Here is a 57671-nt window from a genome sequence, read left to right on the forward strand (position 1 = left end):
TCCAGTTGGTGCCACAACGTTTCCGCCAGGAAATCGGGGTAATGACCGGGCTGATCGGCATGGCCGGTGGCATCGGCGGCTTCCTGCTGGCCGCGGGCCTTGGCACCATCAAGCAACACACCGGCGACTATCAATTGGGGCTGTGGCTGTTCGCCAGCCTGGGCTTGCTGGCCTGGTTCGGCCTGCATGGCGTCAAGCAGCGCTGGCGCACCACTTGGGGCTCGGCTGCCGTGACCGCGGCGCGGGTCTGAGGCGCCCCCATGAGCCTGCAACTGAGCTTTGCCCACGCCAGCGCCACCGGCCCCCGCGCGGAAAACCAGGATGCCCTGCGCCTGGTCACCCCGGCGCCGGAGCTGGCCGCCAGCAAGGGCTACCTGTTCGCCCTCGCCGACGGTGTCAGCCAATGCGCCGATGGCGGCCTGGCCGCACGGGCCAGCCTGCAGGCGCTGGCACTGGACTACTACGCCACCCCCGCCACCTGGAGCGTGGCACAGGCGCTGGACCGCCTGTTGCTGGCGCAGAACCGCTGGCTGCGCGCCCAGGGCAGCGGCCAGCCGCTGCTGACCACCCTCAGCGCACTGGTGCTGCGCGGTCGGCGCTTTACCCTGGCGCATGTCGGCGACTGCCGCGTCTACCGCTGGCACCACGGCCGCCTGCAGTGCCTGAGCGAAGACCACGTGTGGGATCAACCGGGCATGCAGCATGTGCTCAAACGCGCACTAGGGCTGGACCAGCACCTGTTGGTCGATTACCTGGAAGGCGAACTGCAGGCAGGCGAGTGCTTCGTGCTCTTGAGCGATGGGGTCTGGGCCAGCCTGGGTGACCAGCACATACAGTCGGTCTTGCGCGAGCAGCCCGACCTGCAACAGGCGGCCGACACTCTGGTTGCCAGCGCCCACCTCAATGGTAGCCAGGACAACGCCAGCGCCTTGTTGGTGCAGGTTGAACAACTGGGGCCGACCAACCTGGGCGATACCTTGGCACAGCTGCAGCAGTGGCCTGTGCCCGGCCCCCTTCGCGAAGGCCAGGTGATCGATGGCTGGCAGATCGAGACGCTGCTCTCGCACAGCCGCCAATCCCTGCTGTACCGGGCACGCGACAGCCACGGCCACGCATGGCTGCTCAAGACCCTGCCCGCTGCCCGCGAACAGGAGCCTGGGGCAGCCCAAGGGCTGCTGATGGAAGAGTGGTTCCTGCGCCGGGTGGCCGGGCGGCACTTCCCTGAACTGCACGTCGCCAGCCAGCGCCAGCACCTGTACTACGTGATGCGCGAATACCCCGGCCAAAGCCTTTCGGCGCTGCTCAACGAGCACGGGCCGCTGCCGCTGGCGCAGTGGCTGGAAATGGCCCGTCAACTGCTGCAAGCCGTCGGCGTGCTGCACCGGCGCAACTTGCTGCACCGCGACATCAAACCAGAAAACCTGCACCTGGGCGCCGATGGCCAACTGCGCCTGCTGGACTTCGGTTTGGCCTACTGCCCTGGCCTGTCCGAAGACCCGCAGCACGAGCTGCCCGGCACGCCCTCCTTCATCGCCCCGGAAGCCTTCGAAGGCCAGCCCCCCAGCCCGCGGCAAGATCTCTATGCCGCCGGCGTGACGCTCTACCACCTGCTGACCGGGCACTACCCCTATGGCGAAGTGGAGCCGTTCCAGCGGCCACGCTTCGGCCAGCCGGTCAATGCCTCGCGCTATCGCCCTGACCTGCCGGAATGGTTGCAGCACAACCTGCTGCAAGCGGTGGCGGCCGACCCGGCGCACCGCTTTGAAACCGCTGAACACTGGTTGCTGCTGCTCGAACGCGGCGACCGCCAGGATGCGCCCAATCGCCCCCGGCCGCTGCTGGAGCGCGAACCGCTGAAAGTCTGGCGCACCCTGGCCCTGCTGTCCCTGCTGTGTAACCTGATACTGCTGCTCACCCTGCTCAAAGGCTGAGCCGCCTTGCCGATGAGGAAACGTTGATGAATGCAAAAGTCTGGCTGGTCGGTGCTGGCCCTGGTGACCCCGAACTGCTGACCCTCAAGGCCGTGCGTGCACTGCAGCACGCCCAGGTGGTGATGATCGACGACCTGGTGAACCCCGCCGTGCTGGAGCATTGCCCACAGGCACGGGTGATTGCCGTGGGCAAGCGCGGTGGCTGCCGCTCCACGCCGCAGGCCTTCATCCAGCGCCTGATGTTGCGCCATGCGCGCCAGGGGCGATGCGTGGTACGCCTCAAGGGCGGCGACCCGTGCATCTTCGGCCGGGGTGGCGAAGAAGCCGCCTGGCTGCAAGGCCATGGCATCGAGGTCGAGCTGGTCAACGGCATCACAGCAGGCTTGGCGGGGGCGACGCAATGCGGCATATCACTGACGTCTCGCGGGGTGAGCCGCGGTGTGACGCTGGTAACCGCACATACCCAGGATGACAGCGACCTGAACTGGGCGGCGCTGGCGCAGGGTGGTACGACGCTGGTGGTGTACATGGGTGTAGCGCGGCTGGAGCAGATTCGCCAAGGGCTGCTGCACGGTGGCATGGCGCCCCATATGCCGGTGGCGATGATCGAGAATGCGTCATTGCCGCAGCAGCGTGAGTGCCGCAGTGATGTGCAGGGGATGGTTGACGATGCGCGGGCATTCGGGCTCTGCAGCCCAGCAATTCTGATGATTGGCGAGGTGGTTGGGGTTGCTCAGGCACAGCTGATGGAATGGTCAGCCGCTGGCTAGCGGCGTGTTGCTTGTGCTGGCCTCTTCGCTGGCAAGCCAGCACCCATGAAATCGCAGGCAAAGAAAAACCCGGCCGAGGCCGGGTTTTTCATGAAGCATCGAACCAATTACTTGGCTTGGGCTTCTACTTGCGCTTCAACGCGACGGTTAACAGCGCGACCTTCTTCGGTGGCGTTGTCAGCAACCGGACGGGTCTCACCGTAGCCAACCGAGTCAACACGGCTCGATTCTACGCCGTACTGCTGGGTCAGGACTTGCTTAACAGCGTTGGCACGACGCTCGGACAGCTTCTGGTTGTAAGCGTCTGGACCTACGGAGTCAGTGTGACCTTCAACCACGGTGGTGGTTTGTGGGTACTGCTTCATGAAGTCAGCCAGGTTCTTGATGTCGCCGTAGCTGTTTGGCTTGACGACCGACTTGTCGAAGTCGAACTTGACGTCCAGCTCAACACGAACGACTTCGGCAACAGCCGGGCAGCCGTCGGCGTCAACGGTAACGTTGGCCGGGGTGTCTGGGCACTTGTCGACGTTGTCGCACACGCCGTCGTTGTCGCTGTCGGAGCAGACTTCAGCTACTGGAGCCGGAGCTGGAGCAACTTTGCCACCGCTGCCACCGAAGTTCAGACCAACACCAACGGATGGGCCCCACTCGGTGTTGCCGTTGTCGATGTTGTACATGGCTTCAACGCCAGCACGGGCGAAGAACATGTCGGTGATGTACCACTTGGCGCCAGCGCCAACGTTGGCGAAGGTGGAGTGGTCGCGGCCGCTACGGGTAGCTTGGCCCAGGCTCTCGTGAGCGAAACCAGCAGAAACGTACGGACGCAGAGCATCGCCTACGGTACCGAAGTGGTAGGTAGCGTCGAGCTTGGCTTTGGAACCTTTGATGTCTTTGTTGAAGACTTCACCACGAGCGTTGTGAGTCTCGTTGTAGCCCAGGTCCAGGGAGACGTCGTCGGTCAGGAAGTAACCGAGGCGAACACCAGGATTGGTGCCGTCGTTTTTGAAGTTACGCTCGCTGTCGTAGTACTGCTTGGTAACGTTACCTTCGATTTCGACTGCGCCTTGGCCTTGAGCCAGAACGCCGAACGAAGTAGCGGCTACGAGCGAGCCAATGGCCAAGCCCAAGGTGTTTTTCAATTTCATCCGTTAAATCCCCATCTGGTGATAGTTAAGCAGTCCCACCAACAACAAGGGGGACAACTCGACGGCTAGTCTAGCAGAACTCGCCGATTCGTTAGAGATTATTGCACGCGCTTAAGTTTCATCCAGCCCGTGAAATTTCTCTCGAAGCTTGTCTAGCGCGCGCTTGTAACGCATTTTCGTCGCGCTCAGGCCCATGTGCATGATATCTGCGATTTCCTGAAATTCCAGCTCCGCGACAAATCGCAGCACCAGGATTTCCCGATCGATCGGGTTCACATGCACGAGCCATTTGTCCAGCCCGCCTTTTTCTTCGGGTTTGGGTGCCTTGTCTTCGGACGCCTCTTCAATAGGGTCCAGACTCAAGGCATCCATCAACCGACGTTTGCGTCGCTCCTTGCGGTACTGGGTAATGCACTCGTTGTAGGTGATGCTGTAGAGCCAGGTTTTGAACTTCGATTTACCTTCGAAGTTCTTCAGCCCGTACAGCACTTTCAGCATCACTTCCTGACAGACATCGTCGGCATCCCGGTCGTTCCCCAAATAACGTGCACAGACGTTGAACAGGGTCCGCTGGTAGCGCCGCATGAGCTCCTCATAGGCGCGGGTAACGTGGTACAGCTCCTCATGCGAACGCGCCACCAACTCTTCGTCGGTGAGCTCGCGGGGGTCATAACGCATGGGCGGCGAATGAACTTTATTCAAAACGGATCTGGCCGACAGTCAGGTCAATGTCGCCGCTCGACCCCGTGGGGTCGATTTCGCGGCGGCATACATTAACAGCTTTTGTGCGGTTAGCGGCTATTGACACGCTGCTCAAGCAACACGCGGTTAGACAGCGACACCAGTTCGCCATCATCGGTCAACAGCGTCGTCTTCACCGTGCCGATTTCCTCGATATGCCCTTCGACCTCTCCAATCCGCACCTGCTGGCCGACTTGGTACAGCTCGCGCACGTAGATGCCGGCCAGAATTTGCCCAGCGATTTCGCGGCTGCCGAGGCCCATGGCCAAGGCAACGGCCAGACCAACGGTAATCAGCCCGATGACGATCACGTGGTTCAGCAGGTCGGTCTTGACCTCGAGCTGGCTGATGGCCACCGAGATGCTGATGATGATCACCAGGCCTTGGGTGATACGCCCAATACCGGCGGAATACTCAAGGCCAATGCCTTCGGCTGCACCGCGCACCAGGCCATTAGCCACCTGCGCCAGCAACACGCCGGCCAGCAGCACCAGCGCCGCGCCGAACACTTTAGGCAGGTACAGGGCGAGCATGTCGAGGGTCGCCGACACCCGCTCAAGGCCCAGCGATTCAGCGGCCGAAACGAGGAAGATCAGCAACACGAACCAGTAGACGATCTTGCCGATCAGGGTCGATATCGGCACCTGGATGCCACCCCGGCTCAACATCTTGGTCAGCCCGGTACCGGCCATCAGGCGGTCCAAGCCAAGCTTGGCGAGCAATTTGGAGAGCAGCGCATCGAGCAGCTTGGCCACCACGAAACCGAGCAGCACCACCACCAGCGCGCCGAACAGGTTAGGGATGAAGTTCGCCACCTTGGTCCAAAGGGCCGTCATGGCAGTGACCAGGCTTTGGGTCCAGAGATCCAGTTCCATATTCAATCGGCCTTATCTGCTTTGCTGCCGCTGGCAGCGTTGCGGGTAGAGTTTCTACGCACGGGCGCAACATGCGCCGAGCCATTGTTGACGGCAATCAGCAGCGCCTGGCTCCAACGGCCAAGCAGGCTGAACAGATCACCCGCACCGACCTGGCGGTTGGCGGTTTTCAGCACACGACCCAAGCAGGCGGCGTCATCTCGGTCCTGGCCGGACGGTGACGCCTTGAGCAGGTCGCGCAGGGATTCTTCAAACGGATCGTGCATGGGCACCTCGCGCAGTATCAGCAAGAGACGAGATGGCACAGCGATGGGTCACACATCGCCTTGGGACGAATGTTTCAAAATGAACACGCGTTGGATTCTTCGCGGGCAAGCCCGCTCCCACAGGGATCGCGCTGCAAGATAAATCAATGCAATGCCCGCGAAGAGGCCAGTACAGGTCAATAGCCATTCACACCCACCGCAACCGCCGGAACAGCCACCACTGCCCCACTGCCAAGCCCAGCACCAGCAGGCTGGCGAACAGGAAGCCATACGGGCTGTTCGACCCCGGAATACCGCCGACGTTGATGCCGAGCAGCCCGGTGACGAAGCTCATGGGCAGGAAAATACAGGTGATGATGCCGAAGCGGTACATGGTCCGGTTCATCCGCTCGCTGCGGCGCCGGTCCTCGCTCTCAAGCACCAGCGCGGCCCGCTCGCGGGTCAGCTCGAGCTCTTCGAGGTAGCGGATCAGGCTGTTGTTCAACTCGTTCCAGTAGTCGGCATCGGCATCGGCGAACCAGCTCCACTTGCTGCGTGACAGCTGGGCGTAGATTTCACGCTGCGGCGCCAGAAAACGCCGCAGGCCAGCGGCCCGACGGCGGATCTGCTGCAGGCTGCCCTGCTCTGGAGTGTACCGTTCGTCGGATTCGACCTTTTCTTCTTCGAGATCAACCAATTCGGACAGGTCGCTGACCAGGCCCTGGACCTTTTCGGTCAGCAGTTCCCCCATCAACAGCAACAACTCGGAAGCCGACTTAGGCCCCCTGCCCTCGCTGAGCAACTGCAGAATTTCGTCGCTGGCCCGCAGCGGCCGCAGGCGCAGCGAGATGACCCGCTGCGCCTCGGCGAAAATGCGTACCGAAACCATGTCTTCAGGCTCGGCGCCCGGGTTGAGGTTGACCCCGCGCAAAAACAGCAACAACTGTTCATCCACCAGCGGCAGCAAGCGCGGCCGGGTGTTTTCTTCCAACAGCAAATCGCAGGCAAACTCGCTCAGGCCGCTGTCGCGCAGCAGCCAGGTACGGGTTTGCGGGTGGCTGCGGTCCCAGTGCAGCCAGAGGCTTTCCTGGGGGTGCAGTTGCAGGTCGTCCAGTTCGGTACGGGCAATCGAGCGCGCGCCGCCTTTGCCATCGAGCACCAGGGCATGCACCAGCCCCCACTGCGCGTTGTCTTCCTCGAACATCAAAGCTCCATCAGCGCGTGCGGCGCATCACTCCGGCATTTTCAGCGGGCTTGGCGAGACCAGCACGCCATTGTTGTCGGCATATACGTATTCACCCGAGCGGAAGGTCACGCCGGCGAAGGTCACTGGCACGTCGAGCTCGCCGATGCCGCGCTTGTTGCTCTTCTTCGGGTGGCTGGCCAGGGCCTGCACGCCGACGTCGGTCTGGATCAGGATGTCCACGTCGCGTACGCAGCCGTAGATCACCAAGCCTTCCCAGCCATTTTTGGCAGCCTTCTCGGCCAGCATGTCGCCCAGCAGCGCACAGCGCAGCGAACCGCCGCCGTCGACCACCAGCACCTTGCCCTTGCCGTCGAGTTCGACCTGCTCCTTGACCAGCGAGTTGTCTTCGAAGCATTTGAGGGTGACGATTTGGCCGCCGAACGAATCGCGGCCGCCGAAGTTGCTGAACATGGGTTCGAGCACCTGGACCAGGTCAGGGTAGGCGTCGCAGAGGTCGGGCGTTACGTAATGCTGCATGGGAAGCTCCTGTCAGTCACAACGAAAGCGGGTGTGGGCCAAGGCTACACCGGAGAGGCTGTCGCAGTCATCCAGGACTGAGTGGTCAGCTTGTGCCTGTACCGGCCCTTTCGCGGGCAAGCCCGCGCCTACAGGAATACCACTGGCCTAGGAGCTGCAGTGATCCTGTGGGAGCGGGCTTGCCCGCGAAAGGGCCAGTAAAGGCCGCACAGAATCAGCTGGCCAACACAGGCTCCGCCATCACAATCGAAGCATGCACGGGCACCAAGGGGTCCCTCAACCAGCGCTCCACTAACGGCCAGACCTGAGCCTGGGCTGCCTTGCTGACCAGCATGTCGACATGCCCGAACGCCTCGAAGCCTTCCTCGCGCCCCAGCCGCAGAAACTGCTTGCGCGCCCCGCCCAACTGCTCGAACAGCTTGCGGCAAGCCCATACAGGGTCCTGGAAGTCGCCCGCGCCGGCCACGGCCAGCACCGGCACATCGACCCGTGCAAGCCCGGCCCACCAGTCATTGTCCTTGTCGCCAAAGCGCCCGAACAGGCCATGCCAGCGCATGCTTTCGAGGGCCAGGCCGATCGGCTCGTCCTCGGGGCCACGCTTTAAGCGCTGCCCCGGAATCTGCCGCCAGCGCTTAAGCAAAAACTTCGCCCCCCACACCACCGGCGGCACTTTCAAGGGCCAGTACACGCGGCTGACCTGGGTGCCGAAGAACGCCGCGCTGGCAACTTGCTCAGGCGGCAAATACCCGCCACCCAGTGCGGCGGCCAGGGTGGTACCGCCCAGGGAATGGCCAACCCAGTGCGGCGCCTGGCCGGCCTGCTCCTGAACGAATGCAGCAACCAAGGGCAAGTCATCGCGGGCATAGTCGGCGACACGGTTGTGCTGCCACTGGCGATTGCGCGGCGACAGGCCATGGCCACGCATTTCTGGGATCCACACATCAAAACCTGCGCGGGCGAGAAACGCGCCCAGGCCGATGCCTTTGGGCGAATACCAGAAACGGCGGTTGGAGAAACTGCCGTGCAAGAGAATGACCGGTACGCCCTGGGCGCCTGGCTGGTCGGCCAACCCAAGGCGGGTCACGGCCAGCTCGACGCTCGGGTCGGGGCTGTTGCCAGCCTTGATCCGGTACACGTCCTCGCTCAAGTCGCCTCGGCGCTCTGCGCTGAGCAAGGCCACGGGAAATAAAGTGCTGCTGCTATGCATAAGGTTGCTTGGTGCACAAAAAAGGGCGGGAACCATTACTGGAACTCGCCCTGGATAAAACCAGGCGGGGGCGCGCCAGACGCGCCCCCGCAATTCACTGCATCAGGCTGCGCCCTGGCCCTCAGCCAGGAAGAACCAGGTCTCGAGCACCGAGTCCGGGTTCAGCGACACGCTTTCGATGCCCTGTTCCATCAGCCATTTGGCCAGGTCTGGGTGGTCCGATGGGCCCTGGCCGCAGATGCCGATGTACTTGCCGGCCTTGTTGCACGCCTGGATGGCGTTGGCCAGCAGCTTCTTGACGGCAGGGTTACGCTCGTCGAACAGGTGCGCAATGATACCCGAGTCACGGTCCAGGCCCAGGGTCAGCTGGGTCAGGTCGTTGGAGCCGATCGAGAAGCCGTCGAAGTATTCCAGGAACTCTTCGGCCAGAATCGCGTTGGACGGCAGCTCGCACATCATGATCACGCGCAGGCCATTGTCGCCGCGGGCCAGGCCGTTTTCGGCCAACAGGTCGATGACCTGGCTGGCTTCGCCCAAGGTGCGCACGAACGGCACCATGATTTCGACGTTGGTCAGGCCCATTTCGTTGCGCACGCGCTTCAGCGCGCGGCATTCGAGCTCGAAGCAGTCACGGAACGATTCGCTGATGTAACGCGAAGCGCCACGGAAGCCCAGCATCGGGTTTTCTTCTTCCGGCTCGTACAGCTTGCCGCCGATCAGGTTGGCGTATTCGTTGGACTTGAAGTCCGACAGGCGCACGATGACCTTTTTCGGGTAGAAGGCTGCCGCCAGGGTGCTGATGCCTTCGACCAGCTTCTCGACATAGAAGCCGACCGGGTCGTCGTAACCAGCGATGCGCTTGTCGACGCTGTCCTTGAGCTCTGCCGGCAGGCCGGCATAGTTCAGCAGCGCCTTGGGGTGCACGCCGATCATGCGGTTGATGATGAACTCCAGGCGCGCCAGACCGACACCGGCGTTGGGCAGCTGGGCGAAGTCGAAGGCACGGTCCGGGTTGCCGACGTTCATCATGATCTTGAACGGCAGGTCCGGCATGGCGTCGACCGAGTTCTGCTTGATGTCGAAGCCCAGCTCGCCTTCGAAGATGAAGCCGGTATCGCCTTCGGCGCAGGAGACAGTCACGCCCTGGCCGTCCTTGAGCAGTTGGGTGGCGTTGCCGCAACCGACAACGGCCGGAATACCCAGCTCACGGGCAATGATCGCCGCGTGGCAGGTACGCCCGCCACGGTTGGTGACGATGGCGCTGGCGCGCTTCATGACCGGTTCCCAGTCCGGGTCGGTCATGTCGGAGACCAGCACGTCGCCCGGCTGGACCTTGTCCATTTCCGACACGTCGTTGATCACGCGGACCTTGCCGGCGCCGATGCGCTGGCCGATGGCGCGGCCTTCGACCAGTACGGTGCCTTTCTCTTTGAGCAGGTAGCGTTCCATGACATTGGCGCTGGAACGGCTTTTTACGGTTTCAGGGCGGGCCTGAACGATGTACAGCTTGCCGTCGTCACCGTCTTTGGCCCACTCGATGTCCATCGGGCGCTGATAGTGCTGCTCGATGATCATGGCCTGCTTGGCCAGTTCGTTGACTTCGGCGTCGCTCAGGCAGAAGCGGGCGCGTTCGGCGCGGTCGACTTCGACGGTCTTGACCGAACGACCGGCCTTGGCCTCGTCGCCGTAGATCATCTTGATCGCCTTGCTGCCCAGGTTGCGGCGCAGAATGGCCGGGCGGCCTGCCTGCAAGGTGTTTTTGTGTACGTAGAACTCGTCAGGGTTGACCGCACCCTGCACGACGGTTTCACCCAGGCCATAGGCGCCGGTGATGAACACCACGTCGCGGAAGCCCGACTCGGTGTCGAGGGTGAACATCACGCCAGCGGTGCCGGTCTCGGAGCGGACCATGCGCTGCACGCCGGCCGACAGGGCCACCAGCTTGTGGTCGAAGCCCTGGTGCACGCGGTAGGCAATGGCGCGGTCATTGAACAGCGAGGCGAACACTTCCTTGGCCGCGCGGATCACGTTGTCGACGCCGCGGATGTTGAGGAAGGTTTCTTGCTGACCGGCAAACGAGGCGTCCGGCAGGTCTTCGGCGGTGGCCGAAGAGCGCACGGCAACGGCCATGTTGTCGTTGCCAGCGGCCATTTCGGCGAAGGCCGTACGGATTTCCGCATCCAGACGCGCCGGGAATTCGGCTTCCATGACCCACTGGCGAATCTGCGCGCCGGTTTTGGTCAGGGCGTTGATGTCATCCACGTCCAGCGCATCGAGTGCGGCATGGATCCGGTCGTTGAGACCACTCTGTTCGAGAAAATCGCGGTACGCCTGCGCCGTAGTGGCAAAGCCGCCCGGCACCGATACACCAGCACCCGCAAGGTTGCTGATCATCTCGCCCAGGGATGCGTTCTTGCCCCCCACATGCTCCACATCATGGACGCCGAGCTTATCGAGGGAAACTACGTACTCTACCAAGGTGATCTCTCCACTAACTGTGTTGGAAAAGCTCAAAGGCGCCCGCCTGTCTGCTTTGACTTGGCCGGGCGTTTGTGGCCTGTACCTGGAAAATAAGTGAGAATGCCGACAGCCGCATTCGGCAAACCGAACTTATCATATCCAAGAAACGTCATCAGCTTAAGGCCCAGGGTGCAAATGAAAAGAACCGCGTTCTTCATCTCCGACGGCACCGGCATCACCGCCGAGACCCTGGGGCAAAGCTTGCTCGCTCAATTCGAAAGCATTCCGTTCAACAAATTCACCCGCCCCTACATCGATACGCCAGACAAAGCGCGCACCATGGTGCAGCAAATCAACGCTGCCGCCGAGCGCGATGGTGTGCGCCCGATCATCTTCGACACCATCGTCAATCAGGACATCCGCGAGATCCTGGCGACCTCGAATGGCTTCATGATCGACATCTTTTCGTCGTTTTTATCCCCGCTCGAGCAGGAATTGACCGCCCATTCGTCGTATTCCGTCGGCAAATCCCACTCGATTGGCGGCAACTCCAACTACATGGAGCGTATCGAGGCGGTCAACTTCGCCCTGGACAACGATGATGGCGCGCGCACGCACTACTACGACAAGGCCGACCTGATTCTGGTCGGCGTCTCGCGCTGCGGCAAGACGCCAACCTGCCTGTACATGGCCATGCAATTCGGTATTCGTGCGGCCAACTACCCGCTGACCGAAGATGACATGGAGCGCCTGCAACTGCCGGCGGTGCTGAAAAAGCACCACAGCAAGCTGTTTGGCCTGACCATCGACCCGGACCGCCTGACGGCCATCCGCCACGAGCGCAAGCCCAACAGCCGCTATTCCAGCTTTGCCCAGTGCGAGTTCGAGGTGCGCGAGGTAGAGAGCCTGTTCCGGCGGGAGAACATTCCCAATATCAATTCCACGCATTTTTCGGTGGAAGAGATTTCGGCGAAGATTCTGGTGGAGAAAGGCGTGGAGCGCAGGTTCAAGTAAGCCTGCAGCGGCCTCTTCGCGGGGCAAGCCCGCGAAGAGGCCGGGACAGCCCCCCTAAAAAAGCCCCGGCATCGCTGCCGGGGCTTTTTTCATTTCAGACCACCGATCAGGACGGCACCACCACCGCCTGCCCGCTCATGGCCAGGTCGACCAGCTCGCGGTTGGCCACCGCGTACATCGCATAGTCAGTCCCGGTGGCATTGCGCAGGTCGTCCAGCATCGCGCGCCAGCGCTCGACCATCACCCGGTGTTGCTCGGCCCACAGCGCCACCCGGGCATCCATGTCCTGCGGTGCATCGACCATCTGCAGCACAGAAATGGTGATCGCCCGCTGCTGCAGGTCGATATCGTCGCGGAACGCCTCGCGGGCCAGGGCCTGCCAGTTGTTTTCCACCGGCAGGTTGCTGATCTCCTGCAGGTACCAGGTCAGGTCCAGCGAGCTGCCCACGGCGAAGAACGCCTTGGCCACCTGCGCCGGGTCATGGCCGGTCACATCCGCCGCCTCGATGATCGGCAACAAGGTGTACAGGTGGCTGGTACCGGCCACCATGCGCGCCAGCAGCTCTGGCACGCCGGCGTCGACGAAGCCCTGGTAGCGCACCATCCAGCGCTCGCGGGTCGGGCCTTCCAGCAGTTCGTCAAGCTTGAGCCCCAGTTGCGCGATTTTCGGCCCGAAATGCGCGGTATCACGCCCGGCATCCTGCTCGTTGCGGCGGCTGCGCAGGAACCAGCGCGTGGCACGGCGGCCCAGGCGCATCAACTCGTCCATCAGGGTCAGCTGGATTTCGGCCGGCACCTGATAGTCCAGCGCTTCGATCTGACGGAACCAGTGCGGCAGGTGGAAGATGTCGCGCACGATCACATAGGCGCCCGCCACGTTGGCCGGGCTCATGCCGGTCGATTCCTTCAGGCGCTGGACGAAGGTGATGCCCATGTTGTTGACCAGGTCGTTGGCGATCTGGGTGCTGACGATCTCGCGTTTCAGGCGATGACGGCGCATGGACTCGGCAAACTTGCTGACCAGTGACGGCGGGAACGCGGTCTCCATGTCGCGGGTCAGGTAATCGTCGTCCGGCACCAGCGACTTCAGCAGTTGCTCCTTGAGGTCGATCTTGCTGTACGAGATCAGCACCGACAGCTCGGCACGGGTCAGGCCCTGGCCAGCCGCCAGGCGCTCGGCCAGTTGCTCTTCGGACGGCAGGAACTCGATGGCTCGGTCGAGCTTGCCACGCCCTTCCAGGTCCGCCATCAAGCGCTTGTATTCGGCAATCCGCTCGCGAGCGCGGCGGGCCGCCAGGGACAACGCCTGGGTCTGCTTGTAGTTGTTGCCCAGCACCAGCGCGCCGACTTCTTCGGTCATGCTGCCGAGCAACTGGTTGCGCTGCTTCTCGGTCATGTCGCCACCCTGCACCACTTCATTGAGCAGGATCTTGATATTGACCTCGTGGTCCGAGCAGTCCACGCCGCCGGCGTTGTCGATGAAGTCGGTGTTGGTCGCGCCGCCATTGAGGCCGAACTCGACCCGGCCAAGCTGGGTCATGCCCAGGTTGCCGCCCTCGCCCACCACCTTGCAGCGCAGCTCATTGCCGTTGACGCGCAGGGCGTCGTTGGCCTTGTCGCCGACATCGGCGTGGCTCTCGCTGCTGGCCTTGACATAAGTGCCGATGCCGCCGTTCCACAGCAGGTCGACTGGCGCCTTGAGCAGGGCATTGAGCAGCTCGGTCGGGGTCAGGCGGTCGGCTTCGATGGCAAAGCGTTCTTTCATCTGCGGGCTGATGGCAATGCTCTTGGCACTGCGCGGGAAGATCCCCCCGCCTTCGGACATGATGCTGGTGTCGTAGTCGCTCCAGGCCGAACGCGGCAGGTCGAACAGGCGCTTGCGCTCGGCGAAGCTGTTGGCCGGCTCCGGGTTCGGGTCGATGAAGATGTGCAAGTGGTTGAACGCCGCCACCAGCTTGAGTTTGTCGGACATCAGCAAGCCATTGCCGAACACGTCGCCGGCCATGTCGCCGACCCCGATCACGGTAATCGGGTCTTCCTGCACGTTGATGCCGCGCTCGCGGAAGTGGCGCTGTACACCCACCCAGGCGCCACGGGCGGTGATGCCCATCTTCTTGTGGTCATAACCGGCCGAGCCGCCGGAGGCAAAGGCGTCGCCCAGCCAGAAGCCGTAATCGATGGCGATGCCGTTGGCGATGTCCGAGAACGTCGCGGTGCCTTTGTCGGCGGCCACTACCAGGTACGGATCGTCTTCATCGTGCCGCACCACGTTGGCCGGCGGCACCACGCCCCCGTCCTTGAGGTTGTCGGTGATGTCGAGCAGGCCAGAAATGAAGATGCGGTAGCAGGCAATGCCTTCGGCAGCGATCTCGTCACGGCTGCCGCCCAGGGGCAGGCGGCGCGGCAGGAAGCCGCCTTTGGCGCCGACTGGCACGATGACCGAGTTCTTCACCTGCTGGGCCTTGACCAGGCCGAGCACCTCGGTGCGGAAGTCTTCCTCGCGGTCCGACCAGCGCAGGCCGCCACGGGCGACGTTGCCGAAGCGCAGGTGCACGCCTTCGACCCGTGGCGAATAAACGAAGATCTCGAACTTGGGTACCGGCTTTGGCAGCTCGGGGATCAGCTTGGGGTTGAACTTGAAGCTGAAGTACGACTTGTTGTGGCCGTTGGCATCGGGCTGGTAGAAGTTGGTGCGCAGGGTGGCCTTGATCAGGTCCAGGTAGCGACGCAGGATGCGGTCTTCATTGAGCACCTGAACATCGTCCAGCGCCGTCAAGATCGCCTGTTCCAGACGCTGCTGCTTGTCGTCCAGATCGTCTTGGGTCAGTTTGCGCGCCAGGTAGAAGCGGGTCTTGAACAACCGGGTCAGTTCGCGGGCGATACCGGTGTGGTTGTTCAAGGTGCTGGCGATATACCCCAGGTCGAAGCCCAGGCGGATCTGTTTGAGGTAACGGGCATACGCACGCAGCAGCGCCACATCGCGCCACGGCAGGCCGGCGGTCAGCACCAGGCGGTTGAAGGCGTCGTTCTCGGCATCGCCGCGAACGATGTGGATGAAGGCGTCCTGCAGGGTGTCGTTGAGCTGTTGGATATCCAGGCTCAGGCCTTCGCTGTAGGTGAAGGCGAAGTCATGGATCCAGTACTCACGGCCATTGGCGTGGCGCAGGCGATACGGGAACTCGCCAAGCACGCGCAAACCGAGGTTTTCCAGAATCGGCAAGACATCGGACAGCGCCAGCGGGGTGTCGGCGTGGTACAGCTTGCAATGCAGGGTACGCTCGCCGACCTGGGTCAGCGGCTGGTAGAAGCTCATGGCCAGCGGCTTGCTTTCAGACAACCCCAGCACATGCTGCAGGTCGACCACGGCCGAGTGCGCCGCGAAGCGCTCGCGGTAGCCCGCCGGGAAGCCTTTGGGGAAGTCGGCCAGGATGTTGGTGCCTTGGGCTTCGCCGAAGTTCTCTACCACCAGGGTCGAGTAATCGTCCTGCCACGAGCGGCAAGCCTGGATCACTTCGTTTTCCAGCTGCTGCGGGTCGATGTCGATGCGGTTCTTCGGGTCGACCCGCAAAATCAGCTGCACGCGCGCCAGCACCGATTCGGAGAAGAAGGTCCAGAACTCGCAGTCGCTGGCTTTGAGGCGCTCCATCAGCACCTGCTGGATCTTCTGCCGCACTTCGGTGGAATAGACCTCGCGCGGCACATAGGCCAGGCAGTAGCAGAAGCGGCCATAAGGGTCTTTGCGCAAGAACACGCGAATCTTGTTGCGCTCCTGGATCTGCACGATGGCCATGACCGTGCTGAACAGCTCGTCGATCGGGGTCTGGAACAGGTCGTCGCGCGGCAGCACTTCGAGCACCTGGGCCAGTTCCTTGCCCAAGTGGGCCTTGGGGTCGAAGCCAGAACGGCGCTCGACTTCGGCCACCTTGACCCGAATGTACGGGATGGCGTGCACGCTCTCGCCATACACCGAGGAGGTGTACAAGCCCATGAAGCGGTGTTCCTTGACCACCTTGCCATCCGCGTCCAGCTGGCGGATCGACACGTAGTCCGGGTAGGCCGGGCGGTGCACGCGGCTGGGCAGCGCGGCCTTGGCGAAGGACAGCAGCAGCGGCTCGTTGAGGTAGGCCACGGCGTAGTCTTCGATACGCAGCTCTTCAGGCGTCAGTCCCACGCGCAGGCGCCGTGGCAGGCCGAGGAACGACTGTTCGTCGTAGACCATCTGGCCGCCATCGCTGCCGCCCTGGACGGTGAATTCTTCGTAGCCGAGGAAGGTGAAATGGTTGTCCAGCAGCCACTCGAGAAACGCCTTCACCTCGCCTTTGTCATGCTGCGCCGGGCCGAACGCGGTCTGTTCCACCAGCGCCACGACTTCGCGCAGCTTGGCCTTCATCGGTTCGAAATCGGCGACCGCTACCCGCACTTCGGCCAGCACTTGTTCGATTTCACGGGCCAGCACCGTCAGTTCGGCGGCGTTGGCGCAGCGGTCGATCTCCAGGTACATCAGCGACTCATGGCGCACGCCATCACCGTGGGTACCCTTGGGCAGCAGCTCCAGCAGCTCGCCCTTGGCACCGCGGCGTACGCTCAGTACCGTGGTTTGCAGGGTGTGGATGCTGTAGCCCCGGCGGTTGAGCTCGGTGCGCACCGAGTCGACCAGGAAGGGCAGGTCGTGGTGCAGCACCTCGACCACGGTGTGGGTCGACTGCCAGCCGTTGCGTTCGTAATCAGGGTTGTACACCCGCACTTGAGGTTGTTCGGCGTCGAAGCGCTCGATGATGCGCCAGGCAGAAAGGGTACAGCCAGCCAGGTCGGAAAGCCTGCGCTGGGTGAGTTCGTCCATAGAGATGATGCCGAAGAACTGTTCGGCGAACAGCGCCACTTGTGGCAGTGCCTGTTCGCTGATGTGCTGCGCCAGAGCCGCTTGCAGTTGATGCTGGAAGTCGGCCTTGCTGGCTGCGGTGAAAAACGCCATCTGTGGTACTCCGCTTGGGCTTTGTAATAATTGAAGCGTCGCTCGCGTGCGCCGTGTACGGATCAACGATAGCCAACCCGTGGCATGGCGGACGGTTATAACCAGGCGTTGGACGTGCACAGCACGCCCAGGGCTCGCCGAAGCTTAACGACTGAGTAGTCACCAACGCTTGCAGCGCTGCGACAATTTCGGTCAAGGGGGGGTAACTTTACGTTTATGGATACGTGCAAGACTGTCAGAATTCCCTTCCGTTTCCTTTGACCTGAGCCTGTCCATGCAAATCAAGACCGCCCTGCTCTTCGCCACCCCTTGCGATGACGAGGAAGACAACATGGCAACCCTCTGCTGCCACAGCGACAAGGGTCAGATGTTCCTGCTTACCCGCTATCCGGATGAAGACACGGTTGACCTGACCCTGGATGACGAGCCGTCGACGCTGGACGGGCTGAAAGTGACCCTGAGCGCGCAGCGCCTGCTGATCGAAGTGGCGGCCGGGGACCGCGATGCGCTGAGGGGGGATGAAGCGCTGGAGATCATCCTGACCAGCGAACTGAGCGACCTGGACGAGGTGAAGGAGACGCTGCAGAACATTCTTGAGGGGACGGGGACGTTTGTCTGCGAGGTTTGAGGGCTGTCATTTCACAAGCAGGAAACCCTAAACCTCGCCGAAGCGGGACTTAGGGTTTACACACGTTTGTAGGCTGCTTCGTACACTTCATCGTCGCGTCTGGCACCTATGCAGAGAACCAGAACGATCTCGGTGCCGTTAATTCGATAGACAATGCGCACATCGCCTGTGCGAATTCTGCGGCAACCCGCCAGCACGCCCCTAAGGGGCTTGCCTAGCTTGTCAGGCTCGCCTCCTGCGATACGCTCACGCACCACTCTGAGGACTCTTTGTGCCTCCGCGCGCCCAAGCTGCAGAAGGTCATTTTCTACTTCAGGGTGAAACCTGACATTCCAGATCATCGCGTTCCTACCTGAAGCGAGCCTCCATGTCTTCAAGGCTCACGCTATTTTCCTCTTTCAGGCTGAGTAGGCGCTCGGCAGCCAGCCGTTCTGCGCGCAGATCTTCGAGCTCGTCCTGCATGGCTTGGTAGGCCTCAACACCTATCAGCACAGCAGCCGGCTCGTTGTCCTTGAAAATGACGAGGTGGGTTGCATCCCCGCTCGTCACTTCCTTTAAACGCGCTCCAAACGTTCTAGCCATTGCCGTAGCAGACACCGCCTGCTCAGCTCTGGTCATTAGTCCAGCCATCGCATGCTTGCTCCCATCGGTTTGCTGCATTGCCTCCAGAGAGTAAAGGGAGACGGGAGGAGATGCAGCGGCTCCCCCGAATCGACAACACACAATATTGCGTAAAATCATACGCAAATCAACACACACAAACGCCGTCCTGATGCATGGTATGTGCTGTGCGACACGACGCGGAAAGCGCGAGACTAAATTCCCAACGTGCAGCGTGCAACGGGATAAAGGGAATCGGAGCGGGTTTCGAAAATGACCTACATAGCCTGACTATGGGTGCATGCCCAGGCGCGGCGCGCAGACCGGGATCAGGTACTCATCGAACAACACCGTCAGCGACCGATCATCAAGGCCATCTCGCAAATACAGTACTTAGGCATCGCAATCGCCGCTTGTTTCCACCACCTCCCCGCTCACGGTTTCAATGGACAGGCACAACGCCGGGTTCAGCGCTTACAAGCTCAGCCTGGGCAGCAACCAGCGCAAGCTGAGCGCCTGTGGCGTGGCGTTCCTCGACAACCCGGCGGTGTACCCATCCCAGGCCGTGCCGGATACGCTGTTCCCGATCCAGACCCTGTCACCGGCAGGCATGCGCTTGAGCACCCGGCTGTGAACCCGGGTGATCAGCGGCAAGTGAGCGCTGCGGGGGGGGGGCTGCTGCTACTCGACGAGCTCGACGTAGCGGGATTCGCCACCCCCCGTCGCCCCCGACAACCAGCCCCAAACGAAGTGCAGCGTGGTGCGACCGGCTTGATCGAGCCCCACCGTACCGCGCGACCAGCCGGCCAGCATTTCACCTTCGGTGGTCAAACACTGAAAAAGAAGCTCGATCGTGTCGGGGCCTGTAACACGGCCTACCTGATTGCCAATCCGGATCCTGCCGCCCTGATAGTGGCTGGTTATGGCGCTTCCATCGACAACGTAATGAAAGACCGTGCCAGCACCGGAGAGCCCTTGTGCATTGTTCGCTACCGCGAATCGGCGATTGTGCAGGCGCTCGGCGACGGGTGAAAAAGCAGTGTCCATCAGTGTCGTGTCCTTCCAGTGAGAGTCCATTTTGGCCTACGCGCACCTTAAACCAGAACGCGCCTAACCGGGCATTTGCGCGCCTGTTCCTCTGGGCTGGGCTGTCACGCAGAGAACAAACATCGCAAGCGAGCCCCGAATCCTGTGGGAGCCGGCTTGCCGGCGATGCAGGCGCCGCGGTATATGGCACCGGGGCGCCACATGAACACTCAAGGCACACTCAGCCCAACGCTCCGCTCGGCGTCTGCCAGTTGCTGTTTACGCAGGGTGGTCACCCGGTGATCACGCGCCAGCCAGGTGTAGATCGCCGGCAGCACGAACAAGGTGAACAGCGTGCCGATCAACATGCCGCAGACGATCACCACACCCAGCCCAAAGCGGCTGTTGGCCCCTGCGCCACTGGCAAATAACAGCGGTATCACACCGAAGGTCATCGCCGCCGTGGTCATCAACACCGGGCGCAGGCGAATTTGCGCGGCGCGCATAATGGCCGCCGCACGGTCAAGGTTGTCGCGCACCTGAATCTCGTTGGCGAACTCCACCATCAGAATGCCGTGCTTGCTGATCAGCCCGATCAGCGTGACCAAGCCAATCTGCGTATAGATGTTCAACGTGGCCCAGCCCAGCGCCAGCGGCAGCAACGCACCGCAGATCGACAACGGTACGGTCACCAGGATGATCAGCGGGTCCACCAGGCTTTCATACTGCGCGGCCAGCACCAGGTAGATCACCACCAAGGCGGCAAGAAAGGCCCACATCAGGGCAAAGCCTTCCTGCACATACTGGCGTGACTCCGATTGCCAATCATGGCTGAAACCGGGCGGCAACTCGGCGGCAAGCTGCTGCAGAAATGCCACGGCCTTGCCCATTGAGACACCGGGCGCGGGGATGGCCTGCAGGGTGCTTGCGTTCTGCTGGTCGAATTGCAAAAGGCGGTTAGGCGCGACCTGCAGGTCTAGGCGCACCACCGTGGACAACGGCACCAGGCTGCCATCTTCGGCCCGCACGTACTGGCGATTCAGGGCCGACGGGGTCAGGCGCTGGTCCTGGATGCTTTGCGGGATCACGTCATAGGCGCGACCGAACAGGGCAAAGCGGTTCAGGTACTGCTCGCCCACCAGCACGCCCAGCGACTCGCCGATGTCCTGCATGCTGATCCCCAGGCTGGCGGCCTTGGCGCGGTCGATGCTGACCTTGACCACCGGGTTGTTGTAGTCCAGGTCGCTGTCCACCACGCTGAACAAACCGCTCTCGCGGGCGCGCTGCTTGAGCACTTCCATGGTCTGGTACAGCACCGGGTAATCCTGGGCACTGCGCAACACCATCTGTACCGGCAAGCCACCACTGGAACCTGGCAACGACGCCACCTGGAAGGCGAAGATGCTGCTGCCCTCGATGTCCGCGACCGCCTGTTGCAGCTGCGCTTGGATTTGCGCGGCAGAGCGCTCGCGCTGCTGCCATGCACTGAGGTTGATGCCACCGAAGCTGGCCGCCGTCCCGTCGGTGCCGTTGATGATCCAGGTGTCGGTGGTTTCGGGAATCGATTTCATCACCTGGTCGAGTTTGCTGGCAAAGCGCTCGACGTAGTCCAGGCTTGCCTGTTGCGGCGACTTGATTGCCGTCAGCACGGCCGCCTGGTCCTCCGGCGGTGCGAGCTCGCGCTGTGGCAACAGGTACAGCCAGGGCAGGCTTAGGCAAACCAGCAGGGCCACACCAGCACTGAGCCAGCGCCGCGCCAAGGTAAACGCCAAGGCCCGGGCATAGGCCGCTGTGAGCGCAGCGAACACCCTTTCGGCGAACTGGGCCATGGCCCCATCCTGCTGGCCGGGTTTGAGCAGCAACGAACTCATCACCGGCGACAAGGTCAGTGCAACGACACCCGAAACGATCACCGCCCCCGCCAAGGTCAAGGCAAATTCACGGAACAACGTGCCGGTCAGCCCCCCCATCAAGCCGATGGGCGCGTACACGGCGGCCAGGGTCAGGGTCATGGCAATCACCGGCCCGGCGATCTCGCGTGCACCGGCCAACGCCGCCGCCACCGGTGTCTGCCCTTCTTCGATGTGACGGTGCACGTTCTCCACCACCACGATGGCATCGTCCACCACCAGGCCGATGGCCAGCACCATCGCCAACAAGGTCAACAGGTTGAGGCTGAAGCCGAACGCCAGCATCAACCCCGCTGCACCCAGCATCGACAACGGAATGGCCACCACCGCGATCACCACGCTGCGCAGTGACCCCAGGCACAGCCAGATCACCAGCACGACGATCAGCATCGCTTCCACCAGCGTGCGCAACACTTCTTCGATCGAAGCCTCGATGAAACGCGCAGTCTCATAGGCCAACGCCACCTTCACGCCGGGCGGGAGCGTTTGCTGGATCTGCGGCAACAATTCGCGAATGCCGTCGACGATGACCAGTGGGTTGCCCGATGGCGTGGGGAACAACCCCAAGTGCACAGCGGGTTTGCCATCCATAGTGGCACTGGTGCGGGTGGCCGCGGCGCTCAGTTCGACAGTGCCCACGTCACGCAGGCGCACAAGGTCGGTGCCGTCGTTGCGGATGATCAGGTCACGGAAGTCCTCGACGCGGGTCAGGTCGGTGTCGACCTGGATATCGGCCAGCACGAACTGCCCGCGCACCTGCCCAGGGGTGGCCTGGTAATTGTTGGCCCGCACCGCTTGGGCGACGTCGGCAGCCGTCACCCCGCGCCCGGCCATCTGCTCGCTGTCGAGCCACAGGCGCATGGCCAGGCTCTGCCCGCCGAAGGTCTGCACCTTGGCCACGCCGTCGATCCCCGAAAGCAGCGGCTCAACCACCCGCGACAGGTAGTCACTGAGTTCTGGGATGGACAGGGTCTGGCTGGAGAAGCCGACATACGCCACCGCCGTGGAGTCACCTGCAGACAGCTCCACCACCGGGTCGTAGGCTTTCTCGGGCAAGCGGTAGCGCACTTGGTTGACCTTGGCCATGGTCTCGGCCAGCGCCTGGGTCGGGTCTCGGTTGAGCAGCATGCGCAGGGTAATCAGGCTGCGCCCCTGCAACGATGATGACGACATGAAGTCAACGCCCTCAACCGAAGAAACCGCCTGGCTGATCGGCTGGGTCACAAAGCCTTGCATGAGTTCGGCGGAGGCGCCGGGGTAGTCGGTACTGATGGTGATGGTCGCGCTCTCCAGCAAGGGGTACTGACGCACCGGCAACTTGCCCAGGGCGAACAACCCCATCAGCACGATCAGGCTGCTGACCACCAGCGCCAGCACGGGGCGACGCACGAAGGTATCGGTGAAGTTCACGGTTGCTGCCCCCCAGCCACGTCCAGCAGGCTGTCTTCTGCGACCTGCTCGACCTGCATGCCATCACTCAATTTCAGCTGGCCGGAAACCACCACCCTGTCGCCCGGCGCGAGGCCCGAGGTGACTTCCACGCGCCCCTGCCAGCGCTCACCGGTCGTTACCGGTACCCGGTTGACGCTGGTGACGCCCTGCTGATCCTGCCTGGCAATGAACACCGTCTGCCCGTAGGCGGTGTAGGTGATCGCCGTTTCCGGCACGGCCAGCACCCTCGACGGCTGCGCGGCAGGCAGACGGACCCCGGCATACATGCCCGGCTGCAGTTGCCCATCCAGGTTTGGCAGGGCAGCCTGCACCTGGACCAGGCGTGACTTGCTGACCAGCGGGTCGACCGCCACTACCCGTGCCTGAAACGCCCGCCCGCGCACAGCATCGACGGTCAGTTCCAGCAGTTGCCCGACAGTCACTTCGGGGGCCGCCTGTTCGCTGAGGGAAAAATTGACGTGCAACTGGCGTGTATCCGTCAGGCTGGCAATCGCCTCGCCAGCGCCCAGGTACTGGCCCTGGTGAACACGGCGGATACCCACATTGCCTGCAAACGGTGCGCGTATGGCTTTTTGCGCAATCAGCGCTTCGACATGCTGCAGCTCACCCGCGGCCACATCCACCGCTGTGCTCGCGTTATCCAGCAGCTCTTGCGAAACGGCATTCAGCGCGCGCAACTTACTGGCCCGCTGCGCCGCGACCTGGGCATTGCGCAGCTTCGCCCGCAGTTGCACGCGCTGGGCCTGTTCGGGCGCATCGTTGAGCTGTACCAGCAACTGCCCGGCACGCACGGCCTGCCCCGACGCGAAGGCGATGTGGGTGATGCGCCCTGCCACCTCGGCCGCGACCTGCACCTGATTGACCGCCTCCAGCTCCCCCGATGCAAAACGTTGCCGCGCCAGGTCGACCGGCTCGGCAGTGGCCAGCGCAACTTTGGTGACCGGCCACGCCGCGGCCTGTTGGGCCGCTACCCTACTGCTCGTCAATGCGTAGGCGCCGACCAAGGCACCGACTGCGGCGACAGTCATGGCCAGTAACATCCTTTTGTTCATGCCTTGCTCCGATCAGCGGGGTGGTTGCAGGAAAGATCGGGCAGGACTATAAGAGCTCAACTTAACTTGAGGTCAACAGGTGTGACAGCCAAATCATCCACCAACAGCACGCGGCTGCTGACTGTCGGCGAAGTCGCCAAGCGCAGTGGCGTTGCGGTATCCGCCCTGCACTTCTACGAATCCAAGGGGCTGATCGCCGGCACGCGCACCGCCGGCAACCAGCGGCGTTACCCCGCGCTGGTGTTGCGCACCATTGCCATCATCAAGGTGGCCCAGCGCACGGGTATCCCCCTCGAGGTCATCAAGCGTGCCCTTGGCCGCTACCCGCCGAACAGCAAACTCACGGCAGCGCAGTGGGGTGAGATGTCATCGGCCTGGCGAGAAGACCTGAACGCACGCATCCGCACCTTGGAAGCGTTGCGCGACAGCCTGGACAACTGCATTGGCTGCGGCTGCCTGTCACTGGAAGACTGCCCGCTGCGCAACCCCGAGGATGTGCTGGGCAAGGACGGTGCAGGGGCGAGGATTCTGGAAAAAGAGGCCACCGCCAAGCACGAGTAAGGGATACCTGCGCAGGTCGTCATGGGGTGAGCCATGGCGCGATGACACTTCGCTTGCATATGACACAAAGTGTCATTAAGATCGGCGTGTGTCCTGAAGCCAGCCACGGCAACCAGGACGTCATCGCCCTTATCCCGTGCAGGTACCCCACTGTGACCACGACCATGCAGACCCCCAAGGACCAGCTCGTCAAACGTGCCCAACAGCAAATGCTGACTGCGCTGGCCGACAACACCTACACCCCGCGCCAGAAGCTCGCACTGACCTGCCGGATTCTGTTCGACGGCGGCCACGATTCGGGCCTGGCCGGGCAGATCACCGCACGCGCTGCGGAACCTGGCACCTATTACACGCAACAGCTTGGCCTGGGCTTCGACGAGATCTCGGCCTCCAACCTGCTGGTCGTGGACGAAGACCTGACGGTGCTGCAAGGCCAGGGCATGGCCAACCCCGCCAACCGCTTCCACAGCTGGCTGTACCGCGCACGCCCTGACGTCAACTGCATCATCCATACCCACCCGCTGCACAGCGCAGCCTTGTCGATGCTCGAAGTGCCGCTGGCCATCTCGCACATGGACCTCTGCCCGCTGTTCGACGATTGCGCCTTCCTCAAGGAATGGCCAGGCGTGCCGGTGGGCAACGAAGAAGGCGAGATCATCGCCAGTGCCATCGGCGACAAGCGGGCGATTCTGCTTTCCCACCATGGCCTGCTGATCGCCGGCCGCTCGATCGAAGAAGCCTGCGTGCTCGCCCTGCTGTTCGAACGTGCGGCGAGGATGCAGTTGCTGGCCATGGGCGCCGGTGAAATCCGCCCCATCCCCGAAGCACTTGGCAAAGAAGCCCATGACTGGATTTCCACGCCAAAACGCCATGGCGCCGCGTTCAGCTACTACGCGCGCCGTGCCTTGCGTGCCCATGGCGAGTGCCTGGGCTGATTGCAGCTGTCCCCCTTCCTGAACAACGGCAAAGGTGCCTGGTCATGTCTACACCTGTAATTCGCGGCGTCATCGGCTACACCATCACTCCCTTCGCGGCAGACGGCTCGGTCGATCTAGCCGCACTGGGCACATCCATCGACAGCCTGATCCAGGCCGGCGTGCACGCCATCGCCCCGCTGGGCAGCACGGGCGAAGGTGCCTACCTGTCCGAGGCCGAGTGGGAAGCGGTGGTGCGCTACAGCCTCGAGAAAATCGCTGGCCGCGTGCCCAGCGTGGTCAGCGTCTCTGACCTGACTACCGCACGTACCGTGCAGCGCGCCCGCCTGGCCCAGGCGTGCGGGGCCACGGCGGTGATGGTATTGCCCATCTCCTACTGGAAGCTGACCGAGGCGGAGGTGGTCGACCACTACAAGGCGGTCGGCGCGGCAATCGACATCCCGATCATGCTGTACAACAACCCGGGCACCAGCGGCACCGACCTGTCGGTGGAGCTGATCCTGCGCATCCTCGGCGAGGTGGCCAATGTGACCATGGTCAAGGAAAGCACCGGCGACATTCAGCGCATGCACCGCCTGTACACCGCGACCGATGGCAAGGTGGCGTTCTACAACGGCTGCAACCCGCTCACCCTGGAAGCCCTGGTTGCCGGCGCCGCCGGCTGGTGCACTGCAGCGCCGAACCTGATCCCCGCACTGAACCTGGCTTTGTGGGACGCCGTGCAGAAGGGCGAGCTGGCTGAAGCACGGGCACTGTTCTACCAACAGTACGCGTTGCTGGCGTACATCACCCAGCGCGGCCTGCCCACCACCATCAAGGCCGGGCTGAAAATGCTTGGCCTGGACGTGGGGGCGCCGCGCCTGCCGCTGCAACCCCTGGACGCTGAAGGCAGTGCCTACCTGAAAGGGTTGCTGGACGCTTCAGCTGCGCGCACCTAGCAGCACCGTGTAGGAGCAGCCTTGTGCTGCGAAGAGGCCGGTGAAAACACCGTGAATCGTCGCTGCTGTTAAGGCCCTCTTCGCAGCACAAGGCTGCTCCTACACGGCGTGCGCCACGCTGGCGACCATCGTTCTGCGCGAACACGCGCAGAGGGACCCCTCAATCACATAAGCACGGAGGCCACTTGTGACAACGCCTGCTCAACACCCATCGGCATCGCTTGGGCTGACCGACATCCTGCACCCCGCCATCGCCGGGTTGGTTTCGGTCATCGTCAACTATGGCGGCACGTTCATCCTGGTGTTCCAGGCAGCCAAGGTCGCCGGGCTAAGCCCGGAGCTGACCTCGTCATGGGTCTGGGCGGTGTCGATCGGGGTAGGTATTACCGGGCTTGTCTTGTCCTGGTACAGCCGTGAACCCTTGATAACGGCCTGGTCCACCCCGGCTGCCGCGTTTCTGGTCACGGCACTGGCCAGCGTGCCCTACGCCGAGGCCATTGGCGCGTACCTGCTGTCCGCTGCCGGCTTCGTAGTGCTGGGCCTGACCGGGTACTTCGAAAGGCTGGTCCGGATCATCCCAGCCGGGGTCGCGGCAGGGTTGCTGGCCGGTATTCTTTTACAGTTCGGCATCGGCGCATTTGCCGGCCTGTCGGTCGACCCGGTGCTGGCCGGGTTGCTCATCGCAGCGTACGCGGTGTTCAAACGCTTTACTGCCCGTTACGCGGTCGTAGGCATTCTCGTCCTCGGCCTTGCTTACCTGCTGGTCCAGGGGCAGGCCGGCCTTTCGCAACTCACGCTGGAAATCGCGACACCGGTGTTCACTGCCCCGGCCTTTACCCTCAATGCAGCCCTCAGCGTCGCGTTGCCGTTGTTCCTGATCACCCTGACCGGGCAATACATGCCCGGCATGCTGGTGCTGCGCAACGACGGCTTCAAGACCAGCGCCAACCCGATTGTCGCAGTCACCGGCCTGGGCTCCTTGCTCATGGCGCCGTTCGGCTCGCACGCGTTCAACATTGCGGCCATCACCGCCGCCATCTGCACCGGCAAGGAAGCCCATGAAGACCCGGCCAAACGCTGGATCGCGGGGATCGCCGCAGGGGTCTGCTACATCCTTGTGGGGGTATTCGGCGTCACACTTGCCAGCGTGTTCATGGCACTCCCCGCCACCTTCATCACCACCCTCGCCGGCCTTGCGCTGCTGGGTACCATTGGCACTAGCCTTGCCGGTGCAATGGCCGACGCGAAGTCACGCGAAGCCGCGCTGATCACCTTTCTGGCAGCCGCCGCCAACATCACCCTGTTGGGCATCGGCGGGGCCTTCTGGGGCTTGGTCATCGGCCTGCTGGCCTACGCGATACTGAACGGGCGCGCCCCAGGGTTCAAACGTACTCAGCCGTAATTACACCATCGGGTCTGCATGCTCCACCCGCCCCGCTTCGCCAGGCCGATTGACGAACAGCACGTCCAGCGTGCTGTTGCGCAGGCCCTTCACGGGGTTCCAGTGCGCCGAGGTGTGGATGTACTTGTCGCGCAGCAGGCGCTGCTCGCCCTCGGTCAGGCCAACATCGGGGCGGGTACCCAAGGCAAAGCCATGCAGCTTGCGGCTGATGTCCAGCAAGTCATCGGGCAGCCGATGGGCTTCATCGCCGCCCAGCTCGGCAAACGGCACCCCACCACGCACTGCCAGTTCACGCATGATGCTCAGGTACACCCGGGAAAGATGGCCGGCCACGTCCCTCTCCCGATAAACCGCCGCATACACCTGCTTTTGCGCCTCGTCCGGTTTGCCGCCGGCGATCGGCTGCTCCCAGGTCAGCACCCGCGGCCGCGGTTCGCCCAACTCAGCAAACGCCGATGTCAGCAAGGCGCTGGCCGCCGAGTAGGCGCGGGTGCATTCGGCTTTTGTGCGCACAGGCACCCGCTGCGACTGCGGTTTGCATAGCAGCACCTGCTCCTGCATGCACGGCAGGTAGCCCCCGCCAATGTTCGAGTGCACGCCCGGCACGACAATGTCACCCTCGCTGCGCACCAGCGGGAAGTTATGCCGGCGCTCGTCACCGGCCACCAATTGCACCACGTGCCGCGCAATGCCCTTGCCCAGGCCCAAGCGCAAGCCGCCGTGGCGAGCGTCAGCGGGGTCGAAGTCCCCCTGCAACGGCGCGACGATGGCCGCCACGGTGTCGAACAGGCCAATGAAATTGATGCACACAGCACACGAGGTGCCCAACAGGTTGCTCGCGTCATCACGCAGCACATTGGCCAGGTGCCTGGCTGCAGCGGCGCCACGACTGAAGCCGAACAGGTCGAGTTCGACCCGCGCGAGCCGCGATTGCGGATACGCCAGGCACCAGCCCCGCAACTGGTGGGCAATCATTGTCACGGCCTCGGCGACGCGCGCCTCGACGCCGGTACGCCCACGCCCGGTGGCCGAGGCAAAACTGGAATCCGCCGCCCCCGCGGTGGTGCCGATGCCCTCGACATACAGCTTGAGAAAGGCCATCGCGCCCGGCGCAGGGCTGCCGGGGGCTGGGTACAGCGCATGCAGCAAGGCCACATTGCTCCAGGCATTGCCATAGCTGGTACCTGCCAGCGGCCCAGCAGCCTGGACCGCCGCCGTGGCATTGCCCAGGTTGTTGCCGGTGCCATCAAAGAACACGCCAACGCGCAACGTCGTTGGCACAGGGGTATCGAAGGTACTGCGGTGGGTTTGCATCATCCTGCGTCCTGCTTGCTCAAAGAGCATCAGCAAGCGCCAGGGCACAGCGGCCGACTATCAGCCGACGCCGAAGGTTGCGCAGGACTTGTCGACAAGCCCACGCCCGACGGCCTGGATAAATTTGCCAGCCGCCATTGGTCGCCACCCCCCCGGATAGATTAAAGTATCACCCCTTGCCGAGGCAGCTGTTCCCAGCGCGCCTGCGGCCCAATACCAGGAACCGTCGCCGATGGAACACCGTGAAGCGCTGATCGCGCTGCGCACCTTTCTTTCCACCCAGATCCTAGGCCAGGAAAAGCTGGTCGAGCGGCTGTTGATCGTGCTTTTGGCCGACGGCCATATGCTGGTCGAAGGTGCCCCCGGGCTGGCAAAGACCAAAGCCATCAAAGAACTCGCCGAAGGCATCGAGGCGCAGTTCCATCGCATCCAGTTCACCCCCGACCTGCTGCCGGCCGACATTACCGGCACCGAAATCTACCGCCCAGAAACCGGCAGCTTCGTGTTCCAGCAGGGGCCGATCTTCCATAACCTGGTGCTGGCCGACGAAATCAACCGCGCCCCGGCCAAAGTCCAGTCGGCGCTGCTCGAAGCCATGGCCGAGCGCCAGGTCAGCGTGGGCCGCAGCACGTATGACCTGTCACCGCTGTTCCTGGTCATGGCCACCCAGAACCCCATCGAGCAGGAGGGTACCTACCCGCTGCCCGAAGCCCAGCTCGACCGCTTCCTGATGCACGTAAAAATCGGCTTCCCCGACGCTGCGGTGGAACGGCGCATCCTGCTGCAGGCCCGCGGCGAGGCACTGGGCGGCGAGACCAAGCCCGAGCGCCGGGTCAGCCAGCAGGCCATTTTTGCCGCGCGCAAGGAAATCCTCGGCCTGTACATGGCCGATGCCGTGGAGGAATACCTGGTGCAACTGGTCATGGCCACGCGCACGCCGGCCAAGTTCGACGCCGAACTGGCCGACTGGATCGCCTACGGCGCCAGCCCGCGTGGCTCAATCTCGCTGGACCGCTGCGCGCGTGCGCACGCCTGGCTGGCCGGGCGCGACTTCGTCAGCCCCGAGGACATTCAGGCAGTGCTGTTCGATGTGCTGCGCCACCGCATCATCCTGTCGTTCGAGGCCGAGGCTGCGGGGATCGACCAGGACCGCGTGGTCCAGCGCATCCTCGACGTCGTCGCCGTTGCCTGACCCCATGCCCACCGCGCAGCTGGCCGAACCCGGCATCCGCATCGGCCTTGCCGAGCTGATCGACATGCGCCACCGCGTGCGCGAAATCCAGCTGTTCTCCCGGCCCGGCCAGCGCAGCCCGCTGGTGGGCCTGCACCACTCCAAGCTACGCGGGCGCGGCGTGGACTTCGACCAAGTGCGCGTGTACCAGGCTGGCGACGATGTGCGCAACATCGACTGGCGGGTCACCGCCCGCACCCAGGAGCCGCACACCAAGCTGTTCCATGAAGAACGCGAGCGGCCGATCTTTATCCTGGTCGAACAGAGCCAGCGGCTGTTCTTCGGCTCGGGGCTGATGTTCAAGTCGGTGCTGGCGGCCCAGGCTGCGGCCCTGTTCGGCTGGGCGGCACTGGGCCACAACGACCGCATCGGCGGGCTGGTGTTTGGCGACAACGAACATCACGAAATCAAACCCCGGCGCAGCAAGCAAAGCCTGCTGCAGCTGCTTAACCGCATGGCCAAGGTCAACCAGGCGCTGCACACCGAAGCCACGCCCCAGGCCGACAGCCTGGGCCTGGCCTTGCGCCGGGCGCGTGAAGTGCTGCGCCCTGGCAGCCTGGCGATCGTCATCTGCGACGAGCGCTCGCTGACCGACCAGGTCGAACAGCACCTGGCCATGCTTTCGCGCCACTGCGACCTGCTGCTGCTGCCGGTCTCCGACCCGCTCGACCATGCCCTGCCCGCAGCCGGCCTGTTGCGCTTCGCCCAGCGCAGCGCGCAACTGGAGCTCGACACCCTCGACGCCAGCTTGCGCCAGGCTTACCGCCAGCAGGCCGAGTCACGTATCGCCCGCTGGGAACTGATGGCACAGAAGCTGCGCGTGGTGCTGATGCCGCTGAGTACGCAAAGCGAGATGATCGAGCAACTGCGCGAATACCTAAACGCCCAGCGCCCGGGGAGCAGCAAATGACCCCGCTGGACCAGTTGCAACCGCTGATTGCCCCGCCGGCAGTCGGCCTGTGGCCACCGGCACCGGGTTGGTGGGTATTGCTGGCCTTGCTGCCGCTGCTTGCCTGGGGCCTGTGGCGCGTACGCCATTGGCGCCCGCGCAAACGCCGCATCGTGCGCGCCGAGCAACCGCTCGACCCGGTACGCGTGGCCGCCCTGGCCGAACTTGCCCAGCTGCCACGCCCGTATGACGGCGCCCCGGCCGGCGCCTGGCTGCAACAGATCAATGCCCTGCTCAAGCGCCTGTGCCGCAGCCACTACCCGGGCGCCAACAGCCATACCCTCAACGGCCGCCAGTGGCTGGCGTTTCTCGACAACCGCTGCCCGGCCGCCGGCCTTACGCGTTGGATGGTGCTGGTCGAAGGCGCCTACAAGCCTGAGTGCAAACTCGACGACAAAGCCATCGTCGGGCTTAGCCAGGCCGTCGAAACCTGGATCCGCAAGCATGTTTGAACTGGCCTGGCCGTGGATGTTCGCCCTGCTGCCGCTGCCGTGGCTGGCTCGCCTGGTGTTGCCAGCCGCCGACAGTGGCGAGCCGGTGCTCAAAGTGGGCTTCCTGAACGAGCTGGAAGGCCTGGCCGGGCGCCGGGCACGGCTCAACCTGCCCACCTGGCGCCAGCAGGCACCCTTTGTCATCATCTGGCTGTTGCTGCTGCTGGCCGCGGCCCGCCCGCAATGGCTCGGCGACCCGGTACCGGTGGCCGCCAGCGGCCGCGACCTGCTGGTGGCGGTGGACGTGTCCGGCTCCATGGACTTCCCCGACATGCAGTGGAAGAACGACGAAATCAGCCGCCTCGACCTGGTCAAGGCGCTGCTTGGCGACTTTCTTCAGGACCGCGAAGGCGATCGGGTTGGGCTGATCCTGTTTGGCAGCCAGGCCTACCTGCAGGCGCCGCTGACCTTCGACCGGCGTACCGTGCGCACCTTCCTTGACGAAGCGCAGATCGGCATCGCCGGCAAGAACACTGCCATCGGCGATGCCATCGGCCTTGCGGTCAAACGCTTGCGCCAGCGCCCGGCACAAAGCCGCGTGCTGGTGCTGGTCACCGACGGCGCCAACAACGGTGGGCAGATCCACCCACTGACCGCCGCCCGCCTGGCCGCCCAGGAAGGCGTGCGCATCTATACCATCGGCATCGGCGCCAACCCCGAGGCCAGCGGCACGCCCGGCCTGCTGGGCCTCAACCCGAGCCTGGACCTGGACGAAGCCTCGCTCAAGGAAATTGCCGAGCTGACCCACGGCGCCTACTTCCGCGCCCACGACGGCGCCGAACTGAACGCCATCGGCGACGCCCTCGACCAGTTGGAGCCAGTGGCCCAGCAGCCAACCCAGGCGCGCACCGCCAAGGCCTTGTACGCCTGGCCATTGGCCCTGGCACTGTTGCTCAGCGTGCTGCTGGTGGTGGCCGTGCAGTGGCCAGACAACCGCTTGCAGCGCCTGCTGCGCAAACCGCGCTTTCTGCAGCCGCACCCAGAATGGCGCCAGCGCCTCAAACGCCTGCGCCTGAGGAAACGGCGATGATCGACCTGTGGCCACAATGGTTGCGCCCGCTCTGGCTGTTGGTAGTGCCGCTGCTCGGCTGGTTGCTGTTCAAGCTGTGGCACCGACGCAAACGCGCCGGGCGTTGGCAGATGATCCTGCCGCCCGCGTTCCACGCCGTGCTGCTCGGCGGCGGCAGCGGCAGCACCAGCAAACTGCCTTGGGTGGCGCTGGGCCTGGCGTGGACGCTGGTGGTGCTGGCCCTGCTCGGGCCCAGCTGGCAGCGTGTGGAAGAGAGCCGGCAGCGCCCTGCCGACCCGCTGGTCATCCTGCTCGAACTGACCCCACAGATGCTCGCCGAGGACAGCCCGCCCAACCGGCTGGAGCAGGCCCGGCGCAAGGTCCTCGACCTGCTCGAACGCCGCCACGACAGCCAGACCGCGCTGATCGTCTACGCAGGGTCCGCCCACACCCTGGTGCCACTGTCCGATGACCTGGGCACCACCCGCAACCTGCTGGAGGCGATCGACCCCTCGATCATGCCCAAACCCGGCCAGCGCGCCGACTTGGCCGTGCAAAAAGGCCTGGCCCTGCTGGCCCAGAGCGGCCTGGGGCAAGGGCGCCTGCTGCTGATCGGTTCCTCGCTCAGCGCAGCGGAGCGCGAGGGCATCACGCAGGCCCTCGGCCGCCAGGGCCCGAGCCTGCTGATGCTGGGCATCGGCAGCCGAGACGGGGCACCGGTGCGACAAGCCAATGGCGAATTCCTTAAAGACGACCAAGGCGCAATTCTGCTGCCGCGCCTGGACAGCGCCAGCCTCAAGGCATTTGTCAGCGGCACCGGCGGGCGCTACCGCAATGCCCGGGTCGACGACCTCGACCTGCGCGGCCTGGGCCTGTTCGACACCCCACGCACCGCACGCAGCGACGGCCAGACCCTGCAATTGGACAGCTGGGCCGACCAGGGTTACTGGCTGCTGATTCCGCTGTTACTGCTGGCGGCCTGCGCCGGTCGTCGCGGCTGGCTGTTCTGCCTGCCCCTGTTGCTGGCCTTGCCGCAGCCCAGCCAGGCCTTCGAGTTCAACGACCTGTGGCTGCGCCCCGACCAGCAGGGCCAGCGCATGCTCGAACAGAACCGCCCGGCCAGCGCCGCACGGCATTTCCAAAATCCACAGTGGCGCGGCATGGCGTTGTACCAGGCTGGCGATTACGCCGGAGCCGCCCAGGCATTCTCACAAGGCAACACGGCAGCGGACCACTACAATCGAGGCAATGCCTTGGCCCGCAGTGGCGAGCTGGAAGCCGCCTTGGATGCCTACGAGCAGGCCCTGGAGCGCCAACCCGACCTGCAACCGGCACTGGACAACCAGGCACTGGTCCAGCAACTGCTGCAACAGCGCGAGGCCAAGGCCGAAGAACAACCCGCCAGCAACGAGGCCCAAGGCACACCCGGCAGCGAAACCGAAGGCAACAGCAGTTCGGCCAGCAGCCCGGCCCAGGGCACCCCTGGCAATGACGAACCCGCCAACGCCGAAGAACCCGGCGAAGGCAGCACCAACAGCCAGGCCACACCCGGCAACCAGGGGGGCGCCGACGACAACGTCACCGTGCCCCCCCAACGCCCGGTGTCGACCAACCTCGACGCCGAACAGCGTCAGGCCCTTGAACAATGGCTGCGGGAGATTCCCGATAACCCGGCGGAGCTGCTGCGGCGCAAATTCTGGTATGAACAGCAATTGCATCAGGACAATCCACGATGAGTCGCTTCGGCGTCTTTCTGCTCGGTGTCTCATGGGCCTTGATGGCCCAGGCCGAACCCATGCTGCAAGCCAGCGTCGACCGCACCCGCCTGGAGGCCGGCGAAAGCCTGGAACTGACCCTCGAAAGCCAGGACGTGACCCAGTTCGGCAAACCCGACCTGCGTGCCCTTGAAGGCGACTTCGAAGTGCGTGGCACACGCCAGCTGAACAGCCTGCACACCCTCGATGGTGAGACCCGCGCCAGCACCCGCTGGATCATTACCCTGCTGCCACGGCGCAGCGGCAGCCTGCGCATCCCGGAGCTGCAACTGGGCCAGTCGCGCAGCCAGGCCATCGACCTGCAAGTGCTGCAAGCCGATGCCAGCCGCCAGGAAAGCGCCTCCCAGGTGTTCATCGAGGCGACCCTGGACAGCAACGAGGTCTATGTTCAGGCCCAGGCCGTGCTGACCTTGCGCATCTACCATTCGGTGGCGCTGTATGACGACAGCAGCCTCAGCCCACTGCAGTTGGAAAACGCCAAGGTCGAGCCATTGGGCGAGTCGCGCACCTACGAGAAAGAAATCAACGGCGTGCGCCACGGGGTGATCGAAACCCGCTATGCCGTCTACCCGCAGCAAAGTGGCAGCCTCGAAGTGCCGGCGCTGACCTTCACCGCCACCGCGGCTGCCAGCGCCGACAACGAACAATCCGCCACGGCCGCCCCGCGTGCCGGCCGCCAGATCCAGGTCAGCTCGCTGCCCCTGCGCCTGGACGTGCGCCCGATTCCAGCGGCCTGGCCAGCCGGTGCGCCCTGGCTGCCGGCACGCAGCCTGACCCTTGAAGAACACTGGAACCCCGACCCGGGCAGCCAGCAGACGCAGATCGGTGATTCGCTCACCCGCAATATCACCTTGCGCGCCGACGGCTTGTCCAGCACCCAGCTGCCACCGCTGCCGGCCACCGAAATCACCGGCCTGCGCCGCTACCCCGACCAGCCGCTGCTGCGCAACGAAATCAACGAGCGCGGCATGACCGCCAACCGCGAAGAGCGCGAAGCGCTGGTGCCGACCCACAGCGGCGAACTGGCCTTGCCAGCGCTGGAGGTGGCCTGGTGGAACACCCGCGAAGACCACCTGGAGCACACCAGCCTGCCAGCGCGCACCCTGAGCGTGCAGGACAACCCGGCCCTGAGCGCCGACACGCCGGTCGGCGACACCCGTGCGGGCAATAGCCTGTTGTGGCCATGGCAGTTGGCGACGCTGGTGTTTGCCCTGACCACATTGCTGGGCTTCGCCTTGTGGTGGCGTGCCCGTTCACAACCCGCGGTACTGCGCGCCGCGCAACAAGGCCCAAGCCCCCGCACGCTGCTGGACGACCTCAAGCGCGCCTGCCAAGCCAACGACCCGCAGACCACACGCCAAGCGCTGGACGCCTGGGCGCGGCAGCAGCCGGAGACCCTGGCGGAGATGGCTGCGCGGTTCGTGCCGTTGTCCGATGCGCTGGATGGGTTGAACGGGGCGTTGTACAGCGAGAGTGGGCAGTATTGGCAGGGTGAGGATTTGTGGCGCGCGATCGGGACGATTCCGCCGGCTGAGCAGGTGCTGCTGCCATCGGGGGAGACCGGGAGCTTGCCGCCGTTGTATCCGAAATGAGGGGGGGGGGTGAGGTTGGGGTGCATGACATGGGTATTTTTAGCGCCTATCAGATCGAGCGCCGCCCGCGCGGCGCTTCGCAGCACAAGGCTGCTCCCACATCTGTTTCGGGCCAGTGAGGTCTGGGAAATTTGCGCGCGACCGCCTTGTTTGTCCGTCTCGATATCAACGTGGGCACCACGGGGCCGCGCGCCTATGCCACAGGATTAATTGGCCCGAAAAAAATGTGGGAGCAGCCTTGTGCTGCGATGCGCCGCGCGGGCGGCGCTCGATCTCATAGGCACTGCAAAACTCAAGACATGCGCCCCACACGCAATCCGCCAACATCCCCCCACCCATCCCCCCAGCCATGCCCCCTACCCCCACCATTGAGTTACCATACCCCCCTGCGCAACGCCCATCATCCAAGCCAAGCCCCCGCTTGCTCGACTCGACACCAACAGGTCATCCATGCGTCTGTTTCATACCTCCGACTGGCACCTGGGCCAAAGCCTGCACGGCCAGGAACGCGACTTCGAACACGCCTGCTTCCTCGACTGGCTGCTCGGCCAGCTGCACCTGCGCCAGCCGGATGCGCTGCTGATCGCTGGCGACATCTTCGACACGGTCAACCCACCGGTCAAAGCCCAGGAGCGCCTCTACGACTTCATCGTCCAAGCCCATGAGCAACAGCCCAAGCTGGACATCGTGATGATCGCCGGCAACCACGACTCCGGCTCACGCATCGAACTGCCCGCCGCGCTCATGCGCCGCCTGCGCACCCACGCCTTGGGTCGTGTGCACTGGCTCGATGAAGGCCAGCTGGATGCCGAGCGCCTGCTGATCCCGCTGACCAACGCCCGCGGCAAGGTCAGCGCCTGGTGCCTGGCCCTGCCCTTCCTGCGCCCGGCAGAAGTGACCGGCCCGCAGTTGGGTGACGATTACCTGCACGGCATCACCCAGGTGCACCAGCAACTGATTGCCGCTGCCCAGCAAAAGCGCAAGAAGGACCAGGCGCTGGTCGCCATCAGCCATGCCCACATGGCCGGGGGTGCGGTGTCCGAGGACTCTGAGCGCAGCCTGATCATCGGCAATGCCGAAGCCCTGCCGGCCAAGCTGTTCGACAAGGCCATCAGCTATGTCGCCCTGGGCCACCTGCACAAGCCGCAGAAGGTCAACCGCGAAGCGCGCATTCGCTACAGCGGCTCGCCGATCCCGCTGTCGTTTGCCGAAATCAACTACCCGCACCAGGTGCTGGAGGTGGAGCTGGACGGCGCCGAGCTGGTCAGCGTCGAGCCGCGCCTGGTGCCCCGCGCCGTGGCCCTGCAACGCATTGGCCCGGCGCCGCTCGGCGAGTTGCTGGTACAGCTGGCTGAGCTGCCGGTGATCGACTTGCTCGAAGACCCCAATCGTCAGCCCTGGCTCGAAGTGCGTGTGGTGTTGGACGAACCGCAACCCGACCTGCGTCAGCAAGTCGAGGGGGCGCTGCAAGGCAAGGCCGTGCGGCTGATCCGCATCAGCGCCGAATACGCCGGGCGCACGAGTGCCGAGGACGACGACCTGGCCTTCGTCGAACTGTCCCAGATGACCCCGCAGGACCTGTTCAGCCGCGCCTGGGAACAGGCCTACGGCAACCCCGCCGATGAGCAGGCCCTGGCCGATTTCGCCCTGCTCTTGCAGGACGTCCAGCTGGAAGAGGAACAGCCATGAAGATTCTCGCCATCCGCCTGAAGAACCTGGCATCCCTGGCCGGCCCAATCGACATCGACTTCACCGCCGAGCCCCTGGCCAGCGCCGGCCTGTTCGCCATCACCGGGCCAACCGGCGCCGGCAAGAGCACGCTGCTCGATGCCCTGTGCCTGGCGCTGTTCGGCACCGTGCCGCGGCTCAACGACATCGGCCGCGAAGCCAAGGTACCGGACGCCGACGGCGAGATCCCGACCTCGGACCCGCGCAACCTGGTGCGCCGCGGCACGGGCAGCGGTTATGCCGAAGTCGACTTCGTCGGCATCGATGGCCGTCGCTACCGCGCCCGCTGGGAAGCCAACCGCGCCCGCGACAAGGCCAATGGCAAGCTGCAACACAGCCGCCAGAGCTTCTATGACCTGGACAGCGAGCAGGTGCTGGCCAGCGGCAAGAACGAATACAAGCAACTGGTCGAAGCACGCCTGGGCCTGAACTTCGAGCAGTTCACCCGTGCGGTGATGCTGGCCCAGAGCGAGTTCGGTGCGTTCCTCAAGGCCGACGACAAGGAACGCAGCGAGCTGCTGGAAAAGCTCACCAACACCGCGATCTACACCCGCCTTGGCCAGCGCGCCTTCAGCAAGGCGCGCGAGGCCGGTGAAACGCACAACGCTCTGAAAGACCGTGCCAGCCACCTGCTGCCGCTGCTGGCCGAAGCCCGCGCCGAGCTCGACCAGCGCCTGGAGCAGGCGCAACAGCAATTCAAGGCCGACCAAGCGCGCGAGCGCCAGTTGGAGCAACAGCGTGGCTGGCTCAATGAGCAGCGCCTGCTGCAGGTACAGCAGGCCGAAGCCCATGCAACCCTGCAGGCCGCCGAACAGGCCTGGCAGCAGCTGGCCGAACAGCGCCTGGACCTGCAACGCCTGGAGCGCCTGGCGCCACAGCGCCACCAGTTCCACCGGCAGCAGGCCTTGGCCGCGCAACGCGCGCCACTGGCCAGCGAGCTCGACGCACAACAGCGCCAGCAAAGCGACCTGCACAACCGCACCGGCGAACTGGAGCAGGCCCTCGAATCAGCCCGCCAAGCGCTGAGCCAGGCCCAGGCCAGCCAAGGCGAAAACGCCCCGCGCTTGCGCCAGGCGTTCGCCGAGCAAGACACCCTCACCCGCCTGGAACAGGAACTGGGCAAGGCGCGCGAAACCGGCCAGCAGGCCGACCTGGCCGCGGCCGAGTTGCAGCAACAATTGCAGCAGCTGGGCGAGCACCAGCAGCGCGGCCAACAGCAACTGGCCCACATTGAAGCAGCCCTGGCTGACAGTGCGCCCCTCGCCGCCCTGACCAACGCCTGGCAGGCCTATCGCCCGCAGCTGCAACAGTTGCTGCAAATCGGCAACCGCCTGAACCAGGGCCGCGAAGAGCTGCCCGGCCTGCAGGCCCAGGCCAGCCAGGCCAATGCGCAACTGCAGGAACAGCGCGACGCCCTCGACGTGTTGTTCCGCGAAGCCGCAGCAGAGCCTCAGGCCCTGGCCGAGCAGCTCGACCTGCTGGGTGGCATGCTGCAAGAAAACCGCAAGCAACAACGCGCCGTGGAAGAACTGTCGCGCCTGCACGCCCGCGAGCAGGAGCTGCAGCAGGGTATTCAGTCGCTGCGCGAACGCCAGCAACAGGCCCTGCAGCAACGCCAGCAACTGATTGGCGAAGGCACTGCCGCCAAGGCCGAGCTGGAAGCCGCCGAGCAGGCGCTGGCACTGACCCGGCAACTGCTGGAACGCCAGCGCCTGGCACGCAACACCAGCGTCGAAGAACTGCGTGCGCAGTTGCACGATGGCGAACCGTGCCCGGTTTGCGGCAGCGCCGAACACCCCTTCCACCAGCCTGAAGCGCTGCTGCAGAGCCTTGGCCGGCACGACCAGGCCGAAGAAGCCACGGCCCTGGCTCAGGTTGAGCAATTCAATACCCGCCTGATCGAACTGCGCACCCAAGTGGGTGTGGTCAACGGCCAGATCAAGGAATACCAGCACCAACAGGCGCAACTAAACGAGCAATTGCAGCCATTGGCCGGCCAACTCGCCGCCCATGCCTTGTGGCCCGCCCTCAGCGCCCATGAAGGCAAGGCCCGCAGTGGTTGGCTGGACAGCCAGTTGCAGCGCCTCGACCAAGAGATCGCCCGGGACGAAAAACGCCAGGCCACCCTGCTGACCCTGCAACGCGATGCCGCCCGCCTGAACCAGCAGTTGCAGGCTGCCAGCGAAGCCCAACAGCAGGCCCAGCGCCGCCTGGACCAACAGCATCAAGCCCTGGCCGCCGACCAGGAACGCCTCGAACAGGCCCTGGCTGATTTCGCCACCCTGCTGCCAGCGCCTGTGTTGCAGGCACTGCACGACGAGCCAGCGCACGCCTTCCTCAGCCTTGACCAGCAGATCGCCCAGCGCCAGCAACAGCTGGACCAGCAAAAGGACGAACTGCAGGAACAACAGCAACGCCAGCAACAGCTGGAGCGCCTGCTCGATCAGCAAAACACCCGCGTGCAGCGCCAGCAAGACCTGCAGCAGCAGATCAACGGGCTGGCCGAGCAGATGGAAAAAGCCCGCGCCGCATTGGCCGAGTTGCTCGGTGATCACCCGCGCGCCGAAGACTGGCAGCGCCATCTGGAACAGCAGGTGGAGCAGGCCCGCACAAGCGAGGCCGAAACGGCCGAGCGCCTGCAACACGCCCGCACCCAAGCCCTGCAACTGGCCGGCGAACTCAAGGCCAACATCGCCCGCCAACAGGCGCTCGAACAGGAGCACCAGCAGTTGCAGGGGGAAATCGCCCACTGGCGCGCCGAACACCCCGAGCTGGACGACAGTGGCCTGGACCGCTTGCTGGGCATGGACGACGCGCAAATGGCTGAACTGCGCCAGCACCTGCAGGCGGCGGAAAAGGCTATCGAACAAGGCCGCGTACTGTTGCAGGAGCGTGAACAGCGGCTGCAGCAACATGCCGCGCAAGCCAGTGTCGAAGCCACGGCCGAAGACCTGGAGCAGTCGTTGCTTGAGCTACGCGAAGTGCTGGCCAACCATGAACAGCAGTGCGCCGAGCTGCGCGCCGCCCAGGCCGAAGACCAGCGCCGTCAACAGGCGTACCAGGCTCTGGCCACGGAAATCGAGCACGCCCATCAGCAGTGGCAGCGCTGGGCGCGGCTCAATGCGCTGATCGGCTCGGCCTCCGGCGATGTGTTCCGCAAGATCGCCCAGGGTTACAACCTCGACCTGCTGCTGCACCATGCCAACAGCCAATTGCGCCAGCTGGCGCGTCGTTACCGCCTGAAACGTGGCGGCAGCGCCCTCGGCCTGCTGGTGCTGGACACCGAAATGGGCGACGAGCTGCGCTCGGTGCATTCGCTGTCGGGCGGTGAAACCTTCCTGGTCTCGCTGGCCCTGGCCCTTGGCCTGGCGTCGATGGCGTCGAGCACCTTGCGCATCGAATCATTGTTCATCGACGAAGGCTTCGGCAGCCTCGACCCAGAGTCACTGCAACTGGCCATGGATGCCCTCGACGGCCTGCAGGCGCAAGGCCGCAAGGTGGCGGTGATCTCCCACGTGCAAGAGATGCATGAGCGGATCCCGGTGCAGATCCAGGTACGCCGCCAGGGCAACGGCCTGAGTGACGTCGAGGTGTGCGGATGATCCTCTACTCGTTCCGCCGCTGCCCTTGGGCCATGCGCGCGCGCCTGGCCTTGCGCTACGCCGGGTGCGAGGTGCAGATCGAAGAAGTGGCGATGAAGCACAAGCCCGCCACGCTGCTGGCCTTGTCGCCCAAGGGCACGGTGCCGGTGCTGGACACCGGGGCGGGTGTGCTGGAAGAAAGCCTGGACATCATGCGCTGGGCACTGCAACGCAACGACCCGCAGGACTGGCAGCTACTGGCCGACCCTGCGGCGGCGCAACAGGCTGAGGCGCTGATCGCCCGCAACGACAGCACGTTCAAGGCGCAGGTGAACCTGTACAAGTACGCCGAGCGCTACCCCGAACATAACCGCGAGCACTACCGCCAGCAGGCCGAAGCCTGGTTGGTGGATCTCGAGGCTTTGCTCGAAGGGCGTGCGTACCTGCTGGCCGATCACCCGAGCCTTGCCGATGCCGCCTTGTTGCCCCTGATGCGCCAGTTTGCCGGGGTCGAACCGCAGTGGTTCGCCGAGGCGGCTTATCCGCGGGTGCGGAGCTGGCTGGAGGGCTGGTTGGGGTCGGATCTGTTCAAGGCAGTGATGGCGCGATAGCTGGCAGTGTCCGGCGGGCATGCTTGAGTAGTTTTGAGATCGAGCGCCGCCCGCGCGGCGCTTCGCAGCACAAGGCTGCTCCTACAGGTGCATGGCGCGATATCGAGTTGGACTCACAGGGCGGTCGCGCGCCGCCTTCACAGGCGTGACTGGCCCGAAACAAATGTAGGAGCAGCCTTGTGCTGCGAAGCGCCGCGCGGGCGGCGCTCGATCTCAAGAACGCCCAAAAACGAACGCCGAACACCTGGCGTCACTCGATGAACTTCAGGTCCGACGGCGCAGCCTGCGGCAGCGTCTGTACTGTCTCACCGAGCTTGCCGCTACGCGGGTCACGGCGCATGACCACGATCTGGTCACTCTTCTGGTTGGCCACCAACAGGAAGTTGTCGCTAGGGTCGAGGGTAAATTCCCGAGGGTGATCGCCCTCCACCGAACGGCGTTGCAAGAACGCCAACTGGCCATCCTCCTTGCCCACGCTGAAGGCCACGATCTCATTGGCCGTGCCGCGATTGCTCACGTACAAGAAGCGCCCATCCGCCGACAGGTGCAGGCCGCCAGCGGCCTTGGCCGCAGCGTCCTGGTGGTCCGTCAGGGGTAGACGCTGGCGCTCGACCAGGCTGGCGTTCTGCACATCGAACACCACCACCTCAGCGCTCATTTCCAAGGTCAGGTAGGCGTGTCGCCCCTTGGCGTCGAACAGCAGGTGACGCGGGCCGCTGCCCGGCGGCAGGGCCACCGACGCCGGAATCGCTGGCGTCAGTGGGTGGTCTGTGCTGGCACCGTCGTAACGGTAGATGAACACCTTGTCGGCGCCCAGGTCGCAGGCATACAGGTGCTGGCCGTCCGGCGACAGCACCAGCGAATGCACATGGGCGCCGGCCTGGCGTTCGGGGTTTACGCCGCTTGGTTTATGGCGGGCTTGCTGCACCACGTCCTTGAGCTTGCCGTCCTTGGCCACCGGGATCACCACCAAGCTGCCGCCGGGGTCTGGCTTGACGGCGTAGTTGGCAACGAACAGGAAGCGCTGGTCGCGACTGAGGCTGGCGTGGGTCGGCTCGTCGCCTCGGGTGGTCACCTGGTTGAGCGGTTTGATCTCGCCTTTGCGGCTCACGCTGAAACTGCTGACGTGGCCTTGCGCGGTTTCGTTGACTGCAAACAGTTGCCGTTGGTCGGCCGAGAGCACCAGCCAGGAAGGGTTCTCGCTCTTGACCACCTGTTGCGGGGTCGGCGTGATCTGGCCTGTCTTGCTGTCGAACAGGTAGCGGTAGATGCCTTGGCTCTGGCCATCGGTGTAGCTACCCACCAGCAGCGTGGCGGCGTGGGCGTTGATTGTCAGGCTCATCAGGCTAGCGGTCAGCAGGCTCGTCCAGATCCGGTTCATCGTGGTCTTCATCCGGGGCGCGAAAGGCACTCATACAGACTAGACGATGCTCGCCCTGGGCACCGTTGAGCGTCCACTCGTCACCCGTGGCGGTGGCGGCGGCGATCTGCTCGGGGGTGAAGTTCCAGCGACGCAGCTGGCGGCCGTCCATGCATTCGACGGTCAGGCCGGTTTCGTTGGACGTGAAATCGAAGGCGTGCAGGCCATCGATCAGCAGCATGTCGCAGGTTTGGAGGGCGGTGGCGAGGGGGGACATGAGGGTACCAATTGGGAAAAGAGCGACAGTATAGCGACATGGCACCTGTGGGAGCGGGTTTACCCGCGAATGCGTCGGCGAATGCACCACCGTATTCGCGGGTGAACCCGCTCCCACAGGCCCTCTACAGCCCCTCACTTAATGGGCAAAAATGGACCCGCCCTCCTTGCCCACCATCTTCTCAGGCTTGATCAGGAACCGCGCCAGCGCCGGCAACAGCCACAGCGCACCGAACATGTTCCACAGCAGCATGAAGGTCAGCATCAAGCCCATGTCGGCCTGGAACTTGATCGCCGAGAAGATCCAGGTGCACACACCAATGGCCAGGCACAACCCGGTGAACAACACCGCCTTGCCGGTCGAGCGCAGGGTTTCGTAATAGGCTTCCTGCAACGGCAGGCCTGCACGCAGGAAGCTTTCCAGGCGGCTGTAGATGTAGATGCCATAGTCCACGCCGATGCCCACACCCAAGGCCACCACCGGTAACGTCGCAACCTTCACGCCAATGCCCATGTACGCCATCAGCGCATTGCCCAGCACCGAGGTCAGCACCAGCGGCAGGACGATACACAGGGTTGCGGCGAACGAGCGGAAGGTGATCAGGCACATCACCGCGACGCAGATGTACACCAGCACCAGAATGGTCAGTTCGGCCGACTTGATCACCTCGTTGGTGGCCGCCTCGATCCCGGCGTTACCGGCCGCCAGCAGGAACTGCAGGCCCTCTTTGTTGTGGCTGTCGGCAAAGGCCTTGGCGGCTGCGGTGACGCGCTCCAGGGTCTCGGCCTTGTGGTCGTTGAGGAACACCAGCACCGGCGCCAGTGAGCAGTCGGCGTTGTACAGGCCGTCGGCGCGGGCGATGGAGTTGTTGAGGATGTCCGGGTTGCGCGACAGGGTCTCCCATTTCAGGCTGCCCTCGTTCATGCCCTTGATCACCTGCTTGGACACGGTCACCAGCGAGATCGCCGACTGCACGCCCGGGGTGTTCTCCATGGTCCACATCAGCTCGTCTATCGGCGCCATGGTCGAGTGGATCGAGCAGCTTTCCGACGGCGTCTTGACCATGATCACCAGCACGTCCGAGCTGGTCGAATAGTTGCTGATGATGAAGTTGTTGTCCTGGTTGTAGCGCGAGTCCGGGCGCAGCTCTGGCGCGCCCTGGTCGAGGTCGCCGATTTTCAGGTTCTGGCTGTACCAGAGGCCACCGGCGAACATCACCAAGGCCACGGCAACAGACACCGGCGCCACCTTGGCACTGGCGAAATTGGACAGCAGGCGCCAGAACGGGTGCTCGCGGGTCGCGTCCTTCTTGCTGCGCTCGACCGCCTTCTTGCTGATGCCGACATAGGAAATCGCCACCGGCAGCAGGATCAGGTTGGTAAAGACGATCACCGCGACGCCGATCGAGGCGCCGATGGCGAGCTCGCGAATGACCCCGATGTCGATGATCAGCAGGGTGATGAAGCCCACTGCGTCAGCAAGGATGGCGATCATCCCCGGCAGGAACAGCTGGCGGAAGGTGCGCCGGGCAGCGGTCAGTGCGTTGTCGGCGCCGCTCGACTGCAAGGCGATGCCGTTGATCTTCTGCACCCCGTGGGAAATGCCGATGGCGAAGATCAGGAAGGGTACCAGCATCGAATACGGGTCGAGGCCGAAGCCCACCGCATGCATCAAGCCCAGCTGCCAGACCACCGCCACCAGGGTGGTGATGAGCACAGCGATGGTGCTGCGGATGCACCAGGTAAACCAGTACAGCAGCACCCAGGTGATGCCCAGGGCCACGCCGAAGAACATCGCCACCATCACCAGGCCGTCGATCAGGTCGCCGACCTTCTTGGCGAAGCCGACGATATGGATCTTCACGTTGGGGTTCTGCGCCTGGAACTTGTCACGGATCTTCTCTTCGAGCAGGTGCGAGAACTGCTGGTAGTCGAGCTTGACCTGCTTGCCTTGGTCCTGCGGGTCGGGGTAGCTCTCCAGCAGCGGCACATCGACGATGCTGGACTTGAAGTTGTTGCCCACCAGGCGCCCGACCTGGCCGGACTTGAGCACGTTGTCGCGCAAGGCATCGAGGCTTTCAGCCGAGCCGTTGTAGGTATTGGGGATCACCTCGCCACCGGAGAAGCCTTCTTCGGTCACCTCGGTCCAGCGCACGCTGGGGCTCCACAGCGACTTCAGCCCGGCGCGGTCGACGCCAGGGATGTAGAACACCTCGTCATGGATCTGACGCAGGGTCTCCATGTAGTCCTTGTCGAAGATGTCACCGTTGACCGCCTCCACCGAAATACGCACGGTGTTGCCGAGGTTGGCCAGGTCGTTGCGGTGCTCCATCATCTGTTCGATGAACGGGTGCTCGAGCGGGATCATCTTCTCGAAACTGGTCGAGGGGCGGATCTGCGTGGCCTGCCAGAACAGGAAGATGCTGACCAGCACGCACAGGGCGATGACCACGGGGCGGTTGTTGAAGATCAGGCGTTCGAGCAGCGTGGCCTTGTCCTGGTGATGCGGGTGCATGGTGATGCTCTCCCTGCTGGTCATGGACGCGCCTCCTTGGCAGCCTGGTCGGCGCCTTCGGCGGTGGCCAGGTGCACGCCCCCCTGCCCCACCAGCAGCAAGCCGCCGGTTGTCAGGCCGGTGACGCCGGCCAGGGCGATGCGGTCGGCACGGTTGTAGACGCTGAAGGTTTGCCCGTCGTCATGGCTGCGCAACACGCTGCCGCCGTTACCGACCAGCACCACGCTGCCATCCTCGACAAGCGTAGCGCTTGCCAGGCCGAATTCGAGCGTGCCGCGCGCGGCCTTGAGTTCGATCGGCTGCCAGCTGTCGCCGAAGTCGGTAGAACGGAACAAGTTGCCGCGCAGGCCATAGGCCAAAAGCGTCTTAGGCTGGGCAGTGCCCATCACACCGAACAGCGAGCCCTCGTACGGGCCGTCGACCTTGGACCAGGTCTGGCCGTTGTCGCCTGAACGGAACATGCTGCCCTGCTCGCCGACGATGAACAGGCCGGCGTCCTTGATTACGGCGATGCCGTTAAGGTGCAGTTGGTCGGCGTTGTCCAGGCGCTCGGCAACGTCCTGCCAGTGCTGGCCGCCGTCGGTGGTTTCCAGCAGTGCGCCATAGGCACCCACGGCAAAACCGTGCTGGGCGTCGAGGAAGGTGACGTCGAGCAGCGGGGCTTCGCGGGACAGGTCTTCGAATTGCTTGCTCCAGGTCGCGCCGCCATCGGTACTGGCGAGGATCTGCGCATCGTGGCCGACAGCCCAGCCGCGCTTGTCGTCGAAGAAGAACACAGCGGTGAGCAGTTGCCGGGTGGGTACCCGGGCCTGGGTCCAGGTCTTGCCCTGGTCGTCGGAGAACAGGATATGACCGCGATCACCGACCACGACCAGACGCTTGCCGGCCTGGGCGGCGTCGATCAGCAGGCTCTGACTGGCCTTGGCCGATTCGGTCGAGTATTCGTCGGCAGGCGCCGCTTGCGCGGTGTCCGCCCACATCCCAAGTGCCAGCGCCAGCACCGCGCCAGCCGCCAACGGCCAGGCACCACGCCTGGCCTGCGTCATCACACGCTCCCTCATGACCGTCCCCTGTTGTGTTCTTCTTGGTGGGTCTGTGCGTTGAAAAGCCTGTGTTAGAGGCTTGTGGGGATCGTATCGGGGAAGGCTGAAGAATTACAACGAACGGGACGTTATGTTTTGTTAACCGCCCAAAAGCCGGGGCCGCTGTGCGGCCCATCGCAGCGGTTCGGCGCCCCGACAAGCCAGCTCCTACAGGTACAGCGCCGCCCTTGAACTGTGCGCTTTACCTGTAGGAGCTGGCTTGCCTGCGATGGGCTGCACAGCAGCCCCTGGATCTGCCAGGCTCACGCCAAGCTCTTGCTCACCACCTCATACACATCACTGGACAGCGCCCCAGAAGCCAGAATCCGCTCCAGCTCACCCTTCATCAGCGCCTGACGCGCGTCGTCGTACTTGCGCCAGCGGGTCAGCGGTGCCAATTGACGCGAAGCAATCTGCGGGTTCAGCGCATTCAGCTCGATCACCAGGTCCGCCAGGAAGCGATAACCCGAACCATCGGCCGCATGGAAGTTGACCAGGTTCTGCCCGGCAAACGCCCCCACCAACGCCCGCACCTTGTTCGGGTTTTTCAGGGTAAACGCCGGGTGCTGCATCAGCGCCTTGACCCGGGCCAGCCCGCCTGGCAGCAAACTGGCGGCCTGCACGCTGAACCACTGGTCCATGACCAACGGGTTGTCCTTGAAGTGCTCGGCGAAGGTTTCCAGCGCCTTGGCCCGCTCGGCTTCGAACGGCGAGTTGACCAGCACCGCCAGGGCGGTCAGGCGCTCGGTCATGTTGTCGCACTGGTCGAACTGCTCCAGGGTCGCCTCCAGCACCTGCGGCTTGCCGCTAAGCATCAGGTACGACAGGGCGATGTTCTGCAGGCTGCGGCGGGCGAAGTGCTCGGCCGCAGCGACGTAGGCCGTGCTGCGCGAGACCTCGCGGTGGGCCTGGTAGCGGGCCCACAGGCCATCGAACAGCTGCTCGGCGATCTGCTGGCGGGCGAACTCGCGGGCGGCGTGAATGGCATCGACGTCAGCTACCTGGCTGATTTCGGTGAGGTAGGCTTCGCCTGGCAGCGAGAGCATCTCGGCGACCATGGCGGCGTCCAGCGATTCGTTGCCCAGCACGGTACCGAGGGCGGTGATCAGGCGCGGGTCGAGCTTCAACGCTTCGCCACGTTGATGCTGGCCGATCAGCTCCTGCAGCACCTGCACCGACAGCTGTTGGCCCGCTTCCCAGCGGTTGAAACCATCGCTGTCGTGCTGCATGAGGAACATCAGCTGGTCGCGGTCGTACGGGAAGCTCAATTTCACCGGCGCGCTGAAGCCTCGCAGCAGCGAGGGCAGCGGCTTGGCCGTGAGGCCTTCGAAGGTGAAGGTTTGCTCCGCCTCGGTCACCGACAGCACGCGGCTGGTGCCGCCAGCCGCGGCCTCACCCGCCAGGCGCAGCGGCAGGTCGTTGCCTTCGGCATCCAGCAGGCCCAGCTCGACCGGGATCACGAACGGCAGCTTCTCGGCCTTGTCGGGGGTCTGCGGGCAGCTCTGGCGGAAAGTCAGGCTGTAAGTCTGGGCGCCTGCATCATACCCTTCGCTGACCTCCAGGCGCGGCGTGCCCGCCTGGTTGTACCAGCGTTTGAACTGGGTCAGGTCGACGCCGTTGGCATCTTCCATGGCCTTGATGAAGTCGTCGGTGGTCACCGCCTGGCCATCATGACGCTCGAAATACAGGTCGCTGCCTTTGCGGAAGCCCTCGGCCCCCAGCAGGGTGCGGACCATACGTACAACCTCGGCACCCTTTTCGTACACAGTCAGGGTGTAGAAGTTGGAGATTTCGATGAAGCTGTCCGGGCGCACCGGGTGGGCCATGGGGCCGGCATCTTCGGCGAACTGGTGGGTCCGCAGGTAAGCGACGTCTTCGATGCGCTTGACCGTGCGCGAGTTCATGTCGGCGCTGAACTCGGCGTCGCGGAACACCGTGAAGCCTTCCTTGAGCGACAGCTGGAACCAGTCACGGCAGGTGACGCGGTTGCCCGACCAGTTGTGGAAGTACTCGTGGGCGACCACGCCTTCGACACGCTGGTGGGCGGCGTCGGTGGCGGTTTCGGCCCGGGCCAGCACACAGCTGGAGTTGAAGATGTTCAGGCCCTTGTTTTCCATGGCGCCCATGTTGAAGTCGTTGACCGCGACAATCATGAAGATGTCCAGGTCGTACTCGCGGCCATAGACTTCTTCGTCCCAGCGCATGGACTTCTTCAGGCTGACCATGGCGTGGTCACACTTGTCGATGTTCTCGGGTTCGACGTAGATGCGCAGGGTCACATCGCGGCCCGACTGGCGCACGAACTTGTCCTCGACGCACCAGAGGTCACCGGCCACCAGGGCGAACAGGTAGGCCGGTTTCATGAACGGGTCTTCCCACGTCGCCCAATGGCGGCCGTCTTCTGCCGGCCCGCTGCCAATGGGGTTACCGTTGGACAGCAGCACCGGGTAACGATGCTGCTCGGCGATCACCGTGGTGGTGAAGGTGCTCATCACGTCCGGGCGGTCGAGGTAGTAGGTGATCTTGCGGAAGCCCTCGGCCTCGCACTGGGTGCAGAACATCTTGCCGGACTTGTACAGGCCTTCCAGCGCAGTGTTGCTCTCGGGGTGGATCTTCACGCTGGTGTCGAGGGTGAAACGCTCGGCCTTGGGCTGCACGGTCAGGCTGTCGGCTTCGAGCTGGTAATCGCTCGCCTGCAGCTCGACATCGTCCAGCGAAGCGCGCAGCAGCTCAAGCTGCTGGCCGTCGAGCACCAACGGCGGCAGGCCGGCACCGCGTGCCGGGTTGCGGCGCATGACCAGTTGCGCATGGACCAGGGTGTGGTCCTCGAACAGCTCGAAGGTCAGGTGCGTCTCGTCGATCAGGTACTCGGGCGCCTGGTAGTCCTTGAGGTAGATCACTTGCGGTTGTTCGGTACGCATGTGCAGGTCCTTTTTACTGGAGCACGGCCAACTGGTAGGCCGTGTACTTGCGAATGTTGATCACGCCGGTGTCGAAGATCAGGTACTGGCCCTTGATGCCCAGCAGCGTGCCTTCCACTACCGGGTTCTTGTCCAGGTTGAAGCTGACGATCTTCGTCGGGTAGGCCTCGACCGGGTAACGCATCTGCACCACTTCGGCATCGGGCAGCGGCTGGATCGCCTGCAAGCCGAAGCGCGCTTGCAGGTCGCGCAGGCCGTCGGCGCAGGCATCGAAAATCTGTTCACGAATGGCCACCAGGTCCAGCGCTTCGGCGTCACCCTTGAGCAGGGCGCGCCAGTTGGTGCGGTCCGGTACCTGGCTACGCAGCACGTCTTCGACCAGGCCCGATTGCTGGCGGGTGGCCACGCGCATGATCGGTAGCGCCTGGCTGGCACCCTGGTCGAGCCAACGGGTGGGCAACTGGGTGGCGCGGGTGATACCGACCTTGACCCCTGACGAGTTGGCCAGGTAGACGACGTGGTCGGTCATGCAGAACTGCTCGCCCCAGGACGGTTCGCGGCAGGTGCCGGCGTCATAGTGGCAGCGTTCCGGGGCCATGATGCACACGTCGCACTGGGCCAGCTTGGTCATGCACGGGTAGCAGTAACCCTGGCTGAAGCTGGTCTTGGTGCGCTTGCCGCAATGGCTGCAGTGAATGGCGCCGAGGTACTCGAGGCGCAAGCGCTGGCCGATCAACGGGTTGACCGGCACCTGCTCTTCACCCAGGCGAAAGCTGTATTGCACGACCGGTGCTTCAAGGCGCACCGCCATCTTGCTCAAAGAGCCACGAGCGAGTTCGATCAATGTACCGAGTCCGACTTGAACAGAATGTTAGGGATCGGCGCAGACTTCGAGGCGCACTCTTGCGGCCCCATGTAGCCGGTACGCTGGTCTTCGGGGAGGTTTTTCATTTCCCAGGCGATCACCGCCTGCAGCGACAGCTCTTTCTGCTCGGCAGTGAGCTTGCGGCCATCGGACCATTTGCCGATTTCCACGGCCGTTTTCAGGCTCTCGTAGATCTCGGGAGTAATGTTTTCAATCATTTGCGCGAAAGTGGACATAGCGTCTCCTAATTCAAGCCGACAGTTTACGCCGGGCCATGCCGCCACCCAAGAGCCCTGTCAGGCATCCGATGAGCAGGCCGCCGACGTGGGCGGCGTTGGCGATTTGGCCGAAGCCGAGCTGGCCGACTACGCCGGTCAGGCACACCACCAGCCAGATCAGCATCATCACCAGCACGCCCTTGGGCAGGTTGAAGTGGGGGTTGGGCGCCAGCCACTGGTACAGCCAGATGTGCCCGAGCAGCCCGTACAGCACCCCAGAAAGGCCACCGAACAGGCTCGCGCCACTGGTGTAGTGCTGGGCCAGGTTGGAAACCAGGCTGAACAACAGGGTCAGGCCCAGCAACAGCCATGGCCCCTGGCGCAGCTCGATGCGCTTGCCCAGTTCCCAGTACCACAGGCTGTTCATGGCCAGGTGCAGCACGCCGAAATGCAGCAGCATCGGCGACACCAGGCGCCACCATTGGCCTTCGGCGAGGCCCTGGGCCAGTGGGGTGAAGTACAGGTAGTCGCCCTGCACGCGGAAGTCGAGGAAGGTGAACCAGCCAATGGTCGAGAAGTTGTCGCCCAGGCCGGTGATGCCGGCAACGATGAAGCACAGCAGCAGGACAGCGGCGGTGACCTTGCAGGCTTTGACCTGGTCTTTGAGGGAGGGTTGTGTGGGGGCACTCGCGGCTGAATCCCCTTCCACAGGGGCCTGCGCAAGCTCAAGGTCGGCGTTACCGTCGGGATAGCGCTGGTAGAGTTGCAGCACATCCTGGGCCAGCGTGTCGGGGGCCCACAGCACCTGGACTTCACCTTCTTCACTGACCCGGTGTGGCACCTGCAAGCGTTGCAGCAGGTGCACGAAGCCGCTGAGGTCGACCGACAGCGGCAGGCGCATCACTTCGATTATGTTCATTGATTGGCCTGTGGGCGGTCGACGTCGACCCAGACGAACTTGTGCGGGTCGATACGGGTTTCATCATCCAGCCGATAGGCGACCAGCTTGCCGTAAAGCACCGCGCTGTAGTCGAGGCAGGCCAGGTTGTCGCGGATCGGCGCCGGGCGTCCGCTGCGCCAGTAGTGGCCGACGAACAACAAAGGCTCGTCCTCGGCATAGCGCAGCAAGGCGTTCTTCTGGGTATGGCTCAGTGGCGTGCTGGCGACGGCTTCAGGCAGCGCATCGGGCTGGAACACGATGTCGCCATAGGTTTGCGGGTCTTCTTCCCAGAACTTGGTGCGGAAGAAGGCGCGGGTCAGGCCATCGCCACCGGTCAGGGTCAAGCCGTCCGGCAGGCGCATGTCGGTGCCCCGCAGCAGGCGATTGCACACGGTGGCGGCAAAGCTGCCGGGCACGGCCGAGGCCTGGATGAAATGTTCGTCGATGCGCCCGTCCGGGTATTGCTGGCGCAGCGGCTCGATCAGCCGTGGGTCCCAGCAGGCATGCACCAGGCGGAAACGCCCGGCGTCGACGAACAGCGGCAGTTCGTAGAACCAGTTGACGAAGTCATGCCAGTCGCCCGGGTGGTGGGCGAACTGCGTGAGGGTCTCGTCGATCAGCCTGGCATGGCGTGGCGTGTGTTCGCGCACATGGGCCTTGCCGCTGCCGGGCAGCGCCGGGGTGACCCAGCCCAGGGCGTTGTACTCATGGTTGCCCATGATGCAGAACGCCTGGCCGGCTTCGACCATGTCGTGCACGATGTGCAATGCCTCGCGGATGCGCGGCCCACGGTCGACGATGTCGCCCAGGAACAATGCCTGGCGCCGCGGGTGACGCCAGACGCCGGCCACGCGCTTGTAACCGAGGGCGTCGAGCAAGCGTTCAAGGGTCAGCGCACAGCCATGCACGTCACCGATGATGTCAAAACTTCGCGCCGGATCGAGCATCAGTCGTCCCTGCTTCCAAGGCGGCTGCCCCAGCCGAGTTTGGTACGGCACACTTCGTAGTAGTTATGGTCCAGCGGGTGGATCAGGCGCAGCTTCTGCGGTTTCTTGCTCACCGTGATGGTGTCGCCAGGGGCGCAGGTGAAGTGGTTCTGGCCGTCACAGGACACCTGCGGGTAAATCTGCAGGTCCTTGGCCACGACAATCTTCAGCTCGCTGTTGCCGTCCACCACGATCGGCCGGCCCGACAGGGTATGCGGGTACATCGGCACGATGACAATGGCGTCGAGCTTGGGGTGCATGATCGGGCCGCCGGCCGACAACGCGTAGGCGGTCGAGCCGGTCGGGGTGGCAACGATCAGGCCGTCGGCCTTCTGGCTGCAGACGAACTGGCCGTCGATGTAGATTTCGAACTCGATCATCCGCGTCGACTTGCCGGGGTGCAGGACCACGTCGTTAAGCGCATCGCCCTGGCCGATGGCCTCGTGGTGACGGCGCACTTCGGCCTGCAGCAGGAAGCGGTTTTCCACCAGGTAGTGGCCGTCGAGCACTTCGGCGACCTTTTCTTCCAGCTCGTCAGGGCGGATGTCGGTGAGAAAGCCCAAGTTGCCGCGGTTGATGCCGAGCACCGGGATGTTGTGCCGGGCCAGCGCGCGGGCGGCGCCGAGCAGGCTGCCGTCACCGCCGACGACGATGACCAGGTCGCAGACCTCGCCCAGCAGCTTGCGCGTGGACGTTTGCAGGCCGTGGCCGGGCAGGACTTCGGCGATGGTGTCCTCGAGGATCACGTGCAGGTGGCGCTCGAGGAGGAATTTTTTCAGTCGGCGAATGGTGTCGAGCACCTGCGAGCTGCCAAGGCGTCCGATGATACCGATATTGCGAAATTGCTCCATGGGGCTCCTGCGAGGCTCTGCGGCGGGTGACTATGCGCCGATTATGGGCGAAACGACCGGGTAGCGGCAAACCGGCTATGCTCGCTGGATGATGCCTTTCGCCGAACTCCACGACTTGCCTCGCCAGTTGCGCCGCCCTGCCGTGCGCGACCTGGCCTGGGCATTGCTGTCGCCCCCGCTGCTGAGCGCCCCGCCCTGCCCCCAGCGCCACCCGCTGGCCGGCAGCGCCTGGGCCGATGATCCGCAACGCCTGAAAGCCTGGCTGCTGGCGCTGGATGCCAATGAGCAACCGCTGCGCGACAGGCTGGCGCGGCTGACCAGTCGGCGGCTGGGCCTGTACTACGAATGCCTCTGGCAGTTCGCCCTGGGCCAGGCGCCGGGCCTTGAGTTGCTGGCAGCGAACCTGGCGATTCGCGCAGGCGGGCAGACGTTGGGTGAGCTGGACATTCTGCTGCGGGATGACGAGGGGGTGCAGCATTTCGAGTTGGCCATCAAGTTTTACCTGGGGCCTACCCACAGCGATGGCCGAGACCCGACGCAATGGCTTGGCCCAGGTTGCCATGACCGGCTGGGGATCAAACTGGCGCACCTGACTGGGCATCAGTTGCCGATGTCCAGTGGCGCACAGAGCCGCGCGGCCTTGGCCGGGCTTGGCGTGCAGCAGGTGCAGGCGCATCTGTGGCTGGCCGGTTACCTGTTCTACCCCTGGCCTGGGCAGGCAGAACCGCCCGCAGGGGCCAACCCACTGCACCTGCGCGGGCGCTGGTTGCGGCGGCGGGATTGGTCGATGGTCACTGGCGAACGCTGGCAGCCTTTGCCCCGCGATGCCTGGTTGGCACCGGCGCGGGTCGAGGCGGATGAGTGCTGGACGGCACTGCAGTTCGGGGCCTGGCTGCAGGGGCTGGATGAGCATGCGCCGGCGCAGATGCTGGTCAGGCTGGAGCAGGAGGCCGAGGGTGCCTGGCATGAAGTGGAGCGGGTGTTTCTGGTGGCTGATAGCTGGCCACTTTTGCCCACGCGATGATTGTGCCCGCGAAGAGGCCGGTACAAGCAACACAATTTTCACCGACCTGGAGCAAAGATTGGTTCCGCCAAGCGGATACAGTGAGTGCTGAGCGCCACCAAGAGCGCCATTTCAAGACCTGATGATGAGGATCCTCCATGGTTTCATCCAGCCCCACGCAACATTACGCGCGCCTGTCCATCGCCCTGCATTGGCTGATGCTGGTGCTACTGGCCGTCGTATACGCCTGCATCGAGTTTCGCGGCCTGTTCCCCAAGGACAGCGCCGAGCGCAACCTGATGAAGGACCTGCACTTCATGCTGGGCCTGACCGTGTTCGTGCTGGTCTGGCTGCGCCTGGCCGTGCGCCTGAGCCGCCCCACCCCGCCCATCCTGCCCAAGCCACCTGCTTGGCAGACCGGCCTTGCCCACCTGATGCACCTGGCGCTGTACCTGCTGATGATCGGCCTGCCCCTGGCCGGCTGGCTGATCTTGAGCGCCGCCGACAAGCCAGTCCCCTTCTACGGGCTGGAACTGCCGCACCTCATCGGCGCGGACCCAGACCAGGCCAAATTCATCAAAGGCTGGCATGAACGCATCGGCAGCTGGGGTTACTGGCTGATCGGCCTGCATGCATTGGCCGGGCTGTATCACCACTACGTGCAGCGCGACAACACGCTGCTGCGCATGCTGCCCTACAAATAACCGCGCCGGCCTTGCAGGCCACCGGTATGCAGCACGATCAGGCGGGTGCCGGGCGCGAACAGGCCGGCCTCGACCTGCTCGCGCAGCGCCAGCAGGGCCTTGCCGGTGTAGAGCGCCTCCAGCGGCACGCCTGTGTGCCGCTCGCAAGCGTCGATGAACCCCAGCAGCTCGTCGTCGATCCGAGCGAAACCGCCCCGGCAGGCATCATGCAGTTGATAGCCACTGCCGCCGGCCAGATCCCTCACAACGTCCGGCACGCCGTGATCGCGGGGCACCGCCAGCGCGCCGTGCACGTCATGCGCGCCCGCCTCTTCCAGCACCAGGCCGGCCAACGTTGTACCGGTACCCACGGGCAGCCACCAGGCGCTGTAATCGTCCCAACCGATCTCGCCCAGTTGCGCGCGCGCCTGCGCGACGATCAACCCGCAACCCTGCGCGCCGGCCAAGCCGCCGCCGCCTTCGGGAATGCAGTGCCAACCGGGGTAGCGTGCCTGCCAGGGCTGCCAGAAACCCGCCTCATGACGGGCGCGGTAGCCGCCATAGCCGAGCCAATGCACGTGCATGCCCAACGCCTGCAGATCCCGCACCGTCGGCGTGTCCTGGGGGTGGCCACGCAGCAGGCCGGCCGTGGCGAAGCCGAAGCGCTTGCCGGCAGCGGCCAGGGCATGAAGGTGGTTGGAGTGGCTGCCGCCGAGGCTGATCAGGCCAGGGGCACCTGACTCATGGGCGTGCTGGAGGTGGTGGCGCAGCTTGAACCACTTGTTGCCGCTGATCAGGGGGTCGATCAAGTCCAAGCGCAGGATGGCGACTTCGACCTTGGCGTTTTGTAGCCAGGGCAGGTTCAGGGGGTGTAGAGGAGCCTGGGGCAGGTCGAGAAAATCGATAGACATGGAACGGGGCCTGAAGCGAAGGCTTCAGTTTATCAGTGAACATCGGGGGCCGCTTCGCGGCCCCCGGCTATCTCAAAGCTCGGCAGCCAACCGCGAGCCTTGGTTGATCGCCCGCTTGGCATCCAGCTCGGCCGCCACATCCGCGCCACCGATCAAGTGCACCGACTGGCCTGCGGCCAGCAAGCCTTCTTGCAGCTCTCGCAGCGGCTCCTGCCCGGCACAGATCACCACGTTGTCCACTGCCAGCAATTGCGGCTCACCGCCGCCGACCCGAATATGCAAGCCGGCATCATCGATACCCAGGTACTCCACGCCGTTGAGCATCTGCACCTGCTTGTTCTTCAGCCCCGTCCGGTGGATCCAGCCGGTGGTCTTGCCCAACCCGTCGCCGACCTTGGACTGCTTGCGCTGCAGCAGATACACCTGGCGTGCCGGCGCGTGCGGCGCAGCCTTGATGCCGGCCACACCACCGCGGGCCTTGAGCTGGGTGTCGATGCCCCACTCTTTCCAGAACGCCTCGCGGTCCTGGCTGCTGGCCACGCCCTGGTGCACCAGGTATTCGGACACATCGAAGCCGATGCCACCGGCGCCAATCACCGCGACAGCCTGGCCGACTGGCTTACGCTGGAGCAGCACGTCCAGGTAGCTGAGCACCTTGGCATGCTCGACCCCCGGGATCGCGGGCGTACGCGGCGCGATGCCGGTGGCCAGGATGACCTCGTCGAAGCCGCCGTCCACCAGCGCCTGTACATCGACGCGGGTATTCAGGCGCTGGTCTACGCCAGTGCTGCTCAGCTTGTTACGGAAATAGCGCAGGGTCTCGAAGAACTCTTCCTTGCCCGGCACCCGCTTGGCCACGTTGAACTGCCCGCCGATCTCGCCAGCGGCATCGAACAAGGTCACCTGGTGGCCCCGCTCGGCGGCCACGGTGGCGGCAGCCAGGCCGGCCGGGCCAGCACCGACAACGGCAATACGCTTCACGGTGCGCACAGGCAGGTAGTTGAGTTCGGTCTCGTGGCAGGCGCGCGGGTTGACCAGGCAACTGGTCAGCTTGCCGCCGAAGGTGTGGTCCAGGCAGGCTTGGTTGCAACCGATGCAGGTGTTGATCTCGTCAGCGCGCCCGGCAGCGGCCTTGTTGACGAAGTCCGGGTCGGCCAGGAACGGCCGGGCCATCGAAACCATGTCGGCATCG

Annotated in this window: 48 protein-coding genes (2 of these 48 running past the window's edge); 21 read left to right on the forward strand and 27 right to left on the reverse strand. The window is 64.1% G+C overall.

All coding sequences use genetic code 11. The features are described from left to right. The 3 genes in view from D886_RS0125905 to cobA are tightly spaced (at most 26 nt apart) and all read left to right on the forward strand, a layout consistent with a single transcriptional unit that may run on beyond the window. Positions 1-251, forward strand: partial view of a NarK/NasA family nitrate transporter gene (locus D886_RS0125905; protein WP_027596667.1) — the end only. Its footprint begins 961 nt before the window's first position; 251 of the gene's 1212 nt are visible here — the last part of the coding sequence; the start codon falls outside the window, past its left edge; its stop codon occupies positions 249-251. A gap of 9 nt (positions 252-260) precedes the next feature. After that, the gene (locus D886_RS0125910) at positions 261-1931 is read left to right on the forward strand and encodes a bifunctional protein-serine/threonine kinase/phosphatase (protein ID WP_027596668.1); all 1671 of its coding nucleotides are present in this window, start codon (positions 261-263) and stop codon (positions 1929-1931) included. 26 nt (positions 1932-1957) lie between these two features. Then, complete coding sequence (gene cobA, locus D886_RS0125915) at positions 1958-2701, forward strand: uroporphyrinogen-III C-methyltransferase (RefSeq protein WP_027596669.1); 744 nt, start codon at positions 1958-1960, stop codon at positions 2699-2701. Between the two features lie 107 nt (positions 2702-2808). On the opposite strand, the gene D886_RS0125920 is transcribed toward cobA, so the two are convergent. The 8 genes from D886_RS0125920 to ppsA form a co-directional block, all read right to left on the reverse strand. After that, positions 2809-3846: an OmpA family protein gene (locus tag D886_RS0125920; RefSeq protein WP_027596670.1), complete on the reverse strand. Its 1038-nt coding sequence runs from the start codon at positions 3844-3846 to the stop codon at positions 2809-2811. 111 nt (positions 3847-3957) lie between these two features. After that, positions 3958-4524, reverse strand: a complete 567-nt coding sequence (gene sigX / locus D886_RS0125925) for an RNA polymerase sigma factor SigX (RefSeq protein ID WP_033694384.1) — start codon at positions 4522-4524, stop codon at positions 3958-3960. Between the two features lie 113 nt (positions 4525-4637). Next, positions 4638-5462, reverse strand: coding sequence for a mechanosensitive ion channel domain-containing protein (locus D886_RS0125930; RefSeq protein WP_027596672.1), 825 nt, complete (start codon positions 5460-5462; stop codon positions 4638-4640). Between the two features lie 2 nt (positions 5463-5464). After that, positions 5465-5728, reverse strand: coding sequence for a hypothetical protein (locus D886_RS0125935; RefSeq protein ID WP_027596673.1), 264 nt, complete (start codon positions 5726-5728; stop codon positions 5465-5467). Between the two features lie 187 nt (positions 5729-5915). Then, the gene (locus D886_RS0125940; RefSeq protein ID WP_027596674.1) at positions 5916-6911 is read right to left on the reverse strand and encodes a zinc transporter ZntB; all 996 of its coding nucleotides are present in this window, start codon (positions 6909-6911) and stop codon (positions 5916-5918) included. Between the two features lie 27 nt (positions 6912-6938). Further along, complete coding sequence (rraA, locus tag D886_RS0125945) at positions 6939-7430, reverse strand: ribonuclease E activity regulator RraA (protein WP_027596675.1); 492 nt, start codon at positions 7428-7430, stop codon at positions 6939-6941. Positions 7431-7644: 214 nt separating this feature from the next. Further along, positions 7645-8637, reverse strand: a complete 993-nt coding sequence (locus D886_RS0125950) for an alpha/beta fold hydrolase (RefSeq protein ID WP_371098745.1) — start codon at positions 8635-8637, stop codon at positions 7645-7647. 102 nt (positions 8638-8739) lie between these two features. Then, a complete protein-coding gene (gene ppsA, locus D886_RS0125955) occupies positions 8740-11115 on the reverse strand; it encodes a phosphoenolpyruvate synthase (RefSeq protein WP_027596677.1) in 2376 nt (791 codons plus the stop codon). A gap of 177 nt (positions 11116-11292) precedes the next feature. Here ppsA and D886_RS0125960 point away from each other — a divergent pair, with 177 nt between their 5' ends. Further along, positions 11293-12111: a pyruvate, water dikinase regulatory protein gene (locus tag D886_RS0125960; protein ID WP_027596678.1), complete on the forward strand. Its 819-nt coding sequence runs from the start codon at positions 11293-11295 to the stop codon at positions 12109-12111. Between the two features lie 106 nt (positions 12112-12217). On the opposite strand, the gene D886_RS0125965 is transcribed toward D886_RS0125960, so the two are convergent. After that, entirely contained in the window at positions 12218-17083 is a 4866-nt protein-coding gene (locus D886_RS0125965; protein WP_027596679.1) for an NAD-glutamate dehydrogenase, read from the reverse strand. A gap of 274 nt (positions 17084-17357) precedes the next feature. On the opposite strand from D886_RS0125965, the gene D886_RS0125970 reads away from it, so the two are divergent. Next, on the forward strand, positions 17358-17711 hold the full coding sequence (locus tag D886_RS0125970) for a hypothetical protein (RefSeq protein WP_027596680.1): 354 nt from the start codon (positions 17358-17360) through the stop codon (positions 17709-17711). Between the two features lie 56 nt (positions 17712-17767). On the opposite strand, the gene D886_RS0125975 is transcribed toward D886_RS0125970, so the two are convergent. Beyond that, positions 17768-18052 carry a type II toxin-antitoxin system RelE/ParE family toxin gene (locus D886_RS0125975; RefSeq protein WP_027596681.1) on the reverse strand — a complete coding sequence of 95 codons (285 nt, stop codon included), beginning with the start codon at positions 18050-18052 and terminating at the stop codon, positions 17768-17770. A 7-nt stretch (positions 18053-18059) separates the two neighbouring features. Next, a complete protein-coding gene (locus D886_RS0125980; RefSeq protein WP_027596682.1) occupies positions 18060-18293 on the reverse strand; it encodes a type II toxin-antitoxin system Phd/YefM family antitoxin in 234 nt (77 codons plus the stop codon). 463 nt (positions 18294-18756) lie between these two features. On the opposite strand from D886_RS0125980, the gene D886_RS28300 reads away from it, so the two are divergent. Further along, on the forward strand, positions 18757-18945 hold the full coding sequence (locus tag D886_RS28300) for a hypothetical protein (RefSeq protein WP_027596683.1): 189 nt from the start codon (positions 18757-18759) through the stop codon (positions 18943-18945). A gap of 47 nt (positions 18946-18992) precedes the next feature. Here D886_RS28300 and D886_RS0125990 read toward each other — a convergent pair whose 3' ends face one another. From D886_RS0125990 to D886_RS0126000, 3 genes are all read right to left on the reverse strand, one after another. Next, positions 18993-19358, reverse strand: a complete 366-nt coding sequence (locus D886_RS0125990) for a hypothetical protein (RefSeq protein ID WP_027596684.1) — start codon at positions 19356-19358, stop codon at positions 18993-18995. 209 nt (positions 19359-19567) lie between these two features. After that, on the reverse strand, positions 19568-22657 hold the full coding sequence (locus tag D886_RS0125995; RefSeq protein WP_027596685.1) for a MexW/MexI family multidrug efflux RND transporter permease subunit: 3090 nt from the start codon (positions 22655-22657) through the stop codon (positions 19568-19570). Continuing rightward, positions 22654-23751 (reverse strand): efflux RND transporter periplasmic adaptor subunit, encoded by a 1098-nt coding sequence (locus D886_RS0126000; protein ID WP_027596686.1) that lies wholly within the window; start codon positions 23749-23751, stop codon positions 22654-22656. Before D886_RS0126000 ends, D886_RS0125995 begins: the two co-directional genes overlap by 4 nt. A gap of 114 nt (positions 23752-23865) precedes the next feature. Here D886_RS0126000 and soxR point away from each other — a divergent pair, with 114 nt between their 5' ends. The 4 genes from soxR to D886_RS0126020 all read left to right on the forward strand — a co-directional run bounded on the left by soxR (position 23866) and on the right by D886_RS0126020 (position 27587). Then, complete coding sequence (soxR, locus tag D886_RS0126005) at positions 23866-24312, forward strand: redox-sensitive transcriptional activator SoxR (RefSeq protein WP_027596687.1); 447 nt, start codon at positions 23866-23868, stop codon at positions 24310-24312. 164 nt (positions 24313-24476) lie between these two features. Further along, complete coding sequence (locus tag D886_RS0126010; protein ID WP_189662755.1) at positions 24477-25247, forward strand: aldolase; 771 nt, start codon at positions 24477-24479, stop codon at positions 25245-25247. A 44-nt stretch (positions 25248-25291) separates the two neighbouring features. After that, positions 25292-26185 (forward strand): dihydrodipicolinate synthase family protein, encoded by an 894-nt coding sequence (locus D886_RS0126015; RefSeq protein WP_027596689.1) that lies wholly within the window; start codon positions 25292-25294, stop codon positions 26183-26185. 187 nt (positions 26186-26372) lie between these two features. Beyond that, positions 26373-27587, forward strand: a complete 1215-nt coding sequence (locus tag D886_RS0126020; RefSeq protein WP_027596690.1) for a benzoate/H(+) symporter BenE family transporter — start codon at positions 26373-26375, stop codon at positions 27585-27587. Here D886_RS0126020 and D886_RS0126025 read toward each other — a convergent pair whose 3' ends face one another. Further along, positions 27588-28904: a DUF2235 domain-containing protein gene (locus tag D886_RS0126025; protein ID WP_027596691.1), complete on the reverse strand. Its 1317-nt coding sequence runs from the start codon at positions 28902-28904 to the stop codon at positions 27588-27590. Between the two features lie 229 nt (positions 28905-29133). On the opposite strand from D886_RS0126025, the gene D886_RS0126030 reads away from it, so the two are divergent. The 9 genes from D886_RS0126030 to D886_RS0126070 all read left to right on the forward strand — a co-directional run bounded on the left by D886_RS0126030 (position 29134) and on the right by D886_RS0126070 (position 41868). After that, complete coding sequence (locus D886_RS0126030; protein WP_027596692.1) at positions 29134-30093, forward strand: MoxR family ATPase; 960 nt, start codon at positions 29134-29136, stop codon at positions 30091-30093. A 4-nt stretch (positions 30094-30097) separates the two neighbouring features. Continuing rightward, positions 30098-31042, forward strand: coding sequence for a DUF58 domain-containing protein (locus tag D886_RS0126035; protein ID WP_027596693.1), 945 nt, complete (start codon positions 30098-30100; stop codon positions 31040-31042). Next, positions 31039-31533, forward strand: a complete 495-nt coding sequence (locus tag D886_RS0126040; protein WP_027596694.1) for a DUF4381 domain-containing protein — start codon at positions 31039-31041, stop codon at positions 31531-31533. The genes D886_RS0126035 and D886_RS0126040 overlap by 4 nt, the downstream gene beginning before the upstream one ends. Beyond that, a complete protein-coding gene (locus D886_RS0126045) occupies positions 31526-32602 on the forward strand; it encodes a VWA domain-containing protein (protein ID WP_027596695.1) in 1077 nt (358 codons plus the stop codon). Before D886_RS0126040 ends, D886_RS0126045 begins: the two co-directional genes overlap by 8 nt. Then, a complete protein-coding gene (locus D886_RS0126050; protein ID WP_027596696.1) occupies positions 32599-34317 on the forward strand; it encodes a tetratricopeptide repeat protein in 1719 nt (572 codons plus the stop codon). The genes D886_RS0126045 and D886_RS0126050 overlap by 4 nt, the downstream gene beginning before the upstream one ends. Continuing rightward, on the forward strand, positions 34314-35948 hold the full coding sequence (locus D886_RS0126055; RefSeq protein ID WP_027596697.1) for a BatD family protein: 1635 nt from the start codon (positions 34314-34316) through the stop codon (positions 35946-35948). The genes D886_RS0126050 and D886_RS0126055 overlap by 4 nt, the downstream gene beginning before the upstream one ends. 450 nt (positions 35949-36398) lie before the next feature. Next, a complete protein-coding gene (locus D886_RS0126060; protein WP_027596698.1) occupies positions 36399-37637 on the forward strand; it encodes an exonuclease SbcCD subunit D C-terminal domain-containing protein in 1239 nt (412 codons plus the stop codon). Beyond that, a complete protein-coding gene (locus tag D886_RS0126065; RefSeq protein WP_027596699.1) occupies positions 37634-41278 on the forward strand; it encodes an AAA family ATPase in 3645 nt (1214 codons plus the stop codon). Before D886_RS0126060 ends, D886_RS0126065 begins: the two co-directional genes overlap by 4 nt. Continuing rightward, entirely contained in the window at positions 41275-41868 is a 594-nt protein-coding gene (locus tag D886_RS0126070) for a glutathione S-transferase (RefSeq protein ID WP_027596700.1), read from the forward strand. The genes D886_RS0126065 and D886_RS0126070 overlap by 4 nt, the downstream gene beginning before the upstream one ends. Positions 41869-42118: 250 nt before the next feature. On the opposite strand, the gene D886_RS0126075 is transcribed toward D886_RS0126070, so the two are convergent. The 10 genes from D886_RS0126075 to D886_RS0126120 all read right to left on the reverse strand — a co-directional run bounded on the left by D886_RS0126075 (position 42119) and on the right by D886_RS0126120 (position 53882). Next, positions 42119-43249, reverse strand: a complete 1131-nt coding sequence (locus tag D886_RS0126075) for a lactonase family protein (RefSeq protein WP_027596701.1) — start codon at positions 43247-43249, stop codon at positions 42119-42121. Continuing rightward, complete coding sequence (locus tag D886_RS0126080) at positions 43215-43505, reverse strand: DUF5629 family protein (RefSeq protein ID WP_027596702.1); 291 nt, start codon at positions 43503-43505, stop codon at positions 43215-43217. The genes D886_RS0126075 and D886_RS0126080 overlap by 35 nt, the downstream gene beginning before the upstream one ends. Before the next feature lie 138 nt (positions 43506-43643). Then, positions 43644-46019 (reverse strand): RND family transporter, encoded by a 2376-nt coding sequence (locus D886_RS0126085; protein ID WP_027596703.1) that lies wholly within the window; start codon positions 46017-46019, stop codon positions 43644-43646. 20 nt (positions 46020-46039) lie between these two features. After that, positions 46040-47080 (reverse strand): YCF48-related protein, encoded by a 1041-nt coding sequence (locus D886_RS0126090; protein ID WP_027596704.1) that lies wholly within the window; start codon positions 47078-47080, stop codon positions 46040-46042. 284 nt (positions 47081-47364) lie between these two features. Continuing rightward, positions 47365-50022, reverse strand: a complete 2658-nt coding sequence (pepN, locus tag D886_RS0126095) for an aminopeptidase N (RefSeq protein ID WP_027596705.1) — start codon at positions 50020-50022, stop codon at positions 47365-47367. Positions 50023-50035: 13 nt separating this feature from the next. Then, complete coding sequence (locus D886_RS0126100) at positions 50036-50866, reverse strand: DUF2797 domain-containing protein (RefSeq protein WP_027596706.1); 831 nt, start codon at positions 50864-50866, stop codon at positions 50036-50038. After that, positions 50863-51123 carry a YeaC family protein gene (locus D886_RS0126105; protein ID WP_027596707.1) on the reverse strand — a complete coding sequence of 87 codons (261 nt, stop codon included), beginning with the start codon at positions 51121-51123 and terminating at the stop codon, positions 50863-50865. Before D886_RS0126105 ends, D886_RS0126100 begins: the two co-directional genes overlap by 4 nt. 13 nt (positions 51124-51136) lie before the next feature. Beyond that, on the reverse strand, positions 51137-52024 hold the full coding sequence (locus D886_RS0126110) for a rhomboid family intramembrane serine protease (protein WP_027596708.1): 888 nt from the start codon (positions 52022-52024) through the stop codon (positions 51137-51139). Further along, a complete protein-coding gene (locus tag D886_RS0126115) occupies positions 52021-52992 on the reverse strand; it encodes a metallophosphoesterase (RefSeq protein ID WP_027596709.1) in 972 nt (323 codons plus the stop codon). The genes D886_RS0126110 and D886_RS0126115 overlap by 4 nt, the downstream gene beginning before the upstream one ends. Continuing rightward, on the reverse strand, positions 52992-53882 hold the full coding sequence (locus tag D886_RS0126120) for an NAD(+) kinase (protein ID WP_027596710.1): 891 nt from the start codon (positions 53880-53882) through the stop codon (positions 52992-52994). Before D886_RS0126120 ends, D886_RS0126115 begins: the two co-directional genes overlap by 1 nt. Before the next feature lie 88 nt (positions 53883-53970). Here D886_RS0126120 and D886_RS0126125 point away from each other — a divergent pair, with 88 nt between their 5' ends. Both D886_RS0126125 and cybB read left to right on the forward strand, forming a co-directional pair. Then, complete coding sequence (locus D886_RS0126125; protein WP_027596711.1) at positions 53971-54906, forward strand: DUF1853 family protein; 936 nt, start codon at positions 53971-53973, stop codon at positions 54904-54906. A gap of 137 nt (positions 54907-55043) precedes the next feature. Then, a complete protein-coding gene (gene cybB, locus D886_RS0126130; protein ID WP_027596712.1) occupies positions 55044-55589 on the forward strand; it encodes a cytochrome b561 in 546 nt (181 codons plus the stop codon). On the opposite strand, the gene D886_RS0126135 is transcribed toward cybB, so the two are convergent. Further along, on the reverse strand, positions 55580-56473 hold the full coding sequence (locus tag D886_RS0126135; RefSeq protein WP_097151355.1) for a 1-aminocyclopropane-1-carboxylate deaminase/D-cysteine desulfhydrase: 894 nt from the start codon (positions 56471-56473) through the stop codon (positions 55580-55582). The two genes, cybB and D886_RS0126135, sit on opposite strands and share 10 nt — an antisense overlap. Positions 56474-56551: 78 nt before the next feature. Further along, positions 56552-57671, reverse strand: partial view of an NADPH-dependent 2,4-dienoyl-CoA reductase gene (locus D886_RS0126140; RefSeq protein ID WP_027596714.1) — the 3' portion only. The gene runs 917 nt beyond the window's last position; the window shows 1120 of its 2037 coding nt (coding positions 918-2037); its start codon lies off the right edge, out of view — the gene reads right to left on this strand; the stop codon is at positions 56552-56554.

This window comes from Pseudomonas sp. LAIL14HWK12:I7 (genome assembly GCF_000483465.1).
Lineage (GTDB): Bacteria > Pseudomonadota > Gammaproteobacteria > Pseudomonadales > Pseudomonadaceae > Aquipseudomonas > Aquipseudomonas kermanshahensis.

Bases quoted from the DNA above. Each gene is read 5' to 3' on its own strand.
- D886_RS0126120 (WP_027596710.1), bottom strand. From the start codon at position 53,882: ATGGAGCAATTTCGCAATATCGGTATCATCGGACGCCTTGGCAGCTCG.
- D886_RS0125950 (WP_371098745.1), bottom strand. From the start codon at position 8,637: ATGCATAGCAGCAGCACTTTATTTCCCGTGGCCTTGCTCAGCGCAGAG.
- D886_RS0126105 (WP_027596707.1), bottom strand. From the start codon at position 51,123: ATGTCCACTTTCGCGCAAATGATTGAAAACATTACTCCCGAGATCTAC.
- D886_RS0126050 (WP_027596696.1), top strand. From the start codon at position 32,599: ATGATCGACCTGTGGCCACAATGGTTGCGCCCGCTCTGGCTGTTGGTA.
- D886_RS0126025 (WP_027596691.1), bottom strand. From the start codon at position 28,904: ATGATGCAAACCCACCGCAGTACCTTCGATACCCCTGTGCCAACGACG.
- D886_RS0125910 (WP_027596668.1), top strand. From the start codon at position 261: ATGAGCCTGCAACTGAGCTTTGCCCACGCCAGCGCCACCGGCCCCCGC.
- rraA (WP_027596675.1), bottom strand. From the start codon at position 7,430: ATGCAGCATTACGTAACGCCCGACCTCTGCGACGCCTACCCTGACCTG.
- D886_RS0126045 (WP_027596695.1), top strand. From the start codon at position 31,526: ATGTTTGAACTGGCCTGGCCGTGGATGTTCGCCCTGCTGCCGCTGCCG.
- D886_RS0126060 (WP_027596698.1), top strand. From the start codon at position 36,399: ATGCGTCTGTTTCATACCTCCGACTGGCACCTGGGCCAAAGCCTGCAC.
- D886_RS0126080 (WP_027596702.1), bottom strand. From the start codon at position 43,505: ATGTCCCCCCTCGCCACCGCCCTCCAAACCTGCGACATGCTGCTGATC.
- D886_RS0126030 (WP_027596692.1), top strand. From the start codon at position 29,134: ATGGAACACCGTGAAGCGCTGATCGCGCTGCGCACCTTTCTTTCCACC.
- D886_RS0126015 (WP_027596689.1), top strand. From the start codon at position 25,292: ATGTCTACACCTGTAATTCGCGGCGTCATCGGCTACACCATCACTCCC.
- cobA (WP_027596669.1), top strand. From the start codon at position 1,958: ATGAATGCAAAAGTCTGGCTGGTCGGTGCTGGCCCTGGTGACCCCGAA.
- D886_RS0125920 (WP_027596670.1), bottom strand. From the start codon at position 3,846: ATGAAATTGAAAAACACCTTGGGCTTGGCCATTGGCTCGCTCGTAGCC.
- D886_RS0126055 (WP_027596697.1), top strand. From the start codon at position 34,314: ATGAGTCGCTTCGGCGTCTTTCTGCTCGGTGTCTCATGGGCCTTGATG.
- D886_RS0125960 (WP_027596678.1), top strand. From the start codon at position 11,293: ATGAAAAGAACCGCGTTCTTCATCTCCGACGGCACCGGCATCACCGCC.
- D886_RS0126035 (WP_027596693.1), top strand. From the start codon at position 30,098: ATGCCCACCGCGCAGCTGGCCGAACCCGGCATCCGCATCGGCCTTGCC.
- D886_RS0126115 (WP_027596709.1), bottom strand. From the start codon at position 52,992: ATGCTCGATCCGGCGCGAAGTTTTGACATCATCGGTGACGTGCATGGC.
- D886_RS0126085 (WP_027596703.1), bottom strand. From the start codon at position 46,019: ATGCACCCGCATCACCAGGACAAGGCCACGCTGCTCGAACGCCTGATC.
- D886_RS0126000 (WP_027596686.1), bottom strand. From the start codon at position 23,751: ATGAACAAAAGGATGTTACTGGCCATGACTGTCGCCGCAGTCGGTGCC.
- D886_RS0126090 (WP_027596704.1), bottom strand. From the start codon at position 47,080: ATGAGGGAGCGTGTGATGACGCAGGCCAGGCGTGGTGCCTGGCCGTTG.
- D886_RS0125970 (WP_027596680.1), top strand. From the start codon at position 17,358: ATGCAAATCAAGACCGCCCTGCTCTTCGCCACCCCTTGCGATGACGAG.
- D886_RS0126065 (WP_027596699.1), top strand. From the start codon at position 37,634: ATGAAGATTCTCGCCATCCGCCTGAAGAACCTGGCATCCCTGGCCGGC.
- D886_RS0125980 (WP_027596682.1), bottom strand. From the start codon at position 18,293: ATGGCTAGAACGTTTGGAGCGCGTTTAAAGGAAGTGACGAGCGGGGAT.
- D886_RS0126110 (WP_027596708.1), bottom strand. From the start codon at position 52,024: ATGAACATAATCGAAGTGATGCGCCTGCCGCTGTCGGTCGACCTCAGC.
- sigX (WP_033694384.1), bottom strand. From the start codon at position 4,524: ATGCGTTATGACCCCCGCGAGCTCACCGACGAAGAGTTGGTGGCGCGT.
- D886_RS28300 (WP_027596683.1), top strand. From the start codon at position 18,757: ATGGACAGGCACAACGCCGGGTTCAGCGCTTACAAGCTCAGCCTGGGC.
- D886_RS0125975 (WP_027596681.1), bottom strand. From the start codon at position 18,052: ATGATCTGGAATGTCAGGTTTCACCCTGAAGTAGAAAATGACCTTCTG.
- D886_RS0126075 (WP_027596701.1), bottom strand. From the start codon at position 43,249: ATGAACCGGATCTGGACGAGCCTGCTGACCGCTAGCCTGATGAGCCTG.
- D886_RS0125940 (WP_027596674.1), bottom strand. From the start codon at position 6,911: ATGTTCGAGGAAGACAACGCGCAGTGGGGGCTGGTGCATGCCCTGGTG.
- D886_RS0125930 (WP_027596672.1), bottom strand. From the start codon at position 5,462: ATGGAACTGGATCTCTGGACCCAAAGCCTGGTCACTGCCATGACGGCC.
- D886_RS0126125 (WP_027596711.1), top strand. From the start codon at position 53,971: ATGATGCCTTTCGCCGAACTCCACGACTTGCCTCGCCAGTTGCGCCGC.
- D886_RS0125990 (WP_027596684.1), bottom strand. From the start codon at position 19,358: ATGGACACTGCTTTTTCACCCGTCGCCGAGCGCCTGCACAATCGCCGA.
- D886_RS0126040 (WP_027596694.1), top strand. From the start codon at position 31,039: ATGACCCCGCTGGACCAGTTGCAACCGCTGATTGCCCCGCCGGCAGTC.
- pepN (WP_027596705.1), bottom strand. From the start codon at position 50,022: ATGCGTACCGAACAACCGCAAGTGATCTACCTCAAGGACTACCAGGCG.
- D886_RS0126010 (WP_189662755.1), top strand. From the start codon at position 24,477: ATGCAGACCCCCAAGGACCAGCTCGTCAAACGTGCCCAACAGCAAATG.
- D886_RS0125965 (WP_027596679.1), bottom strand. From the start codon at position 17,083: ATGGCGTTTTTCACCGCAGCCAGCAAGGCCGACTTCCAGCATCAACTG.
- D886_RS0125935 (WP_027596673.1), bottom strand. From the start codon at position 5,728: ATGCACGATCCGTTTGAAGAATCCCTGCGCGACCTGCTCAAGGCGTCA.
- cybB (WP_027596712.1), top strand. From the start codon at position 55,044: ATGGTTTCATCCAGCCCCACGCAACATTACGCGCGCCTGTCCATCGCC.
- D886_RS0126070 (WP_027596700.1), top strand. From the start codon at position 41,275: ATGATCCTCTACTCGTTCCGCCGCTGCCCTTGGGCCATGCGCGCGCGC.